We start from the raw sequence: 57,671 nt of genomic DNA on the forward strand, positions 1-57,671 counted from the left end.
TTCTTGGAGTGCTTCGACTTGCTCTTGAGTACTGCGACGCACAAGATAGTTGGAAAGTTGGTCGGCTACGGTAAACAGCCCGGTAAAGTCTTCTTTGGTTTTGTAATCGGTGCTGATATCTACGGCGATAACAACGTCCGCGCCCATTGCACGAGCCACATCAACCGGCATGTTATTTACTACGCCGCCATCGACCAGCATGTGACCATTTAACTGATAAGGTGGGAGCGCGCCTGGCACAGACATACTCGCCATCATCGCATCCACCAAGTAGCCATTACCAATGACGACTTCTTCAAGCTCTAAGATGTCCGTTGCGACAGAGCGATACGGAATGGCGAGTTCATCAAAGGAATCAAAACGCCCCAAATTACCCGTGCTTTCACGCAGAATACGCAGCATGTTTTGCCCTAGCACGACACCAGTTGGTGCCCTAACCTCAGTCAATCTCAGGCCAAGGTCGGTGTAAATCTGATAACGGTCTTCATACTCTTTATCACGAACTCGGCGCTGGCTTCGGTCTACACGGTCTCGATAACCGCCGTTCCAATCCACGGTGTAAATAAAGCTCTCAATCTCATCGGCGCTCATACCAGTGGCATACAAGCCACCGACGTACGCGCCCATGCTCGTTCCGGTTATGATATCGACCGGAATGTGCATCTCTTCCAGAGCTTTCAACACGCCTATATGGGCGGCACCTTTTGCACCACCACCAGCGAGAACCACTGCGATTTTAGGGCGCGATGCGGAAGTCTCTTCCTGAGCCCGGCCAACCGAAGGCGCAGCGATCAAAAAGAAGCTTACCCAAAGCGCAAAATGGCGAGTTAACGGGCTACATGACAACTTTTTGAACATTCATTTTTCCTTTATCGAATCTCTGGTCACAGGAAGCGCATTGGCTGCATTGGTCAGCCAATGCTCCCAGATTATACGCACTAATATGTACTAAGAATTGACCAGTGAAACAAGTTTCCACTTGCAGTTTAGCGACACTACCAATTAAATAAATCATTAATCCAGTTGGATTTTTTCTCACACTGCTGCTTTACCTGACCTGTTTTATCCCAAACCGGCAGTTTATATTCGCTACGACAGTTCATTTCCAACCCGCCTTCGGCTGTTTGTTTGAAGCCCAGAGTTGTCACTTCTCGTGGCCAAGGTAAGGCTAAACGTTCAGGAATACGCTGAGCCAAATATTCGGCATACACACGTAAAGCACCACTTGCGCCGGTTAGATTGGTTGGTTTGTTGTCATCACGGCCCAGCCAGATAGTGGTAACTTCTCGACCGTCCACGCCCACAAACCAACTGTCGCGGGTATCATTACTGGTACCTGTTTTACCAGCCAATGCAGCCCAAGAAAATTGATTCTGCAAATAGCGCCCCGTACCCTGAGCAACGCCTTGTTTCATCGCGTAAGTGGTGAGCCATGCCGCCTGTTCATCAACCTCACGAGACGAGCGAGGAAGTGATTGGTATAGAACATTTCCTTCCATATCAATAACTGAGCGAAGTGCTGTTAACCTTGCTCGTTTGCCAGAGTTTGTCAGAGTCTGGTACATCTGAGCCACCTCAAGCGGCGTCAATGAAAACGCGCCAAGGAACATAGAAGGCACTGGGCGGATTTCATTTTTGCTTACGCCTAAGCGCTCTAACGTATTCGTCACTTCAGGAATACCTAACTCCATACCCAAACGCACTGTTGGTACATTAAGCGACTTCGCTAACGCAAGGTACAGTGGCACATCGCCACGATATTTACGATCGTAGTTACGCGGTGTCCAAACCGTGCCTTCACTGCCTTTGAGACTTAGTGGCGTGTCATGCAGCGTTGTTCCCAGATTGTATTTTTCCGGTTGCTCCAGTGCAGTCAGGTAAATCGCAGGCTTCACCAAAGAACCAATAGGACGGCTCGCATTCAGCGCTCGGTTAAATCCATCATAACCCGCTCTCTTCCCGCCAACCATCGCGCGGATTTCACCACTATGGCGGTCAACTGCCACCGCTGCAGCTTCGAGATCTTTACCGCCTCTCTTCGCCAACTCTGGGATCTTTTTCGCGATGGCTTTTTCCATTTTGCTTTGCGATACCGGATCGAGAGAGGTGAAGACTCTTAACCCCGTTTCCGCCTTAAAACGTTCGCCGACTTTTTCTTTCAGCTCGATGTTCAATTGCTGGAAGTAAGCAGGCTGACGGCTGGCAATACGAGGATTGCTTTGCGTATCAAGCGGACGACTGGCTGCCTGATCATATTCTTGTGCCGTCAGTAGATTTTGTTGCATCAACAGACGCAATACCAGGTCACGGCGATCTTTGGTTCGCTCTGGATAGCGAATAGGGTTGTAATAAGACGGTCCTTTGACCATACCGACTAACATGGCAAGTTGATCGACGCGTAGCTCACTGATCGGCTGGCCAAAGTAGTAACGCGAGGCCAAACCAAAGCCATGGATCGCTTCACCGCCACTTTGCCCTAAGTACACTTCGTTTAAGTACGCTTCCAGAATACGATCTTTGCTGTAGCGGTAATCCAGAATCAACGCAATGTAGGCTTCACGTAGCTTACGCCACAATGTCTTGTCGCGGGTAAGAAATAAGTTTTTCGCCAACTGCTGAGTCAGTGTACTGCCGCCCTGGACCGTGCGGCCTGCCTTAATATTCGCAACCAGCGCACGCCCGATGGCCAGCGGAGAAACACCGTCATGTTGATAAAAGTTTCGGTCTTCAGTAGCCAGTAGCGCATCCACCAAAATTTCAGGGAACTGATCTCGACGTAAAAACAGTCGTTGCTCGTCCTGATCTTTCTCCAACATACCCAGCATTTTAGGTTCAAGACGCAGATAGCCAAGATCCCCTTTGGATTCCAAAGACTGAATGCGCTGTAAACCACCGTCAGAGAAATGCAGCATCACGTGACGATCTGGCTCCGGGCCATCAGCGAACTCAAATGGACGACGAATTAATTCAATGCGGGTAGAAGATGAAGAGTACTCTCCCGGATAACGAGGCGTGCTCACCTTTCGATAGTTGAGTACATCCAATTCATTGCGCAGCTCTTTGATGGTGATATTCTCACCCGGGCTCAAATTCAGAATACGCGCGTAAACAACGGTTGGCAGTTCAAATAGCTGACCATCAAAGCGCTCTTTGACCACGCTATCTAAATAGATTCCGACGAACAACAATACCGCAGCCAGCGCAACACCCGCTTTCCAGCCGAACGACCACAACGTTTTCAACCACGAACGTTTGCCATTGTCCGGCTTTTTACCCGGGCTACGTTTGTTACGTGTTGCCGTACTTTTCGCTGCTGTTTTTTTCTTCGCAGGCGCTTTTTTTGTGCTTGGCTTTTTAGTGTTAGTCATTATTCAATTGTCTTTTTGTTTTCGTTGTCGCTACATGGCTGGCAGGATCATCTGGCCAAACGTGTTTTGGGTAGCGCCCTTTCATCTCTTTTTGCACGTCTTTATAACTGCCTTTCCAGAACGCAGCGAGGTCGGTTGTTACTTGCAATGGACGCTGCGCCGGAGAAAGTAACTCCAGCACTAAAGGTTTACGCCCTAAAGCAACAGTCGGCGATGTGCTTTCGCCAAAGACTTCCTGCATTCTGACTGATAACACAGGCTCATGACCGTATTGATATCGAATACGTTTCTTTGTGCCTGTCGGTAGCTGATAGTGCTCAGGTAGCCACTCATCAATATTCTGATTTAAGGGCCAGCCTAAACGCGCATTCAAAGCTTCCGTCAAATTAACCTTATTCAGATCTTTTACTGACGCTACGGACGCCATGTACGGCTCTAGCCACTCTTCCAGTGATTCAAGCAAACTCTCGTTATCAAAACTTGGCCAAGGTTGCTCTGGAAGCCAGTCTATCGCACAGCGAATACGCTCGATCAAACTCTCTGCTGTCGGCGACCAGTTTAGACTGCTCAATCCCTGACGGCGGACATAAGTGAGTAAAGCTTGTGTCATTTTTTCTTTGCCCGGGCTTGGCAACGACTCACGCTCTATCACCAACTGACCGAGTTTTTGTTGCCGCTGCGCGATTAAACGCCCTCTTTTTTCGTCCCAATCCACCAGTTCTTCAGAGGAAAATAGCGACTTAAACGTAGTTTGCAGTAAGTTGACGTCCAATTCACACGCCAAATGAATTTGACTCGAATTGGAATGTGAACGCATAAGATCAACCGCAACTAAATACTCGCTGGCGCCTAAGGTATCGTCGGGGCGACATTCCGCACCGTGACCATTCGCTAGCGTGAAGCGACCGTATTGATTACTGCGTTGCTGCGCAATGCGATCCGGAAACGCCAGACTCAATACCAGCGGCAACGCACTCTCATCGACATCAGCAACGGAAAAGGCACCATCCAGCTTGTGAGACAAAGATTGCGCGCGTTTAAGCAACAACGACCTTTTCGGATGTGTTCCTGTTACCCAGCGATGCAAGCTATGGGCAATATTGGTGACGTTTCTTTCTGGCTCTTCTATAAGGGCGACCGCTGCAAGCGCAGTATTTAACATCTTCTCACTGTGCTGCGAAGATTTAATCAACATACCGGCCGCGCGAGGTTCCACACCAAGCTCATGAGCCTGTCTGCCATCCGCCGTCAATTGACCTTGTTCAGTTAAAAGCCCAAGTGAAACTAACAGTTGCTTCGCCTGACTCAAAGCGGCTTGAGAGGGGATATTGAGCCATTTTAGGTCCTGAATATCACTCGCGCCCCAGAAAACCAGCTCCATAACCAAACTCGCCAGATCAGAATGCAGAATTTCAGGCTGCGGTACCGTTGGTTGCTGCTTGAACTGACTTTCAGAATAGAGGCGAACACAAATCCCCTCTTCAATTCGACCAGCTCGCCCCAGCCTCTGTATCGCCGAAGACTGGGCAATACGAACCTGCTCCAGACGGGTGAGACCATTCTTGAGATCAAAACGTGCGATACGCTCTAAACCAGAATCCACAACAAGGCGAATACCTTCAATAGTCAGGGAGGTTTCCGCGATGTTCGTTGCCAGTACGACTTTACGTTTCCCCTTTACCGCCGGAGAGATCGCTTTTTGCTGCTCAGCAAAGCTAAGCTGGCCGTATAGTGGGCAAACTTCGACGTCCGCTGGCAAATGCGATAAGCGCTCTTCAACCTGTTTTATCGCAGCAACGCCGGGAAGAAAAGCCAGTAAAGAGCCGGACTCTTTATTGATCAAGCTCTCAATCGTTTTGGCCATAACAACGGGAAAATGATCATTAACGGCGAGCGGTGCGTAGCGAGTTTCAACATCAAAACTGCGCCCTTCTGATTCAATAAAACTCGCTTCGGGTAGCAACGCTTGCAAAGCATCTTGATCGAGGGTTGCCGACATCACCACCAGCTTAAGATCATCGCGCAGCGCTTCCTGAACTTCTAAACTGAATGCCAACGCCGTATCCGCATGAATACTGCGCTCATGAAATTCATCGAAAATCAGTAGATCGACACCATCCAGTTCAGGGTCATTTTGGATCATGCGCGTCATGATCCCTTCCGTCACGATCTCCAATTGCGTTGCAGCGCTTACCTTTGTCTCACCGCGAACACGATACCCGACACTTTGCCCCACTTGCTCCCCTAGTTGTTCAGACAAATAACGAGCAATATTGCGGGCTGCCAGTCGTCTTGGTTCCAGCATAATAATTTTGCCCGTCACCAATTTGTGCTTAATAAGTTGGAGAGGAAAGTAAGTCGACTTACCTGCACCTGGCGCAGCTTTAAGGATGACCTGATGTTGGTTTTTGACCGCGGCAAGTAACTGAGGCATCACGGCTTCAATCGGCAATTGTGACAAAGGAAATACCTTATGGTGTAATGATGGCAACATTGTACATAAAAACATTCCTGTCTAAATAAGCAAAATGCATTTCGAACCCGCTTTAGAGTCAGCGACTCTACTTAAACGCTATAAACGCTTCCTTGCCGATATTGAGCTTGATAACGGTGAAATTCGTACCATCCATTGTGCCAACACAGGCGCAATGACTGGCTGTGCTACACCTGGTAATAAAGTTTGGTACTCGACATCCGATAATCCTAAGCGTAAATACCCTAATAGCTGGGAGCTCAGTGAAACCGAACTCGGCCATCGAATTTGTATCAATACCGCGCGTGCCAACCAATTAGCGGTTGAGGCGATTGAAAATAACGTCATTTCAGAACTTTGCGGTTATGACACACTTCAAACTGAAGTGAAATATGGCAATGAAAATAGCCGAATTGATATCTTGCTCAGCGCAAGTGATAAACCAAAGTGTTATATAGAAGTGAAAAGCGTCACTCTTCTTGATGAAACTCACTCGGATGGGCAAGGATACTTCCCCGATGCAGTCACTACTCGAGGACAAAAGCACCTGAGAGAGCTCACAGAAATGGCACAAAATGGAAGTAGAGCCATACTTTTATTTACTGTTTTACATTCGGGTATTGAAAAAGTATCTGCGGCACACCATATAGACGCAAAATATTCACAATTACTCAAACAAGCACAAGACGCTGGAGTCGAAGTTCTCTGCTATAAAGCTGAACTAAGCAGTACTGACATATCGCTAATTTCCGCTGTTGATTTCATCAATTTAGAGAAAAAATGATGTTATCTTCACATTGACGATAAGATTGCAAATCAGTATTTGCCTGCACCGCCTCTTTTTGCTATAGATACCCGCCTTAAATAGACTGCGAAGCAGTTGACTAGGTGTAAGTAGGAGATGCTGTATGCCAGAATCAAAGAAAAAAACGATTGGCATCCTAGCCATTGCAGGCGTGGAGCCATATCAGGAAAAGCCTGGTGAAGAATACATGTCACCAGAGCAGGTTGAACACTTTACGAAAATCCTAACGGCTTGGCGTGATCAGCTAAGATCTGAAGTGGACCGTACTGTTCACCATATGCAGGATGAAGCAGCAAACTTCCCTGATCCAGTGGACCGCGCCTCTCAAGAGGAAGAGTTCAGCCTAGAACTGCGTAATCGTGATCGTGAGCGCCGTTTGATCAAGAAGATTGAAAAGACGTTAGACAAAATCGAAGAAGATGACTTCGGCTTTTGTGAGTCTTGTGGCGTAGAGATCGGCATTCGCCGTCTTGAAGCACGCCCAACTGCCGATCTTTGTATCGACTGTAAAACACTTGCAGAAATCAAAGAAAAGCAGATGCAAGGCTAATCACCACGCATTTTGATTATGGAAGGGAGCTCTGGCTCCCTTTTTGTTTTGGCTTATCTGTTCGAGATTCACACACATGACAAGCTATGTTGGCCGATTCGCCCCATCTCCTTCAGGGCCACTGCATTTTGGCTCACTGGTAGCCGCCCTTGGCAGTTATTTTCAGGCAAAAGCTAACCATGGATCATGGTTAGTTCGCATAGAAGACCTCGATCCTCCAAGGGAAATGCCCGGCGCAACACAAGCCATTCTGGAAGCACTGCAAGCTTACCAATTACATTGGGATGGCGAGGTGGTTTACCAGAGTCAGCGTCATCATCTCTACCAGGCTCAAATAGATACTTGGCTAGAAAATGGTGACGCGTATTATTGCCAGTGTACACGCAAGCAAATTAAGCAGCATGGTGGATTTTATCCGGGCACTTGCCGAGATAAAAACTTGAAAGAAGGCGCAATACGCCTAAAAATGACCAAACCTATCGCCAGTTTCTTCGACCTGAAACATGGAACTATTCAGATTCCAGAACAACTGGTTAATGAAGATTTCATTATTAAACGTCGAGATGGCTTATTTGCTTATAATCTTGCGGTAGTATTGGATGATATCGACCAAGGGGTCACTGAAGTTGTTCGTGGCGCAGATTTAATTGAACCGACTGGGCGCCAAATCAGCTTGTACCAAATTCTGGGGCAACCTGAAGTCAGTTACTTGCACTTACCATTGGCGATAGATGACAACGGCAATAAACTGTCGAAACAAAATCACGCGACGGCTATTGATATTGACAATCCGAAGCCAGCACTACTAAAAGCGATGACGTTTTTAGGCTTTGATATACCAGAAGAAATACGCGCCTCAGATATTACGAATATCCTTCGCTGGGGCAGCGAGAACTGGCAGTTAGAACAGCTACCAACAGAGATCGAAATCACAGCATGATTCTCAAATGGCGCTGTGTAGTGCTATCATTAGCCGCAAATCTGCCCGAGGGCACCAAAACTAACCAAAGCAAAATTGGATTAAACCCAGTTATTGCCAGATGCACATGAATACAAACGACTATACACCAAGCGAACCTGCCACAATCCCAGAGCTCGCTCTCAATGTAATAACTCGTGAAGAGCACAACATTTCGCGTAAGCAGATCAGTGACAATGCACTGAAGGTACTGTACCGCCTTAATGGTGCTGGTTTCGATGCTTTTCTTGTGGGTGGCGGGGTTCGAGATTTACTGCTTGGACAGAGACCAAAAGACTTTGATATTGCGACCAATGCAACACCAGAGCAAATAAAACAGCTATTCAGAAACTGCCGCTTGATTGGGCGTCGTTTCCGCTTGGCTCACATCATGTTTGGCCGTGACATCATTGAAGTCGCGACCTTCCGTGGTCACCATCAAGAGCAGAAAAACAAAAGTATTTCTCAGCAATCAAAAGAAGGCATGCTGTTACGCGACAACGTGTACGGCACCATCGATGAAGATGCTGAACGTCGCGATTTTACGATCAACTCGATGTACTACAACATCGCGGATTACTCGATTCACGATTATGCTCGTGGTATCGAGGACTTAGAAGATCGTCTGATTCGCCTGATCGGTGATCCAGAAACTCGCTACCGTGAAGATCCGGTACGCATGCTACGTGCGATTCGTTTCGCCGTTAAGCTCGACTTTGATATTGAAGAAGACACCGCAGCGCCAATCGAAGAAATGTCGACGCTATTGCGTGACATCCCATCTGCACGTCTTTTCGAAGAATCGTTAAAGCTGTTGCAGTCTGGTCAAGGTTTAGAAACCTACCACCTGCTGCGCGAATACAACTTATTCCAACAGCTTTTCCCGACGATTTCTGAGCACTTCACTGAAGACTACTCATCTCATACCGAACAGATGCTCGATTTGGTCCTCGATTCTACAGATATGCGAATCGAAGAAGGTAAACGCATCAACCCTGCATTTATGTTCGCAGCGATGCTGTGGTATCCACTGTGTGCCGTTGCCGAGAAACTGATGGAACAACGCCATCTTGGCTATTACGATGCCATCATGGAAGCCAGTAACATCATCCTTGATGAGCAGGTTCGCACAATTGCGATCCCACGACGTCACACTGCGACTATTCGCGAGATTTGGCAACTGCAATTACGCCTGCCACGACGCAATGGTAAGCGCGCCTCACGCCTTATGGAATTAAACAAGTTCCGCGCGGGTTACGACTTTCTTGAAATGCGCGGCGAAATTGAAGGCGGGGAGACAGAGAAGCTTGCCAAGTGGTGGGAAACTTTCCAAAATGCAGGCCGAGAAATGCGCCAGGCAATGGCTGGTGATCTCGACGACCAAGCTCCGAAAGGCCAGCGTCGCCGTAAAACCTATCGCAAGAAAAAGAGTAAGCCTAAGTCATGATCACAGCGTACATTGCGGTAGGCAGCAACTTGGCTGATCCTGTCAGCCAAGCAAAACAAGCGATCGAAGCGCTAAAAACACTACCTGAATCAAAATTTGTGAAAGCTTCACAGCTTTACAGCAGCACGCCTATGGGGCCACAAAATCAGCCGGATTACATTAATGCGGTCGTGGCCATTGAGACCAATTTGACGCCTTTGCAACTGCTTGATTGCACCCAAGCGATCGAGCAAGAGCAAGGGCGTGTCCGTAAAGATGAACGTTGGGGGCCAAGAACATTGGATCTCGACATTGTACTTTACGGCAATGAGGTGATTAATTCCGAAAGACTGACCATTCCTCACTACGGAATGAAAGAGCGCGAGTTCGTGCTCTACCCTCTTGCGGAAATTGCACCAAGTTTACAACTCCCTGATGGGACCGAGGTCTCTTCACTACTGAATCAAGTAGATAGAAACGGCCTCAATATTTGGCAGTCATAGCCAACTCCTAGTAAGGATAAAACAATGAAAAAAATGACCATTAACGACCTTATTAAGTGCAAACAAGAAGGTCGTAAATTTGCTACTTCAACAGCTTACGATGCAAGTTTTGCCCAACTTTTTGAAAGCCAGGAAATGCCAGTACTACTAGTGGGTGACTCACTAGGCATGGTGCTTCAAGGCGAAAACGATACGCTGCCAGTCACTGTAGAAGATATCGTATACCACACTCGCTGCGTTCGTGCTGGTAGCCCAAACTGTTTGCTGATGTCTGATATGCCATTCATGAGCTACGCAACGCCAGAGCAAGCCTGCGAAAATGCAGCAAAAATCATGCGTGCTGGCGCAAACATGGTGAAGATCGAAGGCGGTGATTGGTTAGTTGATACCGTTAAAATGCTTACTGAACGTGCGGTTCCTGTCTGTGCTCACCTGGGTCTGACGCCTCAGTCTGTAAACATCTTTGGTGGCTATAAAGTACAAGGTCGCGAGCAGGAAAACGCCGATCGCATGGTCAAAGACGCACTTGCACTTCAAGAAGCGGGTGCTCAAATTATCCTACTAGAATGTGTTCCTGCAGCTCTAGCAGAACGCATCACCCAGTTGCTTGACGTACCAGTCATCGGTATCGGTGCAGGTAATGCGACTGACGGTCAAATTCTTGTCATGCATGATATGTTTGGTATTTCTGCCAACTACATGCCTAAATTCTCCAAAAACTTTCTTGCAGAAACAGGTGATATGCGCAAAGCCGTTGCAAAATACATGGAAGATGTTGCAAACGGTGTATTCCCAGACGATGCACATACCATTGCTTAGAGGATAAGTAAATGCAAACTTTTGCGGAAATTTCAGCGGTTCGTGAACAGGTAAAAACCTATAAGCGTGAAGGACGTAAAATCGCGTTTGTCCCAACCATGGGCAATCTTCATGACGGTCATTTAACACTTGTTCGTAAAGCTCGCGAATACGCTGATGTGGTTGTCGTAAGCATCTTTGTTAACCCGATGCAGTTTGAACGTGCCGACGATTTAAGTAACTACCCGCGAACATTGGATGAAGACCTCAGCAAGCTCTCCGCTGAAGGGGTTGAGCTAGTGTTCACTCCAACACCGGAGATTATCTACCCAGAAGGATTAGATAAGCAGACTTTTGTCGATGTACCTGGTCTTTCGACCACTTTAGAAGGCGCCTCTCGTCCGGGTCACTTCCGCGGCGTGACAACTATCGTCAATAAGTTATTTAATATTGTCCAGCCAGATCTGGCTTGTTTTGGCGAAAAAGACTTCCAGCAACTTGCTGTTATTCGCAAGATGGTTGATGACCTGGCAATGGATATTGAAATCGTAGGCGTACCGACCGTTCGTGAAATGGACGGGCTTGCGATGAGCTCTCGCAATGGTCTACTTACGCTTGATCAACGTCAGCGTGCACCAGTGCTTGCACGTACCATGCGTTGGATTAGCAGTGCAATGCGTGGCGGGCGTGATGATTACGCTTCAATCATTGAAGATGCAAGTGATCAGCTCAGAGCGGCGGGGTTACATCCGGATGAAATATTTATCCGTGATGCTCGCACCTTAGATGTGATCACGGCAGACACAGCACAAGCCGTTATTCTGATGTCAGCATTTTTAGGTAATGTTCGTCTGATCGACAATCAAACCGTCGATATGGTTATTGAAGCTAAAGATAATTCAGAATCAAGCGATGGCAAGTCAAATGATGCCTAGCAAGCAAAAGTAAAAACAAAAGGTCGACTTCGAGTCGACCTTTTTTGTTGTCACTTCATCGGTAAAGTCTAGGTGCGTAAACCTTTACCTTTGGTTACTAAGTAATGCGCCACTGCATACAGCAATACAACAAAAACCCCTAGTACACTAAACGATGTCACGATGCCCACATCCGATACGCCTAAAAATCCATAACGGAAAGCGTTGACCATATAGACGATCGGATTGATTTTTGACACGCCCTGCCAAAACTCTGGTAACAGGCTGATCGAATAGAAAACCCCGCCTAAGTAGGTTAATGGCGTAAGGACAAACGTAGGGACAATAGAAATATCATCAAACGTCTTAGCAAATACAGCGTTGATTAATCCACCTAACGCAAAAACAACCGAAGTCATAAATACGGTCAGGAATATAATTCCCCAATGATCCACATTCAAATCAACAAAGAATAGCGAGACGAAAGTGACAAAGGTGCCAACCAACAAGCCTCGGGTAACTCCCCCCATGACATAACCAGCAATAATGACATAGTTAGGAACCGGGGCCACAAGCAATTCTTCGATATTTTTTTGCATTTTTGCACTGAAAAATGACGAAGCGACGTTTGAGTATGAGTTGGTAATGACCGACATCATGATTAAGCCAGGAACAATGTATTCCATATAGCTAAATCCGTTCATCTGGCCGATACGCGAACCAATAAGATTACCAAAGATGATGAAATATAAGCACATGGTAATCACAGGCGGAACTAACGTTTGTACCCAAATACGCGTAAAGCGATTAATTTCTTTACCCAGCAAACTGACAAAAGCAGTCCAATAAATATGATACATACCGTTTCCTTAACTCTGCTCGCGAACAATACGGACAAACAACTCTTCCAAGCGGTTAGCCTTATTACGCATCGATAGCACTCTGACCCCTTGCTCAGTTAACTGAGTAAACACATGGTTCAAGCCTTCCGACTTCTCAAGCTCAATTTCTAGAGAGCCTTCTCTCAATGTTTGAGAAATGACGCCATCCAGAGGCTGAAGACAGCTTTCATTCTCAACATCCAGGACAAACGTCTCGACTTGCAGTTTAGATAACAAGCCTTTCATCGTAGTGTTCTCGATCAGCTCACCGCGATTAATAATACCGATGTTGCGACAAAGCATTTCCGCTTCTTCAAGATAGTGAGTGGTAAGAATAATCGTGATACCTTGAGCATTAATCTTTTTAAGAAATTCCCACATTGAACGGCGCAATTCGATATCCACGCCAGCCGTTGGCTCATCCAGGATCAGTAATTTTGGTTCATGCATTAGCGCTCGGGCTATCATGAGTCGACGCTTCATACCACCTGATAGATTACGAGCAGCCTCTGAACGTTTATCCCAAAGGTCAAGTTGAGTCAGGTATTTCTGTGCACGCTCTTTTGCAACCGCTTTTGGTACGCCGTAATACCCTGCTTGTTGAATAACGATTTGCTCAACCGATTCAAATTGGTTGAAGTTGAACTCCTGAGGAACCAGACCTAAATTTTGTTTCGCTAATTCAAGGTCGGTGTCGATGTCATAACCAAAAACTTTGGTGGTTCCGGAAGTTTTGTTGACAAGCGAAGCGATAATACCGATTGTGGTTGATTTCCCTGCCCCGTTTGGGCCGAGAAGCGCGTAAAAGTCACCTTGTTTAACTTGTAGACTGATGCCTTTTAACGCCTCAAAGCCGCCTGCGTACGTTTTACGTAGCTGTTCGATTTCTAATGCGTACATAGCGTAGTTGATTGCCGTCTGTTGTAATTCGTGATTGCTGATACCAAGTGAGAGTATTTGAACGATTAAGAGCCGATGCCCCAGAAACATCTTTCGGTATTGCAGTGAAGGATTATTAGTTTATCGTTGAATAACGATGATTACAATTAAACCTTTCGATAAACTTGGACGCTTAATCCACAGTAACCTATGGTTTCTGAGCCTTGGCGAGTCGATAACAGAGGGAAATGAGAGTCTGGAACAGGCAGTGAGATAACGAGCTCTGCCAAAAGGCTTGGCAGAGCTGAAAATAGAAACTGGGTGAATTACGCAGTAATGCGTTGGTATTGTGCTTCCTCAACATGGGCAACTGCGGCGTTCAAAGCTTCATAGCGGAATCGATAAATGTTGGCAGCCGGAACCAGATCGATCACGTGGAACTTTTCTAGTTGTTCACGCGTACGTTGATTTGGGCACAACAGATACACTTCACAATTCGCATCCAGCGCATCTTTTATCGCGTTTTCCAGTGCTAACCCCACGGTCACATCAATCATTGGTACATCCGTGAGATCCAGGATCATCACTTCATAATCGGCAATACTTGAGTGCTGACGAGAAATCGCTTTTGATACGCTAAAGATCATTGGCCCAGAAAGGTAGAAGAACAGAACCGTGCCGTTGGCTCGATCCAATAGCCCTCTTTCACTGTCTGTTAGAGGCACATCATCTTCATCAGCATCACTAATGGCTTTAACTTGGCGCGCCTGCTCACGGCTCAGGCGTTCGATAATAATGATGTTGGAGATAAACACCCCGAGACCGACCGCAACAATCAGATCGACGAATACAGTCAGTAGCATCACCCCGTACATCACCGCCATACCCGAAAAACTGACCTTGTGAGCACGTTGAATAAAGCTCCAGTCGAGAATGTTAAATCCGACATACACCGCGATACCAGCCAGTACCGCCATTGGAATTGGTTCAGTCAGCCCGCCAGCAACCAATACGACTAATGCCAGCATCAGCGCACGTACCACACCAGATAACGGTGAGCGCGCACCAACCTGAATGTTGGTCACGGTTCCCATCGTCGCCCCCGCACCCGGTAGCGCACCAAACAATCCGGAAATCATATTCGCTAAACCCTGACCACGCAGTTCTTTATCAGAATCATGCTCTTTACGCGTTAGCGAGTCACCGATAACCGCCGTCAGTAGTGTATCGATGCAGCCAAGGGTACCCAGGACCAGCGCATCGATAACCATCTCGACAAACATGTCTGGATTAATGTGTGGTGCCACCAACGAAGGCAGACCTGCCGGGATTTCACCAATCCGGCGAATGTCATCCGTATCAAACAGCATCACAGACAACAGCGTGACAGCAACCAGTGCCACCAGCTGAGCAGGGACATACTTGCGATATTGTTTTGGGAAGAAAAACAGAATACCTAATGTTAGCAAGCCTAAGAACAGCTCACTAAACTTCAGGTTAGAAATAGTTTCTGGTAATGCGGATAGTGTCCCTAGTACCCCACCTGAAGGCGCTGCATGTCCCAGCAGAGGAGATAATTGCAGGATAATCAGTATGACACCAATGCCAGACATAAAGCCGGAAATCACACTGTAAGGCATTAAGGTAACGTATTTACCCAGCTTAAGTGTCCCTAGCAAAATCTGAAATGCACCAGCCATCATGACGACAGTAAACGTCATCGCCATGCCTGTTTCCGGATATTTCACCATCATGCTAGTCAATACAGCGGTCATAATGACGGTCATCGGCCCGGTCGGTTCTGATATCAGCGTATTAGAACCACCAAACAGAGAAGCAAACAAACCCACCATGATCGCACCCCATAGGCCAGCTTCTGCGCCAGCTCCTGAAGCGACACCAAATGCTAAAGCCAAAGGCAGCGAGATAATTGCCGTAGTGACACCACCAAAGATGTCCCCTTTGAAATTGATATCCTCAAATCGATTCCCGAACAACACTTAATTCCCTTGCATTAATATCAAACCAAACTCTCATTGTAACCAGTGACATTCTCCCTTAAACCATAACTATTTCATGGGCTTTGAAGGGAGATAAATAAACGAGCTCAATTGTACGAATTTATTGGTAAGAACACGTCAGATGAGTCCTGTCTGACGAATATTTAACGGGATCGAAATTGTAACATTGTGTATAGTTGAAATTCTGATCGCTTGCTATATTTGAACAGCAGAGCTATCAGTGCTTTTGTCATTTAAGGGAAGTTATTTGCAAGATGCCGGAAATTAAACAATTATTTGAGAATAATTCAAAATGGTCAGAAGAGATTAAGTCTGATCGCCCTGAATATTTCGCTAAGCTCGCAGAGGGCCAGAAACCCGATTTTCTTTGGATTGGTTGTTCAGACAGCCGCGTACCAGCAGAACGATTAACCGGCCTTTACTCCGGAGAGTTATTTGTTCACCGTAATGTTGCAAACCAAGTCATCCACACAGACCTAAACTGCCTTTCTGTTGTTCAATATGCCGTTGACGTTCTCAAAGTAAAACACATTATCGTATGTGGTCACTACGGTTGTGGCGGTGTTAACGCTGCGATTGATAATCCGCAACTCGGTTTGATCAATAACTGGTTATTGCACATTCGTGATATTTACTTCAAACATCGCACCTATCTGGATCAAATGCCTCTGGAAGATCGTGCCGATAAACTAGGTGAACTTAACGTTGCCGAACAAGTTTATAACTTGGGTAATTCAACCATCATGCAAAATGCATGGGAGCGTGGACAAGACGTTGAGATTCACGGCTTTGTTTATGGTATTGAAGACGGCCGTTTAGAGTATCTGGGTATTCGCTCTAACTCTAAAGAAACCGTTGAAGAGTCGTACAAAACAGCCTTGTCGACGATTTTAAACTCCGAGAACAAGCTGCTGTGTCGTTAATACGACAAGTGGATTAAACAAAAAACGCCCATTTCGAAATGGGCGTTTTTTCTATCTGATTTTTTATAATCCGATAATGGACCTGTGCTTATTCTTGAGGCACAACTTTACCGATAAATGGTAAATGACGGTATTTCTGAGCGTAATCAATACCTACACCAACCACAAACTCATCCGGAATTTCAAAGCCAATCCAGTCAACTGGCACGTTCACTTCACGGCGAGATGGTTTATCCAATAAGGTACAGATTGCGATAGATTTTGGCTCACGCAGCGACAGGATCTCACGAATCTTGTTCAGCGTATTACCGGTATCGATAATGTCTTCAACAAGCAACACATCTTTGCCTTTGATATCGTCATCCAGATCTTTCAGGATACGAACATCACGTGAACTTTCCATCGTATTGCCGTAGCTTGAAGCCGTCATGAAATCGACTTGATGAGTCAGGTCAATGGCACGGGCTAAGTCGGCCATAAAAACAAATGAACCACGCAATAAGCCAACCAAAACCAGATCTTCGCTACCTTGGTAACGCTCAGTAATTTGCTTGCCTATTTCACGAACTCGATCCTGAACGACTTCCTCAGAAATCATGACTTCTACTGTATGTTTCATACTCTGCTCAATTTATTTGGTGGGTTAAGGTCAATCGCGCGCAAACGATCACCTAATCTTACGGCGCGTAGTGTATCACCACGTTCATTGTGTTGAAAGCCACAACCCTTTTCCGATTTTCTTGAGAGCGTAACCGTATTTTCGCCAGATTATGACGAAAAGCATCAACAATCAGGGCATTACTGTCTACAAATCACACAACAAATGTTGACCTTGAGTATATGCACCATTACACTCATCACTTGCTTTAAGCAATTATTAAAATAATCAATTAGGGGGATTTCCCCCCATTCAACGAAAATGGCAAGGTAAATATAATGGACTCAATTGCAAAGAGAGCCCGTACTAGGCTTTCCCCTATTAAGCGTAAACAACAACTCATGGAAATCGCGTTGGAAGTATTTGCGCGTCGCGGTATTGGCCGCGGTGGTCATGCGGATATCGCTGAAATCGCGCAGGTTTCTGTTGCTACCGTTTTTAACTACTTCCCAACTCGTGAAGATCTCGTTGATGAAGTGCTGAACCACGTAGTACGTCAGTTCTCGAACTTCCTTTCAGATAATATCGATCTAGACCTACACGCTCGTGACAATATTGCGAATATCACCAGCGCAATGATTGAGCTAGTCAATCAAGATTGCCACTGGCTGAAAGTATGGTTTGAGTGGAGCGCATCGACACGCGACGAAGTTTGGCCACTATTCGTGTCAACCAACCGCACCAACCAGCTGTTGGTACAGAACATGTTTATCAAAGCAATTGAGCGTGGTGAAATCTGTAACACGCATCAACCAGAACATTTGACTAACTTGTTCCACGGCATTTGCTACTCACTGTTTGTACAAGCAAACCGTTTTAAGGGTGAAGATGAGCTGAAAAATCTCGTAAGTTCATACCTTGATATGCTTTGTATTTACGATCGCAATCAGTAAGGTCTACACCAAAAATCATAAAGCCTGGCTTCTGCCAGGCTTTTTTATATTTGAAACTTAGCTGTTAAAAACAAAAAAACCGCTGAATGTTCAGCGGTTTTTATTATTTAATCAGTAAAGAAACTTACTTCTTCTTAACTGCTTTTTTGTTTGGAAGGTCAGTGATAGAACCTTCAAATACTTCAGCAGCTAGACCAACAGACTCGTGTAGAGTTGGGTGAGCGTGGATAGTCAGAGCGATATCTTCTGCATCACAACCCATCTCGATCGCAAGACCGATTTCGCCAAGTAGTTCACCACCGTTAGTACCAACGATAGCACCACCGATTACGCGGTGAGTTTCTTTGTCGAAGATTAGCTTAGTCATACCGTCTGAACAGTCAGATGCGATCGCACGACCTGATGCAGCCCATGGGAATGTTGCCACTTCGTACTTGATGCCTTCGTCTTTCGCTTCTTTCTCAGTCTTACCAACCCAAGCCACTTCTGGCTCAGTGTACGCGATTGAAGGGATAACTTTAGGGTCAAAGTAGTGCTTCTTACCAGAGATAACTTCAGCAGCTACGTGACCTTCATGCACGCCTTTATGAGCAAGCATTGGTTGACCAACGATATCACCGATCGCGAAGATGTGAGGAACGTTAGTACGCATTTGCTTATCAACGTTGATGAAGCCGCGCTCGTCGATTTCTAGACCCGCTTTTTCACCGTCGATCAGTTTGCCGTTTGGTACACGACCGATAGCAACAAGAACAGCATCGTAGCGCTCTGCTTCAGCAGGTGCTTTCTTGCCTTCCATTGAAACGTAGATACCGTCTTCTTTCGCTTCAACTGCTGTTACTTTCGTTTCTAGCATTAGCTTGAACTTGTCTTTGATACGCTTGGTGTAAACCTTAACGATATCTTTGTCTGCTGCAGGGATTACCTGATCAAACATCTCAACAACTTCAACTTTAGAACCTAGAGAGTGGTAAACCGTACCCATTTCCAGACCGATGATACCACCACCCATGATAAGTAGTTTTTCTGGCACTTCTTTTAGTTCAAGAGCGTCAGTAGAATCCCAAATACGTGGGTCTTCATGCGGGATAAATGGCAGTTTGATTGGACGAGAACCAGCAGCAACGATTGCGTTGTCGAAGTTAACAACAGTTGACTCGCCTTCACCTTCTACAAGGATAGAGTTAGGACCAGTAAACTTACCGTAACCGTTAACAACAGTTACGTTACGCATCTTAGCCATGCCACCTAGGCCGCCAGTAAGTTGGTTAACAACTTTTTCTTTCCAGATACGGATTTTGTTGATGTCAGTTTGCGGTTCGCCAAATACAACGCCGTGATCAGCCATTGCTTTTGCTTCTTCAATTACTTTAGAAACGTGAAGAAGTGCTTTAGATGGGATACAACCCACGTTCAGACACACACCGCCAAGAGTGCTGTAACGTTCAACTAGTACAGTTTCAAGACCTAAATCCGCACAACGGAATGCTGCAGAGTAACCAGCAGGACCAGAACCAAGTACAACAACTTGGGCTTTAATTTCTTTGCTCATTTTGACCTCTTGTAGTCATTATCCCTAACAGGCTGAGTGATTTTTGATTCTTTTTGTTTAAGTAAGATTTTTTAAACAGTGACTTTCAGACCGCTAACAGTTTACAGAGATGTTAATGGCGTGAAAAGTAAATCAATTTAGCCTGTGAGCTAGACAACAATTCGATTGTGAAAACCCCATAGTGAATAAGGGCGATAACCAAATTGTTCAGTAATTATTATTAGCAGAGGCGGCTAAATTGCCGCCTCTCATACATCTAACTTCTATTAAAGAACTAGACGACGAATGTCAGATAGACATGAGTTTAGGTAAGTGATGAAACGCGCACCTTCCGCACCATCGATCACACGGTGGTCGTATGATAGAGACAGTGGAAGTTGTAGACGCGGTTCGAACTCTTTACCGTTCCATACCGGTTTCATCTCTGACTTAGATACACCTAGGATACCCACTTCTGGCGCGTTCACGATTGGAGTAAACGCAGTACCGCCGATGCCGCCAAGGCTAGAGATAGTGAAACAGCCACCTTGCATGTCAGCCGCAGTTAGCTTACCAGCACGAGCTTTCTTAGAAACAGCCATTAGCTCTTCAGATAGCTCGTAGATGCCTTTCTTGTTCACATCTTTAAATACAGGAACAACCAGACCGTTTGGCGTATCTACCGCGATACCAACGTTCACGTATTTCTTCAGAATTAGGCTCTCACCGTCTTCTGATAGAGAAGAGTTGAACGCAGGGAACGCTTCAAGTGCTTTAGCAACTGCTTTCATGATGAACACTAGTGGAGTGATCTTCATGCCAGTGTCTTTCTTCGCTTCAATCGCGTTTTGCTCTTTACGGAATGCTTCAAGAGCCGTGATGTCTGCGTTATCCCACTGTGTAACGTGCGGGATCATTACCCAGTTACGGTGTAGGTTAGCACCAGAAATCTTCTTAATGCGAGATAGAGGTTGAACTTCTGTCTCACCGAACTTGCTGAAGTCCACTTTTGGCCATGGTAGTAGACCAAGAGCTGCACCGTCGCCTTTGCCAGATGCTGCTGCACCAGACTCAAGACGCTTAAGCGCTTCTTTCACGTAGTTCTGAACGTCTTCCTTCAGGATACGGCTCTTACGACCAGAACCTTTAACCTTAGAAAGGTTTACGCCGAACTCACGAGCTAGACGACGAACAACTGGAGACGCGTGAGCGTACTCGTCGTTCTCTTTGAAATCGCCTGTTGCTGCTGGAGCTGCTGGAGCTGCTGGAGCTGCTGCTACAGGTGCTGCCGCTTGAGCTGGAGCCGCTGCAGGAGCTGGAGCTGCGCCCGCCACTTCGAATACCATGATTAGAGAGCCAGTAGACACTTTGTCGCCAGCTGCAATCTTGATTTCTTTAACAGTACCAGCGAATGGTGCAGGAACTTCCATAGAAGCTTTGTCGCCTTCTACAGTGATTAGAGATTGCTCTTCTTCCACTGTATCGCCAACTGCAACCATGATTTCAGTAACTTCTACTTCGTCGCCACCGATATCTGGAACGTTAACTTCTTTTGCCGCAGATGCTGCTGGAGCTACTGCCGCTGGTGCTTCTACTGCCGCAGGAGCTGCTGCTGGAGCGCCTGAACCTGCTACTTCGAATACCATGATTAGAGAGCCAGTCGATACTTTATCGCCTGCTGCTACTTTGATCTCTTTAAGCGTACCTGCGAATGGTGCAGGAACTTCCATAGAAGCTTTGTCGCCTTCTACAGTGATCAAAGATTGCTCTTCTTCGATGCTGTCGCCGATTGCTACCATGATTTCAGTAACTTCAACTTCGTCACCACCGATATCTGGTACGTGAACTTCTTTCAGTTCTGCCGCTGCTGCTGGAGCTGGAGCTGCTGCTGGAGCTGCTTCCGCCGCAGGAGCAGGTGCAGCTTCAGCTGCACCCTCGGCTTCGAAAATCATGATTAGAGAACCAGTAGAAACCTTGTCGCCTTCTGCAACTTTGATTTCTTTAACGATACCCGCTTGAGAAGCAGGAACTTCCATAGAAGCTTTATCGCCTTCAACAGTGATCAGAGACTGCTCTTCTTCAACCTTGTCGCCAACGCTTACAAGAATCTCAGTAACTTCAACCTCATCCGCACCGATGTCTGGTACATTAATTTCGATTGCCATTTCTTATCTACCTTCTTAATTAAGCGTATAGCGGGTTTGTTTTTTCAGTGTCGATGTCGAATTTCTTAATTGCTTCAGCAATTACAGATTTCTCAACTTCGCCACGTTTCGCTAGTTCAGTTAGCGCTGCTACTACTACGTAACCTGCGTTCACTTCGAAGTGACGACGTAGGTTTTCACGGCTGTCTGAGCGACCGAAGCCATCAGTACCAAGAACTTTGAAAGATTCAGCAGGGATGAATGCACGAACCTGCTCTGCGTAGTTCTTCATGTAGTCAGTTGCTGCGATAGCTGGCTCAGTACCCATTACTGTTTGGATGTATGGTACTTGCGCTTCCGCTTCTGGGTGTAGCATGTTGTAACGCTCAGCCGCTTGACCGTCGCGAGTTACTTCGTTGAATGACGTTACAGAGTAAACGTCAGATGCAACACCGTATTCATCGCTAAGGATTTGAGCTGCTTTACGTACTTCGTTCATGATAGTACCAGAGCTCATTAGCTGAACTTTACCTTTAGAACCAGTGTAAGTTTCTAGCTTGTAGATACCCTTACGAATGCCTTCTTCAGCGCCTTCTGGCATTGCTGGCATTGCGTAGTTCTCGTTCATTAGCGTTAGGTAGTAGAACACGTTCTCTTGCTCACCGTACATGCGACGGATACCGTCTTGCATGATTACCGCTACTTCGTAAGCGAATGTCGGATCGTAAGAGATACAGTTAGGAACAGTACCCGCCATGATGTGCGAGTGACCATCTTCGTGCTGCAGACCTTCACCGTTCAGTGTAGTACGACCAGCAGTTGCACCTAGTAGGAAACCACGTGCTTGTTGGTCACCAGCCATCCACGCCATGTCGCCAACACGTTGGAAACCGAACATAGAGTAGTAGATGTAGAACGGGATCATTGGTAGGTCGTTTGTCGAGTATGAAGTTGCTGCTGCAACCCATGAAGACATAGCACCTAGCTCGTTGATACCTTCTTGTAGAACCTGACCTGAAGTCGCTTCTTTGTAGTAAGAAACAACGCCACGGTCTTCTGGTGTGTAAGTCTGGCCGTGCGGGTTGTAAATACCGATTTGACGGAATAGACCTTCCATACCGAATGTACGTGCTTCGTCAGCAATGATAGGAACGATGTTCTTACCAATGTTCTTGTTCTTAAGCAGAACGTTCAGTGAACGTACGAATGCCATAGTAGAAGAGATGTCACGCTTCTGCTCTTCTAGTAGAGGCTTGAATTCTTCTAGTTCAGGAACGATCAGTTCTTGAGTGAAGTTCGGTAGACGCTGAGGCGTGTAACCGTGTAGCGCTTTACGACGAGCGTGTAGGTATTCGTACTCTTTTGAACCTTCTTCAAGTTTCAGGTACGGAAGCTCTTTCACTGCTTCGTCAGTTAGAAGATCTTGTAGACCTAGACGATCACGTAGGTGTAGAACGTGAGTCATGTCCATCTTCTTAACTTGGTGCGCGATGTTCTTACCTTCAGCCGCTTCACCCATGCCGTAACCTTTAACAGTCTTAGCTAGGATAACCGTTGGACGGCCTTTAGTGTCTGCCGCGTTTTTGTATGCAGCGTATAGCTTAGAAGACTCGTGACCACCACGCTTAAGTGCGAAGATTTCGTCATCAGTCATATCAGCAACTAGTGCAGCTGTTTCTGGGTACTTACCGAAGAAGTGCTCACGTACGTATGCACCGTCTTTCGCTTTGAACGTTTGGTAATCGCCATCGATTGTTTCGTTCATAAGCTGTAGAAGCTTACCAGTTGTATCTTTAGCTAGTAGAGAATCCCAGTTGTTACCCCAGATTACTTTAACTACGTTCCAGCCAGCACCTTTGAACAGACCTTCAAGTTCTTGAATGATCTTACCGTTACCCATTACAGGGCCGTCTAGACGCTGAAGGTTACAGTTGATTAGGAAACATAGGTTGTCTAGCTTCTCACGCGCAGCGAAAGAGATAGCACCACGTGATTCTGGCTCATCCATCTCACCGTCACCTAGGAACGCGTAAACGCGCTGCTCAGAAGTATCTTTCATGCCGCGGCCTTCAAGGTACTTAAGGAAACGAGCTTGGTAGATCGCAGAGATCGGACCTAGACCCATAGATACGGTTGGGAACTGCCAGAATTCAGGCATTAGTTTAGGGTGCGGGTATGACGGGATACCTTTACCATCTACTTCTTGACGGAAGTTGTCTAGCTGCTCTTCAGTTAGACGGCCTTCAACGAATGCACGAGAGTAGATACCTGGAGAAATGTGACCTTGGTAGTAAACTAGGTCGCCACCATCCTTCTCGTTTGGAGCACGGAAGAAATGGTTGAAACATGTTTCGTAGAATGCAGCAGAAGACTGGAAAGACGCCATGTGGCCGCCTAGTTCTAGGTCTTTCTTCGATGCACGTAGAACGATCATGATTGCGTTCCAGCGAATGATGGAACGAATACGACGCTCAAGTGTTGTGTCACCTGGGTAAGCTGGTTCTTGATCTGCTGGAATCGTGTTGATGTAGTTCGTGGTGATTCCAGTTGGCATGTCAACACCGTCTAGACGTGCTTTATCTAGAACTTGCTCAAGTAGGAACTGAGCACGCTCTACGCCTTCTTCACGTACAACTGACTCAAGTGCTTGTAGCCATTCTTGAGTTTCCAGTGCATCTACGTCATGCTTCATATCAGACATGGCGATCTATCCTTCTGTTGGTTGGATCTATAAAACAAGCAAATCGTCTTTAAGAGTCATTGCCCTGTTGCATTCGACGTAAAGAGCGTTCACGACGAGACTCTTCTCTGGTCAAATCCAACAATGTTTCTTCAATATAAGCTAAGTGTGAATGTGACATCTCACGCGCCTTTTCTGGCTGACCAGATACGATCGCATCCACGATGTTAGCTCGGTGTTTACTTACTTTCTCGACCGCCTCAGGGCGGCGATGCAATAATTTAAAATTCTGTAGAATATTTTGCTCAAGCAAAGGTGCCAGGCTGCGCACAATATGCAGTAGTACTACGTTGTGAGCCGCTTCAGTTAAAGCAATTAAGAACTGCATTACTTCCGCCGATTCAGCTGCAACGTCATCATTGGATTGCGCTTGGCTGATTCGTTCAAGACAGGCTTGAATTCGAGCAAAATCTTCTTCGGTACCACGAACGGCTGCAAAGTAAGCTGCAATACCTTCCATCGCGTGGCGCGTTTCCAGTAAATCCAGCTGAGTTTCAGAGTGACTAGACAATAAATTTAGCAGAGGATCGGAAAAACTTTTCCAGATGTTCTCACTAACAAAAGTGCCACCACCCTGACGGCGAGTAAGAAGACGCTTAGCTTCAAGGCGTTGAATTGCCTCACGGATCGACGGACGAGAAACATCAAACTGTTTTGCCAGTTCGCGCTCTGGAGGCAACTGCTGCCCCGGAGACAATGTTCCTTCCACAATCAACCTTTCTAACTCTTGTTCAATAACATCAGAGAGCTTTGGCTGACGAATCCTTTGATAAGCCATAATTTATTATTCTTCTACTCTTGCAGGTAATTGGTAATACCAATTTTAAGTTGGTGCAGAAATTAACATAATTAAAACGTCACTGTCCAGCCAAAAATTGACCTAAATCATAGAACGGGCCTAGCAAAAACACTCTGATAACAATTGACGGTTAAAACAGCAATAAAATTGGTCTTACCAATTACAATAACAAAACAAGTGGGGAAATGACGTGCTGAGCATTTTGAAAGTAAAAGCATAAAATGACAAAAAGATCAGGGCAAATATCGGCCACTTCCCTCGCTGTACACACAAAAATGTAGTTAATTTTCAACAAAAGTAATTATTTTTTGTATACAAAAAGGCATGGTTGAGACCATGCCTTATTGATTCTAGCTTTTATAATTTACATATTTATCACAACTTAATTTCAAATCAGTCGTCGATACTTGACCCAGTCAAAGCTTAAGCCAGGGTCACTTTTTCTCAGCGGGGCGATGTACTGGTGGCCAGTAATTCGCTGGGGGGTAATGTTAGGGTATTGCGACATGATCGCTTGAGATAAACCCGCAAGTGACTGATATTGCTCATCTGTGTATGCGACAAACTCAGTCCCTTCCAGTTCAACACCTATCGAATAGTCATTGCATCCAGCTCGTCCGGCAAAACTTGACTGGCCAGCATGCCATGCTCTATCAAGAAAGGACACAAACTGTACAATCTCGCCATTTCTCTTAATTAAGCAATGAGCCGAAACCCCCATTTTGTGAATTACTTCAAAAAATGGATGCGATTTCGGGTCCAATTTCCCACAGAAAAAGTCCTCTATATAAGGACCGCCAAACTGGCCGGGCGGCAAACTGATGTTATGAACAACAAGCAGAGAGATATCATTTGTATCTGAACGAGCATCAAAAAAAGGCGACGGAACATGCTTTGCTTGCGTCAACCAGCCATTCTCGATTATTGGGGGCATATCAACCTCTATAGTTGTAGGGTCTGTTGACCTTTTGCGGTTAAATTTTGTTCGAGATAAAAGCGTTTTAATCGCGGCGAGAGGCGGACGGCTAGTTGTTTGTAGCCTAGTCACTCTAAGCAAAACACCTCTCAACAAAGAGTAAAACGCTTTTAGCCGAACCCGTCGGGCAGCGTTTGTGGCTCCTTTCTACTGCGTTATCCGCTTATCAGGTAGGTCAACTACATTTCAAAGCCTCTGCCTTGTATAAATAACCCACAAACTGCTGCAAAAATCAGCTCAAAAGATCAACAGACCCTAAATTAACTGCTGAAATTATTGACACCGGAGAGTATCATTCGTTGCCATCTCCCTTTCAAGACTAGATTTGCGATGAAGAACACACACAACAGCCAAGAACGCCTGGAATACCTGAAACAACAACTTCCTCTGGAGATCACTCGCTCCGTCGCCGACACCTTAAAAGAAGACCTCGGCGGCACAGTGGATATCAACAACGATATCACCGCATCTCTTATCCCTGAAGATGCCGTTAACACTGCGACGATCATTACACGTGAGCACGGTGTGTTCTGCGGTCAGGCTTGGGCAGATGAAGTATTTAAACAGCTGGGCGGTAAAGTGACTATCGAGTGGTATGTACAAGACGGTGACAAGGTTGAACCAAACCAGACACTTTGTACCTTATCAGGCCCTGCTCGTGACCTGCTTACTGGCGAGCGTAACGCGATGAACTTTATTCAGACGCTTTCTGGTTGTGCGACCACAACATCCGTGTACGCAGAAAAGATCGCGCACACCGAGTGCCGTCTGTTAGATACGCGCAAAACTATTCCGGGTCTGCGTAGCGCTCTAAAATACGCCGTCGCTTGTGGCGGTGGCTTCAACCATCGTATCGGCGTATTCGATGCCTACCTCATTAAAGAAAACCACATCATTGCCTGCGGTGGCATCACTCAAGCGATCACAACAGCAAAAGAGTTGAACCCTGGCAAACCAGTCGAAGTAGAAACAGAAAGCTTGGACGAGTTAAAAGAAGCGATTGAAGCCGGTGCGGATATCATCATGCTGGATAACTTTACCAAAGAGATGATGCGTGAAGCAGTAGAAATCAACGCAGGTCGCGCAGCATTAGAAAACTCTGGCAACATCACCTTAGACACTATCGCAGAATACGCGGAAACTGGCGTCGATTACATCTCTGTCGGCGCGCTAACCAAGCACCTGAAAGCTATGGATCTTTCGATGCGCTTCAAATAACCAATTAACAAAATCCATATTAAACAAGCAAATTCAACAACTTATAAAACAAACATTACATAAAGGGCCTTTTGGCCCTTTATTTTTATCCGTAAAAAGCCAAATCAATCGCAATTCGTTGCATATCAAATGTAATTAAGCATTAAAGATATCTATCTGACTCGATCACCCGCTGCCTGCCAGTTTTCACCACTTCTGACTCTCCATAATCTTGTGCCAATGCAACAGCATTATCTATCTCATGAGAAGGAAGAGAAAATGAAGTCAAATAAACAGAAAAAACAGCAAGGCTTTACGCTGATTGAATTAATGATTGTGGTGGCTATTATTGGTATTCTGGCCGCATTTGCCATTCCGGCTTACTCAGACTATACCCAACGGACACGTGTAGCCGGAGCTGTATCAGGAATCTCAGGTTTTAAAACAGCGATTGCTTTATGCGCTCAAGATACAGGTTCACTCACAGCATGTGTTGGTGGTGCAAAAGACATCCCAGCTGATATAGCAGCAGATAATGCCGGCGCAACAATTGCTTATGTAAATAAGTTAACAACTGCAGCAAGTGGAGTCATTACTCTTGAAACCACTGCTGTTGATACTGCTGGAACTAAGTTGATTGTTACTCTCACCCCGGCCATTGCTAACGGCGTGATTCGTTGGACTTTATCAGGCACAGGCTGTAGCGCAACCACACCTGGACGCGGCATTGATTGTTCAGGTAACTAATGGTTAGTAGCTTATCAACGATTCTTCGCCAATCAGGGTTACTTAGCTTAGCCCAAGAACAGTCGTTAATAGAGCAAGTCAACGCTTCCGGTATTTCGATGCCGGAAGCGTTAGTCAATTCTGGTATATTCACTACTAGCGAACTCGCGGCTCACCTAAGTTCAATCTTTGGCTTACCCTGCGAATCCGTATCTCACTATGATTACACCGCGCTGTGCCAAAAATTGGGGCTGCGTGAACTGATCACGAGTCACCATGCATTGCCACTGGAGAGAACGCCTTCGACGTTAACTCTCGCCATTGCCGACCCAACGAACCAACAAGCTGAAGATGATTTTCGCTTTGCAACCGGATTGCAAATCGAACTCGTCATTGCGGATTTTTCGGAGCTTGATGCTGCGATTCGCCGTTTGTACGGTCGCGCGTTAGGTCAGGAGAGATCAGGCTTAAAAGAGATCAACCAAGAAGAGTTGGCTAATTTGGTTGACGTCGGTGCAGATGAAATCGATAACATCGAAGACTTAAGTCAGGACGAGTCACCGGTTAGCCGCTATATCAACCAAATTTTGCTTGATGCTGTGCGTAAAGGGGCATCCGATATCCACTTTGAGCCTTATGAAAAAATGTATCGGGTTCGCCTGCGTTGCGACGGTATTCTGATTGAGACTCAACAGCCGCCAAACCATTTAAGCCGACGCTTATCAGCCCGAATCAAAATTCTGTCCAAGCTTGATATTGCTGAAAGGCGTATGCCGCAAGACGGTCGAATAAAGTTAAAGCTTAATCAAGACACTGCGATTGATATGCGAGTGTCCACCTTACCCACTCTATTCGGAGAAAAAATCGTATTACGACTGCTCGACAGCAGCTCAGCTTCTCTGGATATCGATAAACTAGGCTACAGTGACCAGCAAAAGCAGCTGTACTTAGATGCTCTGCGTCGCCCACAAGGCATGATTTTAATGACTGGCCCAACCGGCAGCGGCAAAACCGTCTCGTTGTACACAGGGCTGAGCATACTCAATAAACCAGAGATCAATATTTCTACGGCTGAAGACCCGGTCGAAATCAACCTCTCCGGAATTAATCAGGTTCAGGTTCAGCCTAAGATAGGCTTTGGTTTCGCCGAGGCACTGCGATCTTTCCTGCGTCAAGACCCTGATGTAGTGATGGTGGGAGAAATCCGCGATCTGGACACAGCAGAAATCGCGATTAAGGCATCTCAAACCGGACACTTAGTCCTCTCGACACTCCACACAAATTCAGCCGCTGAAACCGTTATCCGCCTAACGAATATGGGCGTTGAAAGCTTTAACCTCGCCTCGTCGCTCAGCCTTATTATTGCCCAGCGCTTAGCCCGTAAGCTTTGCCCGTACTGTAAACAGCCTCAAGAGGTTACCGCCGCGTTACAACATATCGGGATTCAAGCGACTGACCAGATTTATCAAGCCAACCCAAATGGCTGCAACCACTGTACACACGGCTATTCGGGACGAACTGGCATCTATGAGGTGATGCGTTTCGATGAAAATCTATCCGAAGCACTGATTAAAGGAGCCTCGGTACATCAACTGGAAAAACTCGCCATCCGTAACGGGATGAGCACACTACAAATGTCAGGTATTGAAAAGCTTAAGCAAGGCGTCACAAGCTTTAGCGAACTGCAGCGCGTGCTCTACTTTTAATTTCACTTTGAACTAGCAGCCATTTAGCCTATGAAAACGACCACCCCACAACTCAAGAACTTCCGCTGGAAAGGCATTAATAGCTCAGGGAAAAAAACTTCTGGACAAACGCTGGCCATGAGCGAAGTGGAAGTACGCGAACGCCTCAACGCCCAGCATATAAAAATCAAAAAACTGAAAAAAAGCAGTATTTCTTTTTTAACCAAACTGAGCCATCGGGTAAAAGGCAAAGACATCACCGTTTTTACTCGCCAAATTTCGACTATGCTGGTCACCGGTGTCCCACTCGTTCAAGCGTTAAAATTGGTTTCCAACAACCATAAAAAAGCCGAGATGAAGTCTATTTTAATGAGCGTAACTCGAGCGGTTGAAGCGGGCACGCCGATGTCAAAAGCAATGCGCACGGCCAGCACACATTTTGACGCACTTTATACTGACCTCATCGCAACAGGAGAACTCTCAGGCAATCTGGCAGAAGTCTTTGAACGACTGGCCACTTATCGTGAAAAAAGTGAGGAACTCAGAGCGAAAGTTATCAAGGCCCTGATCTATCCAGCCATGGTTATGTTGGTTGCGCTCGGCGTGTCCTATCTCATGCTCACTCAAGTTATCCCCGAGTTTGAAAAAATGTTCGTCGGCTTTGGGGCTGAGTTACCTTGGTTCACCAGACAAGTACTAGACTTGTCTGCGTGGATGCAAAATTGGGGTTCATTCATCGCTCTTGGGACACTTAGCCTAATTATATCAGCAAGAATACTGGTCAAACGTTCTGATTCTTTTCGCTTGATGATGGATCGAGCCATATTGAGAATTCCCGTTCTTGGCGCTGTGTTGTCCAAGGCTGCGATTGCTAAATTTAGCCGAACCCTGGCCACCAGCTTTAGCGCGGGTATTCCTATTCTGACCAGTTTAAAAACCACCTCCAAAACGTCAGGAAACCTGCACTATCAGCTGGCAGTCGAAGAAGTCTATCGTGATACAGCCGCTGGTATGCCAATGTATGTCGCAATGCGTAACTGCGATGTTTTCCCTGAATTAGTGCTACAAATGGTGATGATTGGAGAAGAATCAGGCAGGCTTGATGAGATGCTCAATAAAGTCGCAACTATTTATGAGTTCGAAGTAGATAACACAGTCGATAACTTAAGTAAGATTCTTGAACCACTGATCATCGTTTTTCTTGGTGTGGTCGTGGGTGGATTAGTGACAGCAATGTACCTGCCAATCTTTAACTTAATGAGTGTATTAGGCTAAAATGGAGGCTGTAAATTAATCATTAAAACAGCACCTTGCCGTTTGATGCACCGCTCAAGAGACAAATATGGAAGTATTTCAGTACTACCCATGGTTATTCGTTGTATTCGCCGTGGTTTTTGGTTTGATCGTGGGAAGTTTTCTCAATGTCGTTATCTATCGACTTCCAAAAATCATGGAGCTGGAATGGCGCCGTGAATGTGCTGAGTCTTTTCCTGAATACAATATTGAATCACCTAAAGACGTACTCACATTAAGTATCCCCCGCTCCTCTTGCCAACAGTGCGGTACTCCGATTCGCATTCGCGATAACATTCCAGTTATCAGTTGGCTACTTCTAAAAGGTAAATGCCACAACTGTAGCGCCCCGATCAGCGCCAGATACCCACTTGTAGAAATACTGACGGCAGCCTGCTCTGGCTATGTTGCGTTTCATTTTGGATTCAGCTATTTCACTATTGCGCTAATATTCTTTACTTTCATTCTGATCGCAGCGACGTTTATCGATCTCGATACCATGCTGCTGCCCGATCAATTAACATTGCCATTAACTTGGGCTGGCATTGCTCTAGCATTGTTCGAAGTCAGTCCTGTTAGTCTGCAAGATGCCGTGATCGGTACAATCGCTGGCTATTTATGTCTCTGGTCTGTTTATTGGGGCTTTAAGTTGCTTACTGGCAAGGAAGGCATGGGCTATGGCGACTTTAAGCTACTCGCAGCGCTTGGCGCTTGGCTGGGTTGGCAAGCTTTACCAATGATCATTTTGCTTTCTTCCATCGTAGGCGTCATATTTGGAATAATTCAGCTACGATTGCAGAAGAAAGGGATCGAAAAGGCCTTCCCTTTCGGTCCTTACTTAGCGATTGCCGGATGGGTAAGTTTACTCTGGGGTGATCAAATTCTAAATTGGTATTTCACATCAATTCTAGGAGCGTAAATGGCTTTGGTTATTGGCTTAACAGGCGGTATCGCTAGCGGTAAAACCACCGTGGCGAATCTGTTCAAGCAGCAATTTAAAATCGACATCGTTGATGCAGATATTGTTGCAAGAGAAGTCGTCGAACCCGGAACACCGGGACTGACAGCAATTATTGAGCACTTTGGTAGCGATATTGTTCGTGACGATCAAATGCTCGATCGGGCGAAGTTAAGAGAGAAGATCTTCTCGAACCCAGATGAAAAAGACTGGCTTAATAAGCTATTGCACCCGATCATTCGCGAAAAAATGGTAGAAGACTTACAGCAAGTCACCTCTGATTATGCGCTTTTGGTTGTGCCGTTACTGGTAGAGAACCAACTAGAAAGCTTGTGTGACCGTGTTCTGGTGGTGGATGTCGATCCTGAAACGCAAATATCTCGTACGATGAAACGTGATAATGTCAGCGAAGAACAAGCCCGTGCGATACTTGTATCTCAGGCCTCAAGACAGCAAAGGCTCGATATGGCAGACGATGTGGTTAAAAATAACCCGGACGACCAAGATCTTTTGCTTCAAATCACAGATTTGCATGAAAAGTACCTAGCCATGTGTAAGAAAAATCTGCAAAATTAGAATGAAACTCACCAAGGCTTATGTCGATGACCACGCACAAATTTGAACATCCGTTAAATGAGAAAACTCGTATTTATCTAAGAGTAGAGTCTCTGCTGCGTCAGGCTCACTTGGCTTCTGGCTTTGCTGAAAATCATCAGTACCAGCTCTTTTTCCGTGCGTTGTTTGATATGGTTGAGATTTTCGAGCAACTGCAACTGAAAAGTGAACTGGCCAAAGATCTTGAAAAACAGCGTTTGAGTTATCGACACTGGCTCCATGTAGAAGGTGTCGATCAAGAGGCATTGACGTCCTTACTCAATGATATCGATGTGGTGCACAAACAATTAATGCGCGCTGAAAGGTTTGGTCAGGCACTGAAAGATGATCGATTCTTAAGCTCGATCAGACAACGATTTAATCTGCCTGGTGGCTCTTGTTGTTTTGATTTACCCGCTTTGCACTACTGGCTGCATTTACCACTTGATCGTAAAAAGCAGGATGCACAAAAATGGCTGGATAGCTTGAAGCCGCTTTCGGATGCGTTGAACTTATGGCTAAAGTTAACCCGAGAAACCGGGCAATTTAAAGCTCAAATCGGCCGTGCGGGCTTCTTCCAGAGCGATGCTGATGAAGCGAATATTCTGAGACTTCATATCCCTATGGAGCACGGCGTCTACCCAATGATTTCAGGGCATAAAAACCGCTTTGCGATTAAGTTTATGTCGTTTGAAAGTGGTCAAGCTTGCACTCAAGATGTCGAGTTTGAATTAGCAGTATGTAGCTAGCCGAAACTCACTCAACTACTATTTCATTATTCCTCTCTATTCGAGAAACATTGTTAATTCAGAGAACCAACCCATGTCTAAAATTACTATCGTTCAATGCCCTCAATGTGGAGCCGACGTAGAATGGGGAGAGCAAAGCCCTCACCGACCATTTTGTAGCAAAAAATGCCAGATGATTGATTTTGGTGAATGGGCAGACGAAGAGAATGCCATTGCTGGCGCGCCAGACATGTCAGACAGTGACGGCTGGTCAGAAGATCAATACTAGGTTCTAGGTTCTAGGTTCTAGGTTCTAGGTTCTAGGTTCTAGGTTCTAGGTTCTAGGTTCTAAAGATTGAGGAAGTTGGCGTGAGAGCGTCAACTTTTTTATTGCCTGTCGAAAAGCAGTTCTCTTTCTCTCCTGGTTTACAGCCTTTCTATCTGCAATTCGGCTTAATTTCAGAGGATTAAGCGAAGGTGTATTTTACTATAGCAAGGAGAAGGAACGGAGTTTACGCCAGTAAATGAGTACCGCCGACACAGCTATAGTGAAATACAACCAGCTTAAACCCAGAAATAAAAAAACGGAGCCCAAAAGGACTCCGTTTAATGAGAACGCTAGTTATAGCATTACTTCTTAGCAAGTTTCTCTTTGATACGAGCAGACTTACCAGAACGCTCACGTAGGTAGTACAACTTGGCACGACGTACTGCACCACGGCGTTTAACTTCGATGCTATCAACGATTGGAGAGTGTGTTTGGAACGTACGCTCAACACCTTCACCGTTAGAGATCTTACGTACAGTGAAAGCAGAGTGTAGACCACGGTTACGGATTGCGATTACAACGCCTTCGAAAGCCTGTAGACGCTCACGGTCACCTTCTTTTACCTTAACTTGAACAACAACAGTGTCACCTGGTGCAAATTTAGGTAGGTCTGATTTCATTTGCTCTTCTTCAAGAGCTTTGATGATGTTACTCATTTTAAAATTCCTAGAATAAACTGATACTAAATAAATTAGGTTACTTTGCATTCTGTTCGTTAACGGCTTTATGCTCATTAACAAACTCGGCAAGTAATTGTTCCTGTTCGTCAGTCAGAGCTAGGTTTTCCAGGAGCTCTGGTCTTCTTAGCCAAGTTCGGCCCAGCGACTGCTTGAGTCGCCATTGACGAATGTCCTTGTGATTACCTGACATCAGTACCGCTGGTACTTCTTTGCCATCCAATACTTCAGGACGCGTATAGTGAGGGCAATCTAGCAAACCATTAGCAAAAGAATCTTCTTCTGCTGACGAGAAATCACCCAGCACTCCCGGTATAAACCGAGAAACTGAATCAATTAACGTCATGGCTGGTATCTCGCCACCCGTCATCACAAAATCCCCAATCGACCATTCTTCGTCGACTTCGGATTGAATGATGCGCTCATCTACCCCTTCATAACGGCCACAAATAAGAAGTAAATTCTCATTGGTTGCCAGTTCTTCAACCCCTTGCTGGTCGAGCTTGCGACCTTGAGGAGAGAGGTAAATGACTTTCGTCTTACCCGGTGAGGCTTGCTTAGCGGTATGAATGGCATCGCGCAAAGGCTGAACCATCATTAACATACCAGGGCCACCACCGTAAGGTCGGTCATCGACAGTTCGATGTTTGTCGTGAGTGAAATCTCGAGGATTCCAAGTCTCAATCGACAAAAGACCTTTTTTAACCGCTTGACCTGTTACTCCAAAATCAGTAACAGAACGGAACATTTCAGGAAAAAGGCTAATAACGCCAACCCACATGTTTATCTCGCTCTGTAATTTTGGAGATTAGAATCCAGGATCCCAGTCAACTTCGATCCGTTGAGCTTCGCGATCAACTTTAATGATCACTTGCTCTTCAAGGAACGGGATTAATCGTTCCTTTTGCCCGAAAGCATCTTTAAGATTTGCTTTAACAACCAGAACATCGTTTGAGCCAGTTTCTAGCATGTCAGTAACGACACCTAGATCGTAACCTTTAGTGGTTACGACTTGCATCCCAAACAATTCACGCCAGTAGAACTCATCTTCTGACAATTCAGGTAGTACCGCAGGGTCAATAGCAATTTCAAAGTTCGTCATTAAATGCGCGTCTTCACGAACATCCATGCCTTCCAGCTTAGCCACCATACCTTTGTTATGGCGCTTCCAGCTTTCTACTTTGTACTCAACCCATGTGCCCTTTTGGTTAATGTACCAAGGACTGTAATCGAAAATGCTTTCAGCATTGTCTGTGTAGGAAAAAACCTTAAGCCAACCTCGAATGCCGTAAGTAGCACCAAACTTGCCTACAACAATCTTTTCGTTGCTCATTGTTTCTTTACCTTTCATCGACATAAACTAGTTTCTACTTCTAACAGTAAAAAATTAAGCCGCTTTTTGAGCGTCTTTAACTAGCTTAGCAACGCGGTCAGATACAGACGCGCCTTGACCAACCCAGTGGTTAACGCGGTCTAGGTCTAGACGTAGACCTTCTTCTTGACCTTTAGCAGTTGGGTTAAAGAAACCAACTTTCTCGATGAAACGGCCAGTTGCAGCGTTGCGGCTGTCCGCTACTACGATTTGATAAAATGGACGCTTCTTAGCGCCGTGACGTGCCAAACGAATGGTTACCATGTCGTCCTCTTTGCTTTCTCAAAAATAAAATTAACCCCAAGAACCATTCAATAAATGAACAATTTGGGGCTCGTGCCAAAATAAAGCTCCGGAATTTTACTCTTATGCCGGAGCAATGCAAGGGATTTAGTTACTTTTTCACCAACATAAATTGAAATTAAAGTTTGTGATGTAGCTAACACCCTGAAACTATAGTGTGAGCGAGTGATTATCGACCAAATGGGTTGAAACCACCACCTCCGCCCATGCCACCCATCATGCCTTGCATGTTGCGCATCATGCCTTTCATGCCGCCTTTTTGCATCTTCTTCATCATTTTCTGCATCTGGGTGAACTGTTTTAGCAGACGGTTTACGTCCTGAACCTGCACACCGGAACCTGCAGCAATACGCTTCTTACGCGAACCCTTGATGATTTCTGGGCGTTGACGCTCTTTCATCGTCATAGAGCTGATGATCGCTTCCATTTGCTTAAACATCTTGTCATCGACTTTATCTTTGACATTGTCAGGTAGCTGAGACATGCCTGGAAGTTTATCCATCATGCCCATCATGCCGCCCATGTTTTGCATTTGGCCTAGCTGTTCACGGAAGTCTTCTAAGTCGAAGCCTTTCTTCTCTTTGAACTTTTTCGCCAGTTTTTCTGCTTTTTCTTGGTCAACGTTACGTTGCAGATCTTCAATCAAAGACAGAACGTCACCCATGCCAAGAATACGCGATGCTACGCGGTCTGGGTGGAAAGGTTCTAGCGCGTCAGTTTTCTCACCAACACCTAGGAATTTGATTGGTTTACCCGTGATATGACGAACCGATAGCGCCGCACCACCACGTGCGTCACCATCAACTTTGGTTAGAATCACACCCGTAAGTGGTAGTGCATCTCCAAAGGCTTTAGCGGTATTCGCCGCATCCTGACCTGTCATTGCATCAACAACAAACAGTGTCTCGACAGGGTTAATCGCAGAGTGAAGATCTTTAATCTCACCCATCATCTGTTCATCAATCGCCAAACGACCAGCGGTATCGACAATCAGAACGTCGTAGAATTTCTTCTTCGCGTGGTCGATTGCTGCGTTCGCAATATCAATAGGCTTTTGGTCTGGTGAGGACGGGAAGAAATCAACACCAATGTCTGATGCCAGTGTTTCTAGTTGTTTGATCGCCGCAGGACGGTAAACGTCAGCAGACACAACCAGTACTTTCTTCTTATCACGCTCTTTTAACAGCTTGGATAGCTTACCTACCGATGTGGTTTTACCCGCACCTTGTAGACCTGCCATCAAAAGTACTGCTGGCGGCTGAGCGGCTAGGTTCAGAGCTTCGTTAGACTCACCCATTACAGCTTCAAGTTCGCCTTGAACGATCTTAATAAACTCTTGACCCGGAGTCAGAGATTTAGAAACTTCTACACCAACCGCTTTTTCTTTAACGCGGTTTACAAATTCACGAACAACAGGAAGCGCAACGTCCGCTTCCAAGAGTGCCATTCGCACTTCACGTAGGGTTTCTTTAATGTTGTCTTCTGTCAGACGACCTTTGCCACTGATATTTTTCAGCGTTTTGGATAATCGATCCGTTAAATTCTCAAACATCTTTGTCTCTTCGCTAAAATGGCGATTAATTAGTGTGAGTATACCTTAGCCAAGGTCTGAGTCATACCCGTACCGCTGCTCTATTATTGTCTCTATTTCTATATGGAGGGGTAACTTATTAATTTCAATATCTCATCTATCGCGATTGTTGTCGCATAGAGCGTAGCCGCAAAGAGTAATGCAAGGTATAATTTCTCTATTGTGCACAACAACATTTAGGATTCATGGATAGCGTAATTGCCATCGCGGCCGCCATACTTTACGTATTAGCGATTGCGACGATCATACCCGGACTTTCACAGCAGTCAGTCATCAAAGCAAAAACCGTATTTGCCAGCGCTGCCTGTGCGCTTGTTTTCCATGCGTGGTTATTGAGTGATCTGATCCTCGATGGTTCTGGTCAGAACTTTAGTATTCTTAATGTCGCCTCTCTTATCAGTTTCATCATCTCTCTGGTGATGAGCGTTGCGATGCTAAAGAACCGGCTTTGGTTTCTGTTGCCTGTTGTTTATAGCTTTGCTGCCATCAACTTATCTGCCGCGGCTTTTTTACCAAGCACCTTCATCAAGCATTTAGAAAACGATCCTAAGTTACTCATTCATATTTCTTTTGCTCTGTTTTCTTATGCCACTCTGAGTATTGGTGCGTTGTATGCGCTGCAACTCGCTTGGCTGGACCACAAACTGAAAACCAAAAAGTCTCTGGCAATCAACCCTAATTTACCGCCATTACTTATGGTTGAACGTCAGTTGTTTAAAATTATTTTGATTGGTAATTTACTTCTGACGGCTACGCTTATTACTGGCTACGTGTTTGTTCAAGATATGTTCGCGGAAGGAAAAGCGCATAAAGCCATTCTTTCTTTCATTGCTTGGGTGGTCTATTCAGTATTACTGTGGGGCCATTATCAAAAAGGTTGGCGCGGAAGAAAAGTGACCTGGTTTGCCGTTGCGGGAGCCACATTACTCACTCTGGCTTATTTCGGCAGTCGCTTTGTAAAAGAGATCATTTTGAATTAAGGCGTCCACAAGCCCTTTATATTCAAAGTTAAATCAAATACAGTACCGTAAATCTATGACTTAACAGTTATACATAGCTTTTAAAAATAACCCAATACTTACAAGGAACAGCAACGTTTTGGACGACATATCTACGGGTATCTTATTTGCGCTACTCGCGTGTCTTATCGTCATATCAGGTTACTTTTCCGGTTCAGAAACAGGGATGATGTCACTGAACCGTTATCGCTTGAAACACTTAGCCAAAAATGGGCATAAGGGAGCAAAGCGTGTCGAAAAATTATTAGACCGTCCGGATCGCCTGATCGGTCTTATTCTTATCGGCAATAACCTTGTGAACATCCTCGCTTCTGCAATTGCGACTATTATCGGCATGCGCCTCTACGGTGACATGGGGGTGGCGATTGCGACTGGTGCGCTCACCATGGTGGTTTTGGTGTTTGCCGAAGTGACGCCAAAAACCATTGCCGCTTTGTATCCAGAGCGCGTGTCTTATACCAGCAGCATTCTGTTAACCATTCTGATGAAGTTGCTTTCACCACTTGTGCTGCTTGTAAACTTCATTACCAATGGCTTTATTCGTCTGCTTGGGGTAAAGGCGGATCACTCTGTGGAAGATCACCTCAGTTCAGAAGAGCTACGCACGGTCGTAAATGAAGCCGGCGGTCTTATACCTCGTCGCCACCAAGACATGTTGGTATCTATTCTGGATCTTGAGCACGTCACGGTAAACGATATTATGGTGCCACGTAATGAAATTACTGGTATCGATATCAACGACGACTGGAAGTCTATCGTTCGTCAGTTAACGCACTCACCACATGGCCGTATCGTTTTTTACCGCGACCAAATCGATGAAGTGGTCGGCATGCTGCGTTTGCGTGAGGCTTACCGTCTGATGCTTGAAAAGAACGAGTTCACCAAAGAGACATTACTGCGTGCGGCTGATGAGGTGTACTACATTCCCGAAGGGACGCCTCTAAACGTGCAGATGTTGAAGTTCCAGCGCAATAAACAGCGCATTGGCCTTATCGTTGATGAGTATGGTGACATTATTGGCTTGGTAACGCTTGAAGATATCCTGGAAGAGATCATCGGTGAGTTTACCACTTCGATCTCACCAAGCTTATCTGATGAAATCAGCCCGCAAGGGGATGGCAGCTTCTTAATCGAAGGCAGCACCAATATCCGTGACATCAATAAAGGTCTGAAGTGGCATCTGCCGACTGATGGTCCTCGTACACTAAACGGTTTGATCTTAGAGCACTTAGAAGACATTCCCGAAAGTCACCTGAGCGTGCAAGTCTCCGGACATCCGATGGAAATTGTCGAGATTGAAGAGAACCGAATTAAGTTAGTTCGCGTCTACCCTAAACGGAAGAAAGGCAGTAACTAAAAGTAATCTGTTTACAGACACATAAAAAGAGCCTGACATTGTCAGGCTCTTTTCGTTAAATCATTTGATAAGACAACTCAGGTCTTAGTCGATACGCAGTTCTTTTAACATCGACTCAGGCAGAGCTAGCTCATCATTTTTATTCACTGACACACCCGCATCCAGAATGTTTTTCGCAATTTGCTTTGCTTCATCCAGTGAGTGCATTGCCGCAGTGCCACATTGGTATTCATTTAGCTCAGGGATTTTGTTCTGACTTTCTACTTTCAGTACATCTTCCATTGATGCAATCCAAGCATCCGCGACTTGCTGCTCTGAAGGCGTACCGATCAGGCTCATGTAGAAGCCAGTACGACATCCCATTGGTGAAATATCAATGATCTCAACGCTGTCACCGTTTAGATGGCTACGCATAAAGCCGGCGTAAAGGTGCTCTAGTGTATGGATGCCTTTCTCTGAAAGGATATCTTTGTTTGGTGCAGTAAAGCGTAAATCGAAGACAGTAATGGTGTCCCCTTTTGGGGTTTGCATGGTTTTCGCGACTCGCACAGCAGGTGCATTCATACGAGTGTGATCCACAGTAAAACTATCGAGTAAAGGCATTACATCTCTCCTGATTGTAATCTCAACACCTTACGGTATTGGTTTGATTTCTGTTTATCCCTATTAGGGTTAAAAGAACCAGCTGCTGTTGTCTTCCAGTTCCTGACGACATTGTTTCAGCTGCCAGCCATAATTCTTCGCGGTTTGTTCTACACGTCTCGCGATTTTAACTAAGCTAGGTTTCCTTTTATAGGTTCCGCGCTGATAACCACCTCTCCCTTCATGATAGGCAAGATACTGGTTATATGGGTCCCATAAAGAGATACCAAGCTGGCGACGGGTTTCGTGGGTATACCAACCGACAAACATCATAGCGTCATCAAAGTTAGTACGCGAGCCACCTTGCCCGGTCGAATCCTGAAAATCGTCCCAGGCGGGATCTTGCGCCTGAGCGTAGCCATATGCGCTACTGACTCTACCCCACGGGATAAAGCCCAGCACATAATCTTTGGGTGGTTTTGCGTCGTGTCGGTATCCGCTCTCTTGCTTGATAATCGCCATTGCGACATGGATCGGAGTACCCCACTCTTCTTCCATATCTTTCGCATCATCATACCAGCCAGATTTTTCGCGGAATATCTCACATAGATTATCTTGCTGCTGTGGTGGTGCCGTCGCACATCCGGCGAGCAACACACTACCTAACACCGATACAACCAGAGGCTTAATATTCAATCCCACCCAATCCTTACTACTCTGTTATTGTTTTAAATAAGAAAAATAGTCTTCCAGGAAGTCATCAAAAGACATCGTGTCACTTAGCTCTGCTTGCTTTTGCTTTTCAACCGATGCTAACGCTTCCTGTTCCATCACTTCTTGTGAGTAATGTTGGTAGCCGTGATTCAGGTTATCTTCACGATGCTTCATACCAAGTGAACAACCTACTTTACCTAAGCCGCCCAACTCCTTGGTCAGTTCCAGCAATTGACCAGAAGTCGTCAATTCAGGTTCATCAATCCAGCCAGTTAACTTATCGCAAACCTCTTGGTAAGCATTATCACCGTTCACTTCATCCATCATCACAGCAATTTGGCGCAGATCTGCAAACACACGGTGAGCCCACTCTTGTAGAGGTAAGCGCTCACCTTGGCAACCGATCTGAAGCATCAAGCCTTTTTCACGGCCCGATACAATGACCTTGTTCCAGTTATCACGCCAACACTCCAGTTCACAGTTATCCATTGGTTCTGAGTCTGACAATGCTGCCCAAGTCAGGAACAGGTCGAGGAAGCGAACTTGCTCTTCCGTTATGCCTACTGGGCTGAATGGGTTCACGTCTAATGAACGAACTTCAATATATTCAACACCCGCACGCTTTAACGCTTCTGATGGTTTCTCACCACTTTTAGCCACGCGTTTAGGGCGAATTGGCGCGTACAATTCGTTTTCTATTTGCAACACATTCGAATTGAGCTGACGGTACTCGCCATCAACTTTCACACCAATTTTTGCGAACTCTTCTGACGGACGACGAATAGCATCACTTAAACCTTCCAGATACTGGTCAATACTATTGAAGCCAATCTTTAGTGAACTCTGTGCATTATTCGTGTAACCAAGGTCACTCAGACGCAAAGACGTTGATTTCGGTAAGAATAACGTTCCACCCAAGCTCTCGAACGGTAAGCTTGTTTCTCGGCCTTGAATAAACGAACCACACAACGCAGGCGAAGCACCAAAGAAGTAGGGAATCATCCAACCAAAACGATAGTAGTTACGAATGAGGGCAAAATAGGCATCGGATTTGGTTTCCTGACGAGCCTCTTCATCCTGCTCACCATATAGGGCATCCCAAAACGATTCTGGGAACGAGAAGTTGAAGTGAACACCCGAAATGATCTGCATTAAGCTCCCATAACGGCGTTTCAAACCCTCTCGGTAGAGCGTTTTCATTCGAGCTGCGTTAGACGATCCGTACTGTGCCAGATTAATATTATCTTCACTGGCGACATAACATGGCATAGAAAGCGGCCACATTTTTTCTTCACCCATTTTAGTTTGAGTAAAGTGATGAATATCTTTCAGTTGTGCCATTAGCTCCGGAACATCATGAGAAACCGGAGTAATGAACTCCAGTAACGACTCTGAAAAGTCCGTGGTAATCCACTGGTTTGTGAACGCTGAGCCCAATCCCTCTGGATGAGGTGTTGTTGCTAGCTGTCCATCCTGACGATAGCGTAACGTTTCACGCTCAACACCGCGTCCAAACTGCTTAAATACTTCCGGGTTTGATGCAACTTTTTCCAGTCGCGCAGCAAAATCAGTCAAAATGAGGTTCGCTTATATTAGGAGCAGGCCACTTGCCATCCGAAGCAAGTGAAAGCTAAGTTATTGATATTTAGTTCATCTAGATAAAGAACCCATGAAAAGTCACTTATCTAGATGTATAGCGGAGAGCACGCCCTCCGCTATTAGATGTGTACTCTATCGAATGATTTCAAGCTCTTCTACGTCTTTCCCCAACTTTTCTAATTGAGGACGAAGTGATTTTGCATCGCCAACCACAATGATTTGGTAGTCATTCGGGTCAAACCACTTCTGTGCGAGAGTGTTAAGCGTCTGCTTGTCCACGGTTTCCACAATCGCATTTCGCTGCTGAAGATAGTCTTTATCAAGGTTGTACTTAAAGATATCACTGATGAGCTCCGCCTTTTGTGTTGGAGTTTCATATTTCAGTGCATCTTTTTGTCCTACTGCCTGGCGCATAAACGTCAATTCATCGTCCGTCATACCAGCTTGAGAGAATTCATTCAGTTCATTCTTCATTTCCATGATCGAAGCAATGGTCGCATCAGCACGCACTTGTGCGGTGAATACAACGGAGCCTGTTTCCGGATTGCCAGAGAAGTAGCCATATGCACCGTAAGTGTAACCTTTGTCTTCACGCAGGTTTTGGTTGATACGGCTGTTAAAGTTACCTGCCAGGTTGAAGTTAGCCAACTGACCCAGGAAGAATTCTCCCGTAGCATCGTATGGCACCCCTTGGCGAACCATCATAACCACACTTTGTGGTGCTCCTGGTTTGTCGACAAGGTGAACTTTTTGCGTTCCCAATGCTGGAATACTTTGCGGCGCATATAGCGGTGCTGCGTCATCCTGCCAGTTAGCCCAGAACGCTAACTGTTGCTCGATATCTTGTTTACTCACATCACCTACCACGGTGATCTGTGCACCTTGTGGGGTGTAGTGTGTTGCGTAAAACTCACGGATATCATTGAGGGTCAGCGCTTCCATTCCGGCTTGCGTACCATCTTTAGGGCGCGCAAAAATGGAATCACCGAAAAGTACCTGGCGACTGGCTTGCGAAGCCATCCAGCTTGGGCTTTGGTGCTCATAAACCAATCCTTCCAGAGCTTGCTGTTTCACGCGTTCAAAATCTTCTTGTTTGAATGCAGGTGATAGCAACATCTCTTCGACGATCTTCAAGGTTGGCGCTAGGTTTTTCTCCAAAGCAGAAACACTGATGTTGGTCGTATATCCTGTTGCATCGACAGAAATAACACTACCGAGCTTATCAAGCTCAGCCTGAATCTCTTCCATGCTGCGTTTGGTTGTACCTTCCTGAAGCATCGAAGCAGTTAACTGTGCCAGCCCTTCTTTACCTTTTTCGACAAAACGAGTGCCTGCTGGCAGGCTGAATTGCATCATAACGGTAGGCGTTTCATTACTCACCGCACCTAATAGTTCAGAGCCGTTGTCGAAGTGCACATCGTATAAGTCCGGCATAGTGGCTTGTACAGGATCACCAATTGGCGGCTGAACGGAGCGATCAAAATTATCGGTAGCTCGGCGGTAAGCAAGCTGATCATCAGTGATCTTTTTGTATTCAGGTAGTGTACGCTCAGGCGTAACAAACGTCGCTGGTTTGACAGCAAGATCGGTTTTACCCGTTGGAACCACACTTAAGGTCACTTTGGATTTACCCTGAATAAAATCACGGTACACTTTATCAACAGAGTCAGGAGTCACAGCTCGAATTTGTTCTAGCTGCTTTTCAATTAAGTCAGGCTGGCCAAAGAAAGTTTCGTTAGAGGCTAACTGTGTCACCTTGCCTTTTACGCTTTCCAACGCAAAAATCGCATCGGCTTCAGCCTTACCGGTAAGCTGTTCGAGACGCTGTTCTGTTACACCTGTGTCAGCAAATTTATTTAAAGACTGCATTACGTCGTCATACAGTTTAGATAAATCGCCTTTGTCGCCAGAGTCTCCCATCGCATAGACAAAGAAGGTACATGCCAGCTCTGCACAGTCGTGGAATGAACCCGCATCAACCGCTTTCTGTGTTTTCACCAGATCTTGATAAAGTAAGCTGTTGGTTCCGCCACCAAGTACTTCGGATAAGGTATCCAGTGACGCTTGGCTTGCTTCACCATCGTAAGTCGTTGGCCACGCAATCATCACCATTGGCTGCTGAATACGGTCTTCTAAAGTAATGTATTTGCTTTCGGTTAGCGTTGCTGGTTGTTTTGCTGCATTCTCAACTTCTGGGCCACGAGGAATAGAGCCAAAGTACTTGTTAACCCAAGCCAGCGTCTTTTCAACATCCAGATCACCACCTATCGTCAGCGTGGCGTTATTTGGGCCATACCATCGCAAGAAAAAGGCTTTCAGATCATTAACATCAACGCGATCTAAATCTTCCACATAACCGATTGTTTGCCATGAGTAAGGGTGGCCTTCTGGATATAACGCTTCTGACATGCGTTCCCAAATCAAACCATATGGACGGTTATCGTAACGTTGAGCACGTTCGTTCTTAACCGTAGAACGCTGAATTTCAAACTTATGCTGTGAAACTGCGTCAAGCAAGAAGCCCATGCGATCAGATTCGAGCCAAAGCATTTTCTCTAGCTGATTGGCTGGTACAGTTTCAAAGTAATTAGTGCGGTCTCGGTTGGTTGTCCCGTTGAGTGTACCACCAGCCTCAGTGATGATTTTGAAATGCTCTTGGTCACCCACGTTCTCTGAGCCTTGGAACATCATGTGCTCGAAGAAGTGTGCAAACCCAGACTTACCGATTTCTTCACGAGCAGAGCCAACATGATAAGTCATATCAACGTGTACCAGCGGATCTGAATCTTCTGGTGCGAGAATGACGGTCAATCCGTTATCAAGCTTGTATTTTTGGTATGGGATTTTAACTTTGCCTTCTTCCGCTTGTGATGACTCTACGAAAGTGATCCCCTCTGGCAGTGAAGAAACAGGGGATTGTGATGCACAACCCGTGATCACGAGCAGTGAACACGCGCCAACCCAAAACATTCTCATGTACTTTCCTTAAAATAATCCGAGATAGATGGCTGCTAGAAGGCTGTATCTAGCGGCCTTTCCAAAAAATATTAACATTACACACGGCAGGAATTTCATCCTTAACCATCCTGCCGCTAAGCACAGCGGGTCACCAACAATAGGTAGCCAACTGAAAAATAAAGCCCAGTAACCATATTTTGATAACCACTTTAACGCGGTATGGCCATGTTTTTCATCCTGGGTTTTATTTGGAATCCATAATCCAAGCCAGTAATTGGTCAAACCGCCAAGGGTATTACCAATCGTAGCTACAGTGATGATGGAAAAGACGGAATATTGATTTAGAGAGAGGGTCGCTATGAGACCAGCCTCAGAGCCACCAGGAAGTAAGGTAGCACTGAGAAAACCTGTCATAAAAAGCACCCACAATGCTGACCCAGAAAACCAAAGCGCGATGTTCTCAAAGTCAGCATTGAATGCTTCTAACATGTCATATCAAGCAAAACCTTGCCTCGAGTGCGCCCAGACTCCACTTGTTCGTGAGCTGCGACAACCTCGTCCATTGGGTAGACATGTTGAACCTCTGTTTTTAGTAAACCTACATCAGCCATATACAGTAAAGAATCCAGCTGCTCTGGCTTAGGCTCAACCAACATACCGTTCGCTTCTAAGCCCAACTGTTTCGCTTGTTCGCAAATCGTCTCAGCAGTAATCGTAGGAATAGTCACAATCCTAGCATTAGGCTTGAGACATTTGAGAGCGTCCAGAGCCGCATCTCCGCCCACTAAATCAATTAAAACATCTATATCTTCAACACGTTCTGACACTGGTCCTAATTGATAGTTCACTGCATGGGCACCAAGTGAGGTGAGATAATCGACATTTCGCTCACTACAAGTTGTAAAAACCTCAGCCTTACTTGCGACAGCCAGTTGCACCGCAATGTGTCCTACGCCACCCGCACCAGCAAGCACTAAAATACGATCGCTTTCTGTGACGTTAGCTTTCTCCAGTGCCTGAGCCGCGGTTTGGCCGGCAAGAGGAAGCACTGCCGCCGACTCCAAAGGAACATTACTTGGTACGTGGCTCAGTTCTGATTCAGGCACAGATACATATTGACTGTATCCGCCACCTCTTACTGGAAAACCAATGAAACCAGCTACCTTATCTCCAACAGCAAATCGGGACGTTTGCTCACCACAAGATACGACTTCGCCTGAAATGTCATATCCCGGAACCCAAGGCAGATTGTCTTTGTTTTGCGCCGCAGCCCAGCCCAGACCTGCACGAGTCTTCACATCAATAGGATTAATGCCAGAAAAAGAAACCTTAACTAACACTTCACCTGACTGTGGTGACGGTGTTGGGGCATGTTGAACCGCAAGTACGCTTGCATCTCCAAATTCAGTGATAACTATTTGTTTGTGTTCCATAAACCATTCCTTGAAAGACAAAAAGGGATGCCGAAGCATCCCTTTGACTATAAACCATTTTGTTTAGCTAAGTTAATGGCTGTAAGCGGATAATTTAATCCTCCGCACAGTCACTGCACGAGTATGTTACCCACACACTAGCCGACCAGTGCAAGCAGAATACCTGCCGCTACTGCAGAGCCAAGAACACCCGCTACGTTAGGACCCATAGCGTGCATCAACAAGAAGTTTTGTGGGTTTGCATCCAAGCCCACTTTGTTCACCACTCGCGCCGCCATTGGTACAGCAGAAACACCAGCCGCGCCGATAAGTGGGTTGATGTCTTCTTTCGAGAACTTGTTGAGTAACTTCGCCATTAGAACGCCAGCTGCTGTGCCGATACTGAAAGCAACCGCACCCAAAGCCAAAATACCAAGCGTTTCCAAGTTTAGGAACTTATCCGCTTGCAACTTAGAGCCAACACCAAGACCAAGGAAGATGGTCACGATATTGATAAGTTCGTTCTGGGCTGTCTTCGATAAACGATCGACAACCCCTGCTTCACGCATCAAGTTACCCAAACAGAACATCCCTACCAGAGGTGTTGCAGATGGCAAAAACAGAATGGTCATCAACAGTACAGCTAGCGGGAAAATAACTTTTTCCCACTTACCGACATGACGCAACTGAGCCATTTTTACCTGACGCTCTTCCTGCGTGGTTAACGCTTTCATGATTGGTGGCTGGATAATCGGCACCAACGCCATGTAGCTATATGCCGCAACCGCAATCGCGCCGAGTAAGTCTGGAGACAGTTTACTTGCCAGGAAAATAGCGGTTGGGCCATCAGCACCACCGATAATCGCAATTGACGATGCGTCTGCCATGGAGAATTCCATGCCCGGTACATAGTTCAGCAAAATCGCACCAAATAGCGTTGCAAAAATACCAAACTGCGCCGCAGCACCTAACCAAAGCGTTTTAGGGTTCGCAATCAACGCGCCAAAGTCCGTCATTGCGCCAACGCCCATAAAGATCAACAGCGGGAATACACCCGACTCAATCCCGATGTGGTAGACGTAGTACAGCAAACCACCCGGCTCGGTGAAACCCGCATTAGGAATGTTAGCTAAAATCGCACCAAAACCAATTGGAAGTAGAAGCAGGGGTTCAAAACCCTTTCGAATCGCCAAAAACAGCAGAGTACAGCCAACCAGCATCATGCAGATTTGGCCAAACTCAAAGTTAGCGATCCCTGTTTCTAACCATAGGGTCATCAATCCGTCCATGATACTCCCTTACGCCAGGCTAAGAAGAGGTGCACCTACCGTCACGGCATCACCTTCTTTCACATTTAACTCCTGAACGATACCACCACGCGCAGCTCGAACTTCCGTTTCCATCTTCATCGCTTCTAAGATCAGTAGCACGTCACCTTCAGCCACTTCAGCACCTGGCTGTACATTGACTTTAAAGATGTTGCCCGCAAGTGGAGCAGGAACTGACTCAGCGGAAGTGTTAGCTGGTACTGCTGGAGCCGCTGCTTTCGCTGGCGCTGCTGAAGGTGTTACCGACGTCAGTTCACCTTGCGGTCCTACTTCTACTTCATAAACTTGTCCGTCAACACGAACACTGTATGTTTCTACGCCGCCTACTGATGCTTGAGCAACTGGTGCCGGAGCAGGTTTAGCAGATTCTAAGGTAGGAGCTGGCTCAAACGCTTCAGGGTTGCCGCGATTTTTCAGGAACTTAAGGCCAACTTGAGGGAATAGCGCGTAAGTTAATACATCATCAACTCTTTCACTTGCCAGCTTGATGCCTTCAGATTTCGCTTTATCCATCAGCTCAACTGTCAGCGCTTCCATTTCTGGCTCTAGTAAATCAGCCGGGCGGCAAGTGATAGGCTCTTTACCTTCCAGAACTTTAGCTTGTAGCTCTGCATTGATTGGCGCAGGCGCTTGACCATATTCGCCCTTCAACAGACCCGCAGTTTCCTTGGTAATGCTCTTGTAGCGCTCGCCAGTCAGTACGTTGATAACAGCCTGAGTGCCGACAATTTGCGAAGTTGGTGTTACCAATGGAATGAAACCAAGATCTTCACGAACACGAGGGATCTCTTCTAGTACTTCATCAAGACGATCGGCAGCGCCCTGCTCTTTAAGCTGGCCTTCCATGTTGGTTAACATGCCACCTGGTACTTGAGCAATCAAAATGCGAGAGTCCACGCCTTTCAATTGACCTTCCCACTTCGCGTATTTCTTACGAACCTCACGGAAGTAAGCAGCAATCGGCTCAATCTCTTCCAGTTTCAGGTTAGTGTCACGCTCTGTACCCTGAAGCATCGCTACCACAGTTTCTGTTGGCGTATGGCCGTAGGTACTACTCATTGATGAAATCGCAGTATCAAGAATGTCGATACCCGCTTCTACCGCTTTAATCGCAGTAGCCGTCGATAGACCCGTAGTTGCATGGCAGTGCAGTGCCAGTGGCACATCACACGATGCTTTGATACGAGTAATCAACTCTTCAGCTTCATAAGGTTTTAGTAGACCTGACATGTCTTTGATACATAAAGAATGGCAGCCTAGGTCTTCCAAACGTTTTGCCAGATCAACCCACGTGTCAGCGTTGTGTACTGGGCTGGTTGTGTAAGACAGCGTGCCTTGTGCGTGAGCGCCAACATCCACGGTTGCTTTAACCGCTTTTTGGAAGTTTCGCACATCATTCATCGCATCAAAAATACGGAAAACATCCATACCATTGGCATGTGCACGCTCAACAAACTTCTCTACTACGTCATCAGCATAATGGCGGTATCCTAAAAGGTTCTGACCACGCAGTAGCATTTGCATTGGTGTGTTTGGCATCGCTTTTTTCAGCTCTCGTAAACGCTCCCACGGATCTTCTCCAAGGAATCGAATACACGAATCAAACGTTGCCCCACCCCACGTCTCTAAAGACCAATAACCAATCTTGTCCAGTTCAGCCGCGATAGGCAGCATATCGTCGATACGCATACGCGTAGCAAACAGTGATTGATGGGCGTCTCTTAGGACCACATCAGTAATAGCTAGTGGTTTAGACATACTCTTAAACTCCTTTTTAATCCTATTTTCGGCTACTTCGCGACAGAGGTGCGATGTTTATGAATCGCAGCCGAGATCGCCGCCACGACTTGTGGACTAACAGCTGAAGAGGTTGATTGATTATTGTTTTTTATTTTAGGTGCAGCGATCGGCTCTAGGACTTCTTCTGGTATGAGTCTCGACATGAGCCGAACGAGATAAACAAGAATAGTGAGGAAAATAAATACAACCGCCATCCCAGTAATCATGAGAGTGGCTGCATCTACTAGCAGGCTTCCTATATTAGTCATGTTGCTTCCTTTCTTTGTCATCCTGACAGGTGCAGGATGTTAATTGTGTCATATCCCGACCCATGGATTATCTCGACTGGTTAAACTTTGTCAATTTTGTTTAAGGAAGGTTGGTAGTAAACCCTACAAATGATTATTCATTCACTACCCAGATCACAGTTCGTATGCAAACAATGCAGGTAATGTGACAATTCAATTCATAAACAGACTAAATCAAAGCACATATAAAAACTGCGATTAGGGCTTCAAAACAGCGATAGGTAAGATCAATAAAAACCAATAACAAACAATGAGATAGTCAATTTTAACATTTTAAAAACATAGAAAAAACAAAGTATTCACAACAAAACAAATGAGGAAGGAAAAGAGGTTAAACAGGGAGAAAACGTCATTTTCAGCGTGAAAACCTTCGCCACAAAACAAATTGGCTATGATAAGCAAGTTTTGAATAAATCAGTAAAAGCTGAAAATCGGACAAACAGAGAGTTTAGTTGAGAGAAAGAGCACAAATGGCAGATACAAAAAAGCCTCGCATAAGCGAGGCTTTGTAATAAGTGGCGCGTCCTGGAGGATTCGAACCTCCGACCGCCTGGTTCGTAGCCAGGTACTCTATCCAGCTGAGCTAAGGACGCGCAGTTTTCGACATCAATGCCTATAGACAGGTTATCAATATCAGGGCATTACCCTTAATAAGTGGCGCGTCCTGGAGGATTCGAACCTCCGACCGCCTGGTTCGTAGCCAGGTACTCTATCCAGCTGAGCTAAGGACGCGCAGTTTTCGACATCAATACCTGTAAACAGGTTATCAATATCAGGGCATTACCCTTAATAAGTGGCGCGTCCTGGAGGATTCGAACCTCCGACCGCCTGGTTCGTAGCCAGGTACTCTATCCAGCTGAGCTAAGGACGCGCAGTTTTCGACATCAATGCCTATAAACAGGTTATCAATATCAGGGCATTACCCTCAATAAGTGGCGCGTCCTGGAGGATTCGAACCTCCGACCGCCTGGTTCGTAGCCAGGTACTCTATCCAGCTGAGCTAAGGACGCGCAGTTTTCGACATCAATGCCTATAAACAGGTTATCAATATCAGGGCATTACCCTCAATAAGTGGCGCGTCCTGGAGGATTCGAACCTCCGACCGCCTGGTTCGTAGCCAGGTACTCTATCCAGCTGAGCTAAGGACGCGCAGTTTTCGATATCAATGCCTGTAAACAGGAAATCAATATCAGGGCATTACCCTCAATAAGTGGCGCGTCCTGGAGGATTCGAACCTCCGACCGCCTGGTTCGTAGCCAGGTACTCTATCCAGCTGAGCTAAGGACGCACACGTTTCGATATCAACTTTAGTCAATATCAGGGCAATACCCTAAATTCTTTTTCAAAAAAGTCAGACTTATTTGAAAGTGGCGCGTCCTGGAGGATTCGAACCTCCGACCGCCTGGTTCGTAGCCAGGTACTCTATCCAGCTGAGCTAAGGACGCACATTTTGTGAAATAAATCACATTACTTTGTTTTAGAACAAAAAAAATTGACTGCTACGTCAATAAATGGCGGTGAGGGAGGGATTCGAACCCTCGATGCGGCTACAAACCACATACTCCCTTAGCAGGGGAGCGCCTTCGGCCTCTCGGCCACCTCACCACATTATTCATACTCGAATACATCATCAAAGAATAATGTAAAAGAATATGGCGCGTCCTGGAGGATTCGAACCTCCGACCGCCTGGTTCGTAGCCAGGTACTCTATCCAGCTGAGCTAAGGACGCACTTTTGTTCTTTGTTTGGATGCTAACTCAAACAAGGCAAGAATGGCGGTGAGGGAGGGATTCGAACCCTCGATGCGGCTACAAACCACATACTCCCTTAGCAGGGGAGCGCCTTCGGCCTCTCGGCCACCTCACCGTCTTGCGGAGGCACATATTACGTTTTACCGAAAATATGTCAAACACTTTCTTTGAAAAAAACCGCAAAAAACACTTAACCGATGCCGATTTAATCAAAGTGACTATTAAACGAACTTTACCACCCTATTATGATGAAAAAAAGAGAGTCTTCTCTGAAAAAATGACATTTATCAGAAACTAAAAAGGCCAGCCCTTCGGCTAGCCTTTTTCATTCAAACTAAGCTCTGTAAACAGATGATACTTAGTAGTTGCCTGAAGCAACGTTACCGTTACCTTTTTCAGCTTGAATGCGCATGTAGATTTCTTCGCGGTGAACTGACACTTCCTTCGGAGCGTTAACGCCGATGCGCACTTGGTTACCTTTAACACCTAGTACAGTTACAGTTACCTCATCACCAATCATCAGTGTTTCGCCTACGCGACGAGTCAAAATTAGCATTCTATGCTCCTTGAGTAATCTCTAAATTTTCTTGCTATCACGCTATTATCCAACAAAAGTTATATTTTCGTAAACTACCTTGTTAGCGAAATCACCCTATTAGGGCATGTTTTTGCTGAATACTTAACGCTTCACTAGACGTAATGTAAGCATCATGAAGAATGTTTGCCGCCATATCCACACAGTCAGGAGATAATACTAGCATCATAGTGAGTGCATTCGTTGCGCAGAAATTGATCGCAATATCTTGCTCAGCCAGCAAATCGCATGCATGCTCGACCAATCCATTGGCCTCAAGCCCTACTGCGGTCAACAGGCTTACCATTTCACTATTACGGATTTTATCGCTGAACACCAGATCGAACTTGGCACATGCATCTTGTTTTATCATGATACCTGTCCGTTCTGTTTCCTCGATCACATTCCAGATATCGATACCTAGCATCTGACATTGCTTTGTAGCACTAGACAAATGTTCTTTATCTACTTCAATAATGGCAAGGTCTCGTTGAATAGCTATACCAGAGATGGCTTGTGTGCCAATCTCTCCCTTAACTAAACTACCTTCATTCACATCGAATGTAGAAAGCACGCGTAGTGGTACATTGTTCTTCCATGCATATTGCACCGAAGGTAAATGTAAAACTTTAGCACCACGGCTTGCCATTGCTTCCATTGAAGGAAAGTCAATCACTGCCATTTTTTGCGCCGTTTTTACTACACGTGGGTCACAAGTATAAATACCATCAACGTCGGTAAAGATTTGACACTCATCAGCACGTAGTGCACCAGCCAGTGTCACTGCGCTCGTATCTGAGCCTCCTCGACCTAATGTGGTGATATCCCCATTTTCATTCACACCCTGAAAACCTGCGACGATAACGACATGCTCTTGTTCAAGCAATGCCATCACTCTCGTAGTATCAATGTGCTTAATCGTTGCGTCATTGTGCTGGTTATCAGTCACAATGTTCGCCTGTGCTCCGGTAAGTGAGCGTGCAGGATGACCCATTTTGTTCAGTGTCATCGCCAACAGTGCCATCGACACTTGCTCACCAGCAGAGAGCAAAACATCAAGTTCTCGGGCTGTAGGAACGCTATCTACCTGTTTAGCTAGGTCCATAAGCCTATTGGTTTCGCCTGACATAGCAGACACAACTACAACAACTTGATTACCATCATTTTTCGCCTTAATGATGTGTTCAGCAACTTGGTGGATTCTTTCAATTGAACCCACAGAGGTTCCGCCAAACTTTTGCACGATAAGGGGCTTTTTCACCAGTCTTCACCTTCCCAAGACCAAAGTCTCATTCGGACCACATACATTCTGTTTATATAAGTGGTAGTTACAAGAAAAACCAAGCAGCTTAGTGGGCCAGCTTAATCTCTGGTCCATTAAACCACTTGGTCAACTTAAAAAAATTACGCCCAATCAAAACAAATTGATTGAGCGTATATTTGTTATTTATAGCTTGTTACAAGCGCTCTTCTAGCCAAGGCTGAACCGTTTTGATTGCTTCTGGAAGTGCCGCCACGTCAGTACCGCCAGCTTGCGCCATATCAGGACGACCGCCGCCTTTACCACCAACCTGCTCTGCTACCATTTTAACTAAATCACCCGCTTTGACTTTGCCAACCAGATCTTTAGTTACACCAGCGATCAAACCAACTTTGTCACCCGTGATGTTAGCCAGAAGTACAACACCAGAACCCATTTGGTTCTTGATGTCATCAACCATAGTACGTAGGTTTTTGCTGTCAGCACCTTCTAGAGCCGCAACCAATACTTTTGTACCGTTAACTTCTACCGCTTTACCCATGATGTTTGCACTTTCTGCCGCAGCCATCTTGTCTTTCAGCTTTTGAATTTCTTTTTCAAGCGCTTTCGATTTTTGCGCAGATTCTGCCAGTTTCTCTTCGTACTTAGCTGTTTGAGCTTCGATCACGTCTAGAGCTGCTTCACCTGTTACCGCTTCAATACGACGAATACCCGCAGCAATACCGCTTTCCGACGTAATCTTGAACAAGCCAATGTCGCCCGTGTTAGATGCGTGGATACCACCACATAGCTCTGTCGAGAAGTCACCCATCGATAGTACGCGAACTTCATCGTCGTATTTCTCACCGAACAATGCCATCGCACCTTTCTGCTTCGCAGACTCGATGTCCATGATATTGGTTTCGATAGCGTGGTTACGACGAATTTGAGCGTTAACCAGACGTTCCACTTCTTTTAGCTCTGCTGCTGTTACCGCTTCAAGGTGTGAGAAGTCAAAACGTAGGTTTTCAGGTCGAACTAGAGAGCCTTTCTGTAGCACGTGCTCACCCAATACGCGACGTAGTGCCTCGTGCAGTAAGTGTGTAGCAGAGTGGTTTAATGAAGTTGCAGCTCGGCGCTCAGCGTCAACGATTGTTGCAACATCATCACCTTTCGCCAGAACGCCTTCAGCCATTACACCGTAATGCGCAATTGCATTACCTAGCTTCTGAGTGTCTTCTACACGGAATACGCCAGACTCTGTGCGAATCTCACCAGCGTCACCGCACTGACCACCTGACTCAGCGTAGAATGGTGTTTCACCTAGTACGATGATTGCTTTATCGCCTGCTGACAGTGATTCAACTTCGTTGCCTTCAACGAACATGGCTTCGACAGAACTTGAACCTTTTGTGCCTGTGTAACCACAGAACTCAGTTTCCGCGTCCACTTTGATTGTCGCGTTGTAGTCTGTACCGAATTGGCCAGCTTCACGAGCACGTTGACGCTGCTCTTCCATTGCTTTCTCAAAACCTTCTTCGTCGATAGTGAACTCACGCTCACGAGCAACGTCGTTAGTTAAATCAGCAGGGAAGCCGTAGGTGTCGTAAAGTTTAAATACTGTTTCACCGTCTAGCTCTTTGCCATCCAGGTTATCTAGCGCTTCGTTCAGGATCGACATACCACGATCAAGCGTACGACCGAAGTTTTCTTCTTCGATACGCAGTACTTTCTCTACAACCGCTTGTTGACGCTTCAGTTCTTCACCAGCAGTACCCATGACTTCTGCAAGTACACCAACCAGTTTGTAGAAGAAAACACCTTGTGCACCAAGCTTGTTACCATGACGAACAGCACGACGGATAATACGGCGTAGAACGTAACCACGACCTTCATTTGAAGGCATCACGCCATCAACGATCAAGAATGAACATGAACGAATATGGTCTGCGATAACACGTAGAGACTGGTTAGACAGGTCTTCGTAACCAACTACTTCAGCAGCTGCTTTGATCAGAGTTTGGAATACGTCGATTTCGTAGTTTGAGTGAACGCCTTGCATGATCGCAGAGATACGCTCAATACCCATACCTGTATCAACAGATGGTTTTGGCAGCGGCTCCATAGTACCGTCGGCATGACGGTTGAACTGCATGAATACGTTGTTCCAGATCTCGATGAAACGGTCACCATCTTCTTCAGGAGTACCAGGGCGACCACCCCAGATTTGCTCACCGTGATCGTAGAAAATTTCAGTACATGGACCACAAGGACCTGTGTCACCCATCTGCCAGAAGTTGTCTGACTCGTATGGTTTACCACCTTTTTTATCACCAATACGGATGATACGGTCTGCTGGAACGCCTACCTTTTTGTTCCAGATATCAAATGCTTCATCATCGGTTTCGTAGATAGTAACCAGTAGACGCTCTTGAGGCAGTTTCAGTACTTGAGTCAAAAATTCCCAAGCGAATGAAATCGCGTCTTCTTTGAAGTAATCACCAAAGCTGAAGTTACCTAGCATCTCGAAGAAAGTATGGTGACGGGCTGTGAAACCTACGTTTTCCAGGTCATTATGTTTACCGCCAGCACGTACACAACGTTGAGCCGTAGTCGCTCGAGTATAGGCTCGTTTTTCCAAGCCTAAGAAGCAATCTTTAAATTGGTTCATACCTGCGTTTGTGAACAGCAGGGTTGGGTCGTTATGTGGTACTAACGATGAACTTTCTACGATTTGGTGTCCTTTGCTTTCAAAGAACTTGAGGAACGAGTTACGAACCTCGTCAGTGCTCATGTACATGCAGCTCTTCCTGAAAATAGTCGAGTTAGAATTTCGCCGTATTGTAGATCAAGCAATCAGCTACGACTAGTTTTCTTACGGAAAAGAGGTCTTAGAGGAATAATTTTGAAGAAAAACAAAAAAAAATGCTGGAGAATCCCGCTCAATCGTGTTCGTCAAAGCTCAGTGCAAAGCTGATTTGGTCAAAGCTGTATCCACGATATTGCATAAAACGCACCTGTTTGGCGTACTCTTTCTGGTCTTTGGCTTTTATGCCTTTGAATTTTTTCTCAGCCGCCATTCTTGCCAGTTCAAACCAGTCTTGTGGCTCTTCCATCATCGCTTCATCGACAACCGATTCCGCTACGCGCTTTTGGGCTAATTCCTGACGGATCCTGCGTTCGCCATGACCTTTATAGACATGTTGGCGAATCTGGCTTTTGGCATAACGCAAATCATCAAGATAATTGTGATCCAGACAAAAATTGATCGCGGCTTCGATATCGGCTTCTTCATACCCTTTCAATGCCAGCTTTTGATATAGCTCGTACTGTCCGTGGTCACGACGGCTCAGTAACT

Annotated in this window: 49 protein-coding genes and 10 tRNA genes (2 of these 59 running past the window's edge); 19 read left to right on the plus strand and 40 right to left on the minus strand. The window is 45.8% G+C overall.

Annotated elements, in window-relative coordinates; genetic code table 11:
• The 3 genes from DBX26_RS12205 to hrpB form a co-directional block, all read right to left on the minus strand.
• Positions 1-858, minus strand: partial view of a patatin-like phospholipase family protein gene (locus DBX26_RS12205; RefSeq protein WP_118119332.1) — the beginning only. It extends 1,461 nt beyond the left edge of the window; the window shows 858 of its 2,319 coding nt (coding positions 1-858); the start codon lies at positions 856-858; the stop codon falls past the left edge of the window.
• Between the two features lie 137 nt (positions 859-995).
• Positions 996-3,368 (minus strand): penicillin-binding protein 1B, encoded by a 2,373-nt coding sequence (gene mrcB, locus DBX26_RS12210; RefSeq protein WP_118119334.1) that lies wholly within the window; start codon positions 3,366-3,368, stop codon positions 996-998.
• Positions 3,361-5,829, minus strand: coding sequence for an ATP-dependent helicase HrpB (gene hrpB / locus DBX26_RS12215; protein ID WP_118119815.1), 2,469 nt, complete (start codon positions 5,827-5,829; stop codon positions 3,361-3,363). Before hrpB ends, mrcB begins: the two co-directional genes overlap by 8 nt.
• Positions 5,830-5,896: 67 nt before the next feature.
• On the opposite strand from hrpB, the gene sfsA reads away from it, so the two are divergent.
• The 7 genes from sfsA (at position 5,897) to panC (ending at position 11,816) form a co-directional block, all read left to right on the plus strand.
• Positions 5,897-6,625, plus strand: a complete 729-nt coding sequence (gene sfsA, locus DBX26_RS12220) for a DNA/RNA nuclease SfsA (RefSeq protein ID WP_014232931.1) — start codon at positions 5,897-5,899, stop codon at positions 6,623-6,625.
• Between the two features lie 124 nt (positions 6,626-6,749).
• Positions 6,750-7,196 carry an RNA polymerase-binding protein DksA gene (gene dksA / locus DBX26_RS12225; protein ID WP_014232932.1) on the plus strand — a complete coding sequence of 149 codons (447 nt, stop codon included), beginning with the start codon at positions 6,750-6,752 and terminating at the stop codon, positions 7,194-7,196.
• A gap of 76 nt (positions 7,197-7,272) precedes the next feature.
• Complete coding sequence (gluQRS, locus tag DBX26_RS12230; RefSeq protein WP_118119336.1) at positions 7,273-8,136, plus strand: tRNA glutamyl-Q(34) synthetase GluQRS; 864 nt, start codon at positions 7,273-7,275, stop codon at positions 8,134-8,136.
• A gap of 100 nt (positions 8,137-8,236) precedes the next feature.
• A complete protein-coding gene (pcnB, locus tag DBX26_RS12235) occupies positions 8,237-9,601 on the plus strand; it encodes a polynucleotide adenylyltransferase PcnB (protein WP_065300178.1) in 1,365 nt (454 codons plus the stop codon).
• Positions 9,598-10,083 (plus strand): 2-amino-4-hydroxy-6-hydroxymethyldihydropteridine diphosphokinase, encoded by a 486-nt coding sequence (gene folK, locus DBX26_RS12240; protein ID WP_118119340.1) that lies wholly within the window; start codon positions 9,598-9,600, stop codon positions 10,081-10,083. The genes pcnB and folK overlap by 4 nt, the downstream gene beginning before the upstream one ends.
• Positions 10,084-10,107: 24 nt before the next feature.
• Entirely contained in the window at positions 10,108-10,902 is a 795-nt protein-coding gene (panB, locus tag DBX26_RS12245; protein ID WP_020333937.1) for a 3-methyl-2-oxobutanoate hydroxymethyltransferase, read from the plus strand.
• A gap of 11 nt (positions 10,903-10,913) precedes the next feature.
• Positions 10,914-11,816 (plus strand): pantoate--beta-alanine ligase, encoded by a 903-nt coding sequence (panC, locus tag DBX26_RS12250; protein ID WP_065297358.1) that lies wholly within the window; start codon positions 10,914-10,916, stop codon positions 11,814-11,816.
• Positions 11,817-11,884: 68 nt separating this feature from the next.
• On the opposite strand, the gene DBX26_RS12255 is transcribed toward panC, so the two are convergent.
• From DBX26_RS12255 to DBX26_RS12265, 3 genes are all read right to left on the minus strand, one after another.
• Positions 11,885-12,655, minus strand: a complete 771-nt coding sequence (locus DBX26_RS12255; RefSeq protein WP_014232938.1) for an ABC transporter permease — start codon at positions 12,653-12,655, stop codon at positions 11,885-11,887.
• A 9-nt stretch (positions 12,656-12,664) separates the two neighbouring features.
• Positions 12,665-13,576 (minus strand): ABC transporter ATP-binding protein, encoded by a 912-nt coding sequence (locus DBX26_RS12260; protein ID WP_014232939.1) that lies wholly within the window; start codon positions 13,574-13,576, stop codon positions 12,665-12,667.
• Between the two features lie 305 nt (positions 13,577-13,881).
• A complete protein-coding gene (locus tag DBX26_RS12265) occupies positions 13,882-15,552 on the minus strand; it encodes a SulP family inorganic anion transporter (protein WP_014232940.1) in 1,671 nt (556 codons plus the stop codon).
• Between the two features lie 278 nt (positions 15,553-15,830).
• Here DBX26_RS12265 and can point away from each other — a divergent pair, with 278 nt between their 5' ends.
• Positions 15,831-16,499: a carbonate dehydratase gene (can, locus tag DBX26_RS12270; protein ID WP_014232941.1), complete on the plus strand. Its 669-nt coding sequence runs from the start codon at positions 15,831-15,833 to the stop codon at positions 16,497-16,499.
• A gap of 88 nt (positions 16,500-16,587) precedes the next feature.
• On the opposite strand, the gene hpt is transcribed toward can, so the two are convergent.
• Positions 16,588-17,118, minus strand: coding sequence for a hypoxanthine phosphoribosyltransferase (hpt, locus tag DBX26_RS12275; RefSeq protein ID WP_014232942.1), 531 nt, complete (start codon positions 17,116-17,118; stop codon positions 16,588-16,590).
• 317 nt (positions 17,119-17,435) lie between these two features.
• Here hpt and DBX26_RS12280 point away from each other — a divergent pair, with 317 nt between their 5' ends.
• On the plus strand, positions 17,436-18,050 hold the full coding sequence (locus DBX26_RS12280) for a LuxR/HapR/OpaR family quorum-sensing transcriptional regulator (protein WP_020333941.1): 615 nt from the start codon (positions 17,436-17,438) through the stop codon (positions 18,048-18,050).
• Between the two features lie 124 nt (positions 18,051-18,174).
• Here the strand turns inward: DBX26_RS12280 and lpdA are convergent, their stop codons facing one another.
• The 5 genes from lpdA to ampD all read right to left on the minus strand — a co-directional run bounded on the left by lpdA (position 18,175) and on the right by ampD (position 26,198).
• The gene (gene lpdA, locus DBX26_RS12285) at positions 18,175-19,602 is read right to left on the minus strand and encodes a dihydrolipoyl dehydrogenase (RefSeq protein ID WP_014232944.1); all 1,428 of its coding nucleotides are present in this window, start codon (positions 19,600-19,602) and stop codon (positions 18,175-18,177) included.
• 266 nt (positions 19,603-19,868) lie between these two features.
• Positions 19,869-21,746, minus strand: a complete 1,878-nt coding sequence (gene aceF / locus DBX26_RS12290; RefSeq protein WP_118119342.1) for a pyruvate dehydrogenase complex dihydrolipoyllysine-residue acetyltransferase — start codon at positions 21,744-21,746, stop codon at positions 19,869-19,871.
• 19 nt (positions 21,747-21,765) lie between these two features.
• A complete protein-coding gene (gene aceE, locus DBX26_RS12295) occupies positions 21,766-24,426 on the minus strand; it encodes a pyruvate dehydrogenase (acetyl-transferring), homodimeric type (protein ID WP_014232946.1) in 2,661 nt (886 codons plus the stop codon).
• A 49-nt stretch (positions 24,427-24,475) separates the two neighbouring features.
• Positions 24,476-25,243, minus strand: a complete 768-nt coding sequence (gene pdhR, locus DBX26_RS12300; RefSeq protein WP_014232947.1) for a pyruvate dehydrogenase complex transcriptional repressor PdhR — start codon at positions 25,241-25,243, stop codon at positions 24,476-24,478.
• Positions 25,244-25,652: 409 nt separating this feature from the next.
• Positions 25,653-26,198: a 1,6-anhydro-N-acetylmuramyl-L-alanine amidase AmpD gene (gene ampD, locus DBX26_RS12305; RefSeq protein ID WP_118119344.1), complete on the minus strand. Its 546-nt coding sequence runs from the start codon at positions 26,196-26,198 to the stop codon at positions 25,653-25,655.
• 372 nt (positions 26,199-26,570) lie between these two features.
• On the opposite strand from ampD, the gene nadC reads away from it, so the two are divergent.
• From nadC to yacG, 8 genes are all read left to right on the plus strand, one after another.
• Positions 26,571-27,458, plus strand: coding sequence for a carboxylating nicotinate-nucleotide diphosphorylase (nadC, locus tag DBX26_RS12315; protein ID WP_020333946.1), 888 nt, complete (start codon positions 26,571-26,573; stop codon positions 27,456-27,458).
• Between the two features lie 258 nt (positions 27,459-27,716).
• Positions 27,717-28,184 carry a prepilin-type N-terminal cleavage/methylation domain-containing protein gene (locus DBX26_RS12320; protein ID WP_118119346.1) on the plus strand — a complete coding sequence of 156 codons (468 nt, stop codon included), beginning with the start codon at positions 27,717-27,719 and terminating at the stop codon, positions 28,182-28,184.
• Entirely contained in the window at positions 28,184-29,869 is a 1,686-nt protein-coding gene (gene pilB / locus DBX26_RS12325; protein WP_118119348.1) for a type IV-A pilus assembly ATPase PilB, read from the plus strand. Before DBX26_RS12320 ends, pilB begins: the two co-directional genes overlap by 1 nt.
• Positions 29,870-29,899: 30 nt before the next feature.
• On the plus strand, positions 29,900-31,123 hold the full coding sequence (locus tag DBX26_RS12330) for a type II secretion system F family protein (protein ID WP_118119350.1): 1,224 nt from the start codon (positions 29,900-29,902) through the stop codon (positions 31,121-31,123).
• Between the two features lie 67 nt (positions 31,124-31,190).
• The gene (locus tag DBX26_RS12335; protein WP_118119352.1) at positions 31,191-32,060 is read left to right on the plus strand and encodes an A24 family peptidase; all 870 of its coding nucleotides are present in this window, start codon (positions 31,191-31,193) and stop codon (positions 32,058-32,060) included.
• Entirely contained in the window at positions 32,061-32,675 is a 615-nt protein-coding gene (coaE, locus tag DBX26_RS12340; protein WP_014232954.1) for a dephospho-CoA kinase, read from the plus strand.
• Between the two features lie 26 nt (positions 32,676-32,701).
• Complete coding sequence (gene zapD, locus DBX26_RS12345) at positions 32,702-33,442, plus strand: cell division protein ZapD (protein WP_014232955.1); 741 nt, start codon at positions 32,702-32,704, stop codon at positions 33,440-33,442.
• Positions 33,443-33,515: 73 nt separating this feature from the next.
• A complete protein-coding gene (yacG, locus tag DBX26_RS12350) occupies positions 33,516-33,710 on the plus strand; it encodes a DNA gyrase inhibitor YacG (RefSeq protein WP_014232956.1) in 195 nt (64 codons plus the stop codon).
• Positions 33,711-34,051: 341 nt separating this feature from the next.
• On the opposite strand, the gene rplS is transcribed toward yacG, so the two are convergent.
• The 5 genes from rplS to ffh all read right to left on the minus strand — a co-directional run bounded on the left by rplS (position 34,052) and on the right by ffh (position 37,653).
• A complete protein-coding gene (gene rplS / locus DBX26_RS12355) occupies positions 34,052-34,405 on the minus strand; it encodes a 50S ribosomal protein L19 (RefSeq protein WP_005379971.1) in 354 nt (117 codons plus the stop codon).
• A gap of 40 nt (positions 34,406-34,445) precedes the next feature.
• Positions 34,446-35,207 (minus strand): tRNA (guanosine(37)-N1)-methyltransferase TrmD, encoded by a 762-nt coding sequence (gene trmD, locus DBX26_RS12360; RefSeq protein ID WP_014232957.1) that lies wholly within the window; start codon positions 35,205-35,207, stop codon positions 34,446-34,448.
• A 27-nt stretch (positions 35,208-35,234) separates the two neighbouring features.
• The gene (gene rimM / locus DBX26_RS12365) at positions 35,235-35,783 is read right to left on the minus strand and encodes a ribosome maturation factor RimM (protein WP_014232958.1); all 549 of its coding nucleotides are present in this window, start codon (positions 35,781-35,783) and stop codon (positions 35,235-35,237) included.
• A gap of 30 nt (positions 35,784-35,813) precedes the next feature.
• Positions 35,814-36,062, minus strand: coding sequence for a 30S ribosomal protein S16 (rpsP, locus tag DBX26_RS12370; RefSeq protein WP_005379962.1), 249 nt, complete (start codon positions 36,060-36,062; stop codon positions 35,814-35,816).
• A gap of 208 nt (positions 36,063-36,270) precedes the next feature.
• Positions 36,271-37,653: a signal recognition particle protein gene (gene ffh, locus DBX26_RS12375; RefSeq protein WP_014232959.1), complete on the minus strand. Its 1,383-nt coding sequence runs from the start codon at positions 37,651-37,653 to the stop codon at positions 36,271-36,273.
• Between the two features lie 224 nt (positions 37,654-37,877).
• Here ffh and DBX26_RS12380 point away from each other — a divergent pair, with 224 nt between their 5' ends.
• Both DBX26_RS12380 and DBX26_RS12385 read left to right on the plus strand, forming a co-directional pair.
• Complete coding sequence (locus DBX26_RS12380) at positions 37,878-38,672, plus strand: inner membrane protein YpjD (protein ID WP_014232960.1); 795 nt, start codon at positions 37,878-37,880, stop codon at positions 38,670-38,672.
• A gap of 118 nt (positions 38,673-38,790) precedes the next feature.
• Positions 38,791-40,068 (plus strand): HlyC/CorC family transporter, encoded by a 1,278-nt coding sequence (locus tag DBX26_RS12385; RefSeq protein ID WP_014232961.1) that lies wholly within the window; start codon positions 38,791-38,793, stop codon positions 40,066-40,068.
• An 84-nt stretch (positions 40,069-40,152) separates the two neighbouring features.
• Here DBX26_RS12385 and luxS read toward each other — a convergent pair whose 3' ends face one another.
• The 23 genes from luxS to recX form a co-directional block, all read right to left on the minus strand.
• The gene (gene luxS, locus DBX26_RS12390; RefSeq protein WP_014232962.1) at positions 40,153-40,671 is read right to left on the minus strand and encodes an S-ribosylhomocysteine lyase; all 519 of its coding nucleotides are present in this window, start codon (positions 40,669-40,671) and stop codon (positions 40,153-40,155) included.
• A gap of 69 nt (positions 40,672-40,740) precedes the next feature.
• Positions 40,741-41,346, minus strand: a complete 606-nt coding sequence (locus tag DBX26_RS12395) for a hypothetical protein (RefSeq protein WP_174234193.1) — start codon at positions 41,344-41,346, stop codon at positions 40,741-40,743.
• A 24-nt stretch (positions 41,347-41,370) separates the two neighbouring features.
• The gene (gene gshA, locus DBX26_RS12400; protein ID WP_020333954.1) at positions 41,371-42,939 is read right to left on the minus strand and encodes a glutamate--cysteine ligase; all 1,569 of its coding nucleotides are present in this window, start codon (positions 42,937-42,939) and stop codon (positions 41,371-41,373) included.
• Between the two features lie 156 nt (positions 42,940-43,095).
• Positions 43,096-45,939: a pitrilysin family protein gene (locus DBX26_RS12405; protein ID WP_020333955.1), complete on the minus strand. Its 2,844-nt coding sequence runs from the start codon at positions 45,937-45,939 to the stop codon at positions 43,096-43,098.
• 9 nt (positions 45,940-45,948) lie between these two features.
• Positions 45,949-46,410: a YqaA family protein gene (locus tag DBX26_RS12410; RefSeq protein WP_118119356.1), complete on the minus strand. Its 462-nt coding sequence runs from the start codon at positions 46,408-46,410 to the stop codon at positions 45,949-45,951.
• Entirely contained in the window at positions 46,404-47,354 is a 951-nt protein-coding gene (locus tag DBX26_RS12415; protein WP_118119358.1) for an NADP-dependent oxidoreductase, read from the minus strand. The genes DBX26_RS12410 and DBX26_RS12415 overlap by 7 nt, the downstream gene beginning before the upstream one ends.
• A 137-nt stretch (positions 47,355-47,491) precedes the next feature.
• Positions 47,492-48,622, minus strand: coding sequence for a sodium ion-translocating decarboxylase subunit beta (locus DBX26_RS12420; protein WP_014232968.1), 1,131 nt, complete (start codon positions 48,620-48,622; stop codon positions 47,492-47,494).
• A gap of 9 nt (positions 48,623-48,631) precedes the next feature.
• Positions 48,632-50,419 carry a sodium-extruding oxaloacetate decarboxylase subunit alpha gene (oadA, locus tag DBX26_RS12425; RefSeq protein ID WP_118119360.1) on the minus strand — a complete coding sequence of 596 codons (1,788 nt, stop codon included), beginning with the start codon at positions 50,417-50,419 and terminating at the stop codon, positions 48,632-48,634.
• 32 nt (positions 50,420-50,451) lie between these two features.
• A complete protein-coding gene (locus DBX26_RS12430) occupies positions 50,452-50,709 on the minus strand; it encodes an oxaloacetate decarboxylase subunit gamma (protein ID WP_014232970.1) in 258 nt (85 codons plus the stop codon).
• Positions 50,710-51,264: 555 nt separating this feature from the next.
• A tRNA-Arg gene (locus tag DBX26_RS12435) sits at positions 51,265-51,341 on the minus strand.
• 62 nt (positions 51,342-51,403) lie between these two features.
• A tRNA-Arg gene (locus DBX26_RS12440) sits at positions 51,404-51,480 on the minus strand.
• A 62-nt stretch (positions 51,481-51,542) separates the two neighbouring features.
• Positions 51,543-51,619: transfer RNA gene (locus tag DBX26_RS12445), tRNA-Arg, on the minus strand.
• A gap of 62 nt (positions 51,620-51,681) precedes the next feature.
• Positions 51,682-51,758, minus strand: a tRNA-Arg gene (locus DBX26_RS12450).
• 62 nt (positions 51,759-51,820) lie between these two features.
• Positions 51,821-51,897, minus strand: a tRNA-Arg gene (locus DBX26_RS12455).
• A 62-nt stretch (positions 51,898-51,959) separates the two neighbouring features.
• A tRNA-Arg gene (locus tag DBX26_RS12460) sits at positions 51,960-52,036 on the minus strand.
• Between the two features lie 80 nt (positions 52,037-52,116).
• Positions 52,117-52,193 (minus strand) — tRNA-Arg (locus DBX26_RS12465).
• Positions 52,194-52,260: 67 nt separating this feature from the next.
• Positions 52,261-52,353 (minus strand) — tRNA-Ser (locus DBX26_RS12470).
• A gap of 48 nt (positions 52,354-52,401) precedes the next feature.
• Positions 52,402-52,478: transfer RNA gene (locus DBX26_RS12475), tRNA-Arg, on the minus strand.
• A 43-nt stretch (positions 52,479-52,521) separates the two neighbouring features.
• Positions 52,522-52,614, minus strand: a tRNA-Ser gene (locus tag DBX26_RS12480).
• Between the two features lie 243 nt (positions 52,615-52,857).
• Positions 52,858-53,055 (minus strand): carbon storage regulator CsrA, encoded by a 198-nt coding sequence (gene csrA, locus DBX26_RS12485; RefSeq protein WP_004415691.1) that lies wholly within the window; start codon positions 53,053-53,055, stop codon positions 52,858-52,860.
• Between the two features lie 91 nt (positions 53,056-53,146).
• Positions 53,147-54,334, minus strand: coding sequence for an aspartate kinase (locus DBX26_RS12490; protein WP_014232971.1), 1,188 nt, complete (start codon positions 54,332-54,334; stop codon positions 53,147-53,149).
• 196 nt (positions 54,335-54,530) lie between these two features.
• Positions 54,531-57,113, minus strand: a complete 2,583-nt coding sequence (gene alaS / locus DBX26_RS12495; RefSeq protein WP_118119362.1) for an alanine--tRNA ligase — start codon at positions 57,111-57,113, stop codon at positions 54,531-54,533.
• Positions 57,114-57,255: 142 nt separating this feature from the next.
• Positions 57,256-57,671 carry the 3' portion of a recombination regulator RecX gene (recX, locus tag DBX26_RS12500; protein WP_014232973.1) on the minus strand. Its footprint extends 52 nt past the window's final position, so only the last 416 of its 468 coding nucleotides appear in the window; its start codon lies beyond the right edge, outside the window; it ends in the stop codon at positions 57,256-57,258.

The organism is Vibrio sp. dhg (assembly GCF_003443775.1).
Classification (GTDB): Bacteria; Pseudomonadota; Gammaproteobacteria; order Enterobacterales; family Vibrionaceae; genus Vibrio; species Vibrio natriegens.

What these genes read in the sequence shown, in the direction of transcription:
- mrcB (WP_118119334.1), bottom strand. Translation starts at nt 3,368, where the DNA reads ATGACTAACACTAAAAAGCCAAGCACAAAAAAAGCGCCTGCGAAGAAA.
- sfsA (WP_014232931.1), top strand. Translation starts at nt 5,897, where the DNA reads ATGCATTTCGAACCCGCTTTAGAGTCAGCGACTCTACTTAAACGCTAT.
- dksA (WP_014232932.1), top strand. Translation starts at nt 6,750, where the DNA reads ATGCCAGAATCAAAGAAAAAAACGATTGGCATCCTAGCCATTGCAGGC.
- gluQRS (WP_118119336.1), top strand. Translation starts at nt 7,273, where the DNA reads ATGACAAGCTATGTTGGCCGATTCGCCCCATCTCCTTCAGGGCCACTG.
- pcnB (WP_065300178.1), top strand. Translation starts at nt 8,237, where the DNA reads ATGCACATGAATACAAACGACTATACACCAAGCGAACCTGCCACAATC.
- folK (WP_118119340.1), top strand. Translation starts at nt 9,598, where the DNA reads ATGATCACAGCGTACATTGCGGTAGGCAGCAACTTGGCTGATCCTGTC.
- panB (WP_020333937.1), top strand. Translation starts at nt 10,108, where the DNA reads ATGAAAAAAATGACCATTAACGACCTTATTAAGTGCAAACAAGAAGGT.
- panC (WP_065297358.1), top strand. Translation starts at nt 10,914, where the DNA reads ATGCAAACTTTTGCGGAAATTTCAGCGGTTCGTGAACAGGTAAAAACC.
- DBX26_RS12255 (WP_014232938.1), bottom strand. Translation starts at nt 12,655, where the DNA reads ATGTATCATATTTATTGGACTGCTTTTGTCAGTTTGCTGGGTAAAGAA.
- DBX26_RS12260 (WP_014232939.1), bottom strand. Translation starts at nt 13,576, where the DNA reads ATGTACGCATTAGAAATCGAACAGCTACGTAAAACGTACGCAGGCGGC.
- can (WP_014232941.1), top strand. Translation starts at nt 15,831, where the DNA reads ATGCCGGAAATTAAACAATTATTTGAGAATAATTCAAAATGGTCAGAA.
- hpt (WP_014232942.1), bottom strand. Translation starts at nt 17,118, where the DNA reads ATGAAACATACAGTAGAAGTCATGATTTCTGAGGAAGTCGTTCAGGAT.
- DBX26_RS12280 (WP_020333941.1), top strand. Translation starts at nt 17,436, where the DNA reads ATGGACTCAATTGCAAAGAGAGCCCGTACTAGGCTTTCCCCTATTAAG.
- lpdA (WP_014232944.1), bottom strand. Translation starts at nt 19,602, where the DNA reads ATGAGCAAAGAAATTAAAGCCCAAGTTGTTGTACTTGGTTCTGGTCCT.
- aceF (WP_118119342.1), bottom strand. Translation starts at nt 21,746, where the DNA reads ATGGCAATCGAAATTAATGTACCAGACATCGGTGCGGATGAGGTTGAA.
- aceE (WP_014232946.1), bottom strand. Translation starts at nt 24,426, where the DNA reads ATGTCTGATATGAAGCATGACGTAGATGCACTGGAAACTCAAGAATGG.
- pdhR (WP_014232947.1), bottom strand. Translation starts at nt 25,243, where the DNA reads ATGGCTTATCAAAGGATTCGTCAGCCAAAGCTCTCTGATGTTATTGAA.
- ampD (WP_118119344.1), bottom strand. Translation starts at nt 26,198, where the DNA reads ATGCCCCCAATAATCGAGAATGGCTGGTTGACGCAAGCAAAGCATGTT.
- nadC (WP_020333946.1), top strand. Translation starts at nt 26,571, where the DNA reads ATGAAGAACACACACAACAGCCAAGAACGCCTGGAATACCTGAAACAA.
- DBX26_RS12320 (WP_118119346.1), top strand. Translation starts at nt 27,717, where the DNA reads ATGAAGTCAAATAAACAGAAAAAACAGCAAGGCTTTACGCTGATTGAA.
- pilB (WP_118119348.1), top strand. Translation starts at nt 28,184, where the DNA reads ATGGTTAGTAGCTTATCAACGATTCTTCGCCAATCAGGGTTACTTAGC.
- DBX26_RS12330 (WP_118119350.1), top strand. Translation starts at nt 29,900, where the DNA reads ATGAAAACGACCACCCCACAACTCAAGAACTTCCGCTGGAAAGGCATT.
- DBX26_RS12335 (WP_118119352.1), top strand. Translation starts at nt 31,191, where the DNA reads ATGGAAGTATTTCAGTACTACCCATGGTTATTCGTTGTATTCGCCGTG.
- coaE (WP_014232954.1), top strand. Translation starts at nt 32,061, where the DNA reads ATGGCTTTGGTTATTGGCTTAACAGGCGGTATCGCTAGCGGTAAAACC.
- zapD (WP_014232955.1), top strand. Translation starts at nt 32,702, where the DNA reads ATGACCACGCACAAATTTGAACATCCGTTAAATGAGAAAACTCGTATT.
- yacG (WP_014232956.1), top strand. Translation starts at nt 33,516, where the DNA reads ATGTCTAAAATTACTATCGTTCAATGCCCTCAATGTGGAGCCGACGTA.
- rplS (WP_005379971.1), bottom strand. Translation starts at nt 34,405, where the DNA reads ATGAGTAACATCATCAAAGCTCTTGAAGAAGAGCAAATGAAATCAGAC.
- trmD (WP_014232957.1), bottom strand. Translation starts at nt 35,207, where the DNA reads ATGTGGGTTGGCGTTATTAGCCTTTTTCCTGAAATGTTCCGTTCTGTT.
- rimM (WP_014232958.1), bottom strand. Translation starts at nt 35,783, where the DNA reads ATGTCGATGAAAGGTAAAGAAACAATGAGCAACGAAAAGATTGTTGTA.
- rpsP (WP_005379962.1), bottom strand. Translation starts at nt 36,062, where the DNA reads ATGGTAACCATTCGTTTGGCACGTCACGGCGCTAAGAAGCGTCCATTT.
- ffh (WP_014232959.1), bottom strand. Translation starts at nt 37,653, where the DNA reads ATGTTTGAGAATTTAACGGATCGATTATCCAAAACGCTGAAAAATATC.
- DBX26_RS12380 (WP_014232960.1), top strand. Translation starts at nt 37,878, where the DNA reads ATGGATAGCGTAATTGCCATCGCGGCCGCCATACTTTACGTATTAGCG.
- luxS (WP_014232962.1), bottom strand. Translation starts at nt 40,671, where the DNA reads ATGCCTTTACTCGATAGTTTTACTGTGGATCACACTCGTATGAATGCA.
- DBX26_RS12405 (WP_020333955.1), bottom strand. Translation starts at nt 45,939, where the DNA reads ATGAGAATGTTTTGGGTTGGCGCGTGTTCACTGCTCGTGATCACGGGT.
- DBX26_RS12410 (WP_118119356.1), bottom strand. Translation starts at nt 46,410, where the DNA reads ATGTTAGAAGCATTCAATGCTGACTTTGAGAACATCGCGCTTTGGTTT.
- DBX26_RS12415 (WP_118119358.1), bottom strand. Translation starts at nt 47,354, where the DNA reads ATGGAACACAAACAAATAGTTATCACTGAATTTGGAGATGCAAGCGTA.
- DBX26_RS12420 (WP_014232968.1), bottom strand. Translation starts at nt 48,622, where the DNA reads ATGGACGGATTGATGACCCTATGGTTAGAAACAGGGATCGCTAACTTT.
- oadA (WP_118119360.1), bottom strand. Translation starts at nt 50,419, where the DNA reads ATGTCTAAACCACTAGCTATTACTGATGTGGTCCTAAGAGACGCCCAT.
- DBX26_RS12430 (WP_014232970.1), bottom strand. Translation starts at nt 50,709, where the DNA reads ATGACTAATATAGGAAGCCTGCTAGTAGATGCAGCCACTCTCATGATT.
- csrA (WP_004415691.1), bottom strand. Translation starts at nt 53,055, where the DNA reads ATGCTAATTTTGACTCGTCGCGTAGGCGAAACACTGATGATTGGTGAT.
- alaS (WP_118119362.1), bottom strand. Translation starts at nt 57,113, where the DNA reads ATGTACATGAGCACTGACGAGGTTCGTAACTCGTTCCTCAAGTTCTTT.